At 73.9% G+C, this 51,256-nt stretch carries 41 protein-coding genes, 2 tRNA genes and 1 pseudogene; 12 read left to right on the top strand and 32 right to left on the bottom strand.

The genetic code is table 11. From position 1 onward, the window contains the following. Nucleotides 1–55 precede the first annotated feature (55 nt). The 5 genes from eno to mfd all read right to left on the bottom strand — a co-directional run bounded on the left by eno (nt 56) and on the right by mfd (nt 8,440). Nucleotides 56–1,345 (bottom strand): phosphopyruvate hydratase, encoded by a 1,290-nt coding sequence (gene eno, locus E4P41_RS07680; RefSeq protein ID WP_135140309.1) that lies wholly within the window; start codon nt 1,343–1,345, stop codon nt 56–58. A gap of 423 nt (nt 1,346–1,768) precedes the next feature. Next, nucleotides 1,769–2,473 (bottom strand): polysaccharide deacetylase family protein, encoded by a 705-nt coding sequence (locus E4P41_RS07675; RefSeq protein WP_209307584.1) that lies wholly within the window; start codon nt 2,471–2,473, stop codon nt 1,769–1,771. 377 nt (nt 2,474–2,850) lie between these two features. Next, nucleotides 2,851–3,768, bottom strand: coding sequence for a MazG family protein (locus E4P41_RS07670; protein WP_135140308.1), 918 nt, complete (start codon nt 3,766–3,768; stop codon nt 2,851–2,853). 4 nt (nt 3,769–3,772) lie between these two features. After that, nucleotides 3,773–4,765 carry a peptidyl-prolyl cis-trans isomerase gene (locus tag E4P41_RS07665; protein WP_167760964.1) on the bottom strand — a complete coding sequence of 331 codons (993 nt, stop codon included), beginning with the start codon at nt 4,763–4,765 and terminating at the stop codon, nt 3,773–3,775. Between the two features lie 84 nt (nt 4,766–4,849). Continuing rightward, on the bottom strand, nt 4,850–8,440 hold the full coding sequence (gene mfd / locus E4P41_RS07660) for a transcription-repair coupling factor (RefSeq protein ID WP_209307583.1): 3,591 nt from the start codon (nt 8,438–8,440) through the stop codon (nt 4,850–4,852). 267 nt (nt 8,441–8,707) lie between these two features. Here mfd and E4P41_RS07655 point away from each other — a divergent pair, with 267 nt between their 5' ends. Beyond that, nucleotides 8,708–9,835 carry a glycosyltransferase family 4 protein gene (locus E4P41_RS07655; RefSeq protein ID WP_135140306.1) on the top strand — a complete coding sequence of 376 codons (1,128 nt, stop codon included), beginning with the start codon at nt 8,708–8,710 and terminating at the stop codon, nt 9,833–9,835. Nucleotides 9,836–9,922: 87 nt separating this feature from the next. Here E4P41_RS07655 and E4P41_RS07650 read toward each other — a convergent pair whose 3' ends face one another. From E4P41_RS07650 to E4P41_RS07625, 6 genes are all read right to left on the bottom strand, one after another. Then, nucleotides 9,923–12,172 (bottom strand): glycosyltransferase, encoded by a 2,250-nt coding sequence (locus tag E4P41_RS07650; protein WP_135140305.1) that lies wholly within the window; start codon nt 12,170–12,172, stop codon nt 9,923–9,925. Then, a complete protein-coding gene (locus E4P41_RS07645; RefSeq protein ID WP_167760963.1) occupies nt 12,172–13,584 on the bottom strand; it encodes an oligosaccharide flippase family protein in 1,413 nt (470 codons plus the stop codon). Before E4P41_RS07645 ends, E4P41_RS07650 begins: the two co-directional genes overlap by 1 nt. Nucleotides 13,585–13,655: 71 nt before the next feature. Further along, a complete protein-coding gene (locus E4P41_RS07640; protein WP_135140303.1) occupies nt 13,656–14,876 on the bottom strand; it encodes a GNAT family N-acetyltransferase in 1,221 nt (406 codons plus the stop codon). Further along, complete coding sequence (locus tag E4P41_RS07635) at nt 14,873–15,664, bottom strand: polysaccharide deacetylase family protein (protein WP_167760962.1); 792 nt, start codon at nt 15,662–15,664, stop codon at nt 14,873–14,875. The genes E4P41_RS07640 and E4P41_RS07635 overlap by 4 nt, the downstream gene beginning before the upstream one ends. Nucleotides 15,665–15,789: 125 nt before the next feature. After that, on the bottom strand, nt 15,790–16,368 hold the full coding sequence (locus tag E4P41_RS07630) for a hypothetical protein (RefSeq protein ID WP_135140301.1): 579 nt from the start codon (nt 16,366–16,368) through the stop codon (nt 15,790–15,792). A 44-nt stretch (nt 16,369–16,412) separates the two neighbouring features. After that, entirely contained in the window at nt 16,413–18,524 is a 2,112-nt protein-coding gene (locus E4P41_RS07625) for an O-antigen ligase family protein (protein ID WP_135140300.1), read from the bottom strand. A 569-nt stretch (nt 18,525–19,093) separates the two neighbouring features. Between E4P41_RS07625 and E4P41_RS07620 the strand changes: the two genes are divergently transcribed. Continuing rightward, nucleotides 19,094–20,041 carry a GNAT family N-acetyltransferase gene (locus E4P41_RS07620; protein WP_135140299.1) on the top strand — a complete coding sequence of 316 codons (948 nt, stop codon included), beginning with the start codon at nt 19,094–19,096 and terminating at the stop codon, nt 20,039–20,041. Here the strand turns inward: E4P41_RS07620 and E4P41_RS07615 are convergent, their stop codons facing one another. The 5 genes from E4P41_RS07615 to E4P41_RS07595 all read right to left on the bottom strand — a co-directional run bounded on the left by E4P41_RS07615 (nt 20,042) and on the right by E4P41_RS07595 (nt 25,249). After that, nucleotides 20,042–20,851 (bottom strand): metallophosphoesterase family protein, encoded by an 810-nt coding sequence (locus tag E4P41_RS07615; protein WP_135140298.1) that lies wholly within the window; start codon nt 20,849–20,851, stop codon nt 20,042–20,044. Further along, entirely contained in the window at nt 20,848–22,041 is a 1,194-nt protein-coding gene (locus tag E4P41_RS07610; RefSeq protein ID WP_245177174.1) for an ATP-grasp domain-containing protein, read from the bottom strand. The genes E4P41_RS07615 and E4P41_RS07610 overlap by 4 nt, the downstream gene beginning before the upstream one ends. A gap of 144 nt (nt 22,042–22,185) precedes the next feature. Next, on the bottom strand, nt 22,186–23,700 hold the full coding sequence (locus tag E4P41_RS07605; RefSeq protein WP_245177173.1) for a sugar transferase: 1,515 nt from the start codon (nt 23,698–23,700) through the stop codon (nt 22,186–22,188). Between the two features lie 194 nt (nt 23,701–23,894). Further along, nucleotides 23,895–24,482 (bottom strand): aminoacyl-tRNA hydrolase, encoded by a 588-nt coding sequence (gene pth / locus E4P41_RS07600; RefSeq protein ID WP_135140296.1) that lies wholly within the window; start codon nt 24,480–24,482, stop codon nt 23,895–23,897. 62 nt (nt 24,483–24,544) lie between these two features. Next, entirely contained in the window at nt 24,545–25,249 is a 705-nt protein-coding gene (locus tag E4P41_RS07595; protein ID WP_135140295.1) for a 50S ribosomal protein L25/general stress protein Ctc, read from the bottom strand. 288 nt (nt 25,250–25,537) lie between these two features. Between E4P41_RS07595 and E4P41_RS22610 the strand changes: the two genes are divergently transcribed. Genes E4P41_RS22610 through E4P41_RS07580 form a run of 3 tightly spaced genes read left to right on the top strand, consistent with a single transcriptional unit; the run spans nt 25,538 to nt 28,466 of the window. Further along, nucleotides 25,538–26,314, top strand: a complete 777-nt coding sequence (locus E4P41_RS22610) for a 3'(2'),5'-bisphosphate nucleotidase CysQ (protein ID WP_135140294.1) — start codon at nt 25,538–25,540, stop codon at nt 26,312–26,314. After that, nucleotides 26,311–27,225, top strand: coding sequence for a sulfate adenylyltransferase subunit CysD (gene cysD, locus E4P41_RS22605; RefSeq protein WP_135140293.1), 915 nt, complete (start codon nt 26,311–26,313; stop codon nt 27,223–27,225). The genes E4P41_RS22610 and cysD overlap by 4 nt, the downstream gene beginning before the upstream one ends. Beyond that, entirely contained in the window at nt 27,225–28,466 is a 1,242-nt protein-coding gene (locus tag E4P41_RS07580; RefSeq protein WP_135140292.1) for a GTP-binding protein, read from the top strand. Before cysD ends, E4P41_RS07580 begins: the two co-directional genes overlap by 1 nt. 16 nt (nt 28,467–28,482) lie before the next feature. Here E4P41_RS07580 and cysC read toward each other — a convergent pair whose 3' ends face one another. Next, the gene (gene cysC, locus E4P41_RS07575; protein WP_245177172.1) at nt 28,483–29,571 is read right to left on the bottom strand and encodes an adenylyl-sulfate kinase; all 1,089 of its coding nucleotides are present in this window, start codon (nt 29,569–29,571) and stop codon (nt 28,483–28,485) included. Between the two features lie 175 nt (nt 29,572–29,746). Between cysC and E4P41_RS07570 the strand changes: the two genes are divergently transcribed. Further along, entirely contained in the window at nt 29,747–30,124 is a 378-nt protein-coding gene (locus tag E4P41_RS07570) for a hypothetical protein (protein WP_135140290.1), read from the top strand. 218 nt (nt 30,125–30,342) lie between these two features. Here E4P41_RS07570 and E4P41_RS07565 read toward each other — a convergent pair whose 3' ends face one another. The 3 genes from E4P41_RS07565 to E4P41_RS07555 form a co-directional block, all read right to left on the bottom strand. Then, nucleotides 30,343–31,323, bottom strand: a complete 981-nt coding sequence (locus E4P41_RS07565; protein ID WP_135140289.1) for a ribose-phosphate diphosphokinase — start codon at nt 31,321–31,323, stop codon at nt 30,343–30,345. Between the two features lie 48 nt (nt 31,324–31,371). Next, entirely contained in the window at nt 31,372–32,868 is a 1,497-nt protein-coding gene (gene glmU, locus E4P41_RS07560; RefSeq protein ID WP_135140288.1) for a bifunctional UDP-N-acetylglucosamine diphosphorylase/glucosamine-1-phosphate N-acetyltransferase GlmU, read from the bottom strand. Between the two features lie 32 nt (nt 32,869–32,900). Further along, nucleotides 32,901–32,973, bottom strand: a tRNA-Gln gene (locus tag E4P41_RS07555). Nucleotides 32,974–33,162: 189 nt separating this feature from the next. Between E4P41_RS07555 and E4P41_RS07550 the strand changes: the two genes are divergently transcribed. Both E4P41_RS07550 and E4P41_RS07545 read left to right on the top strand, forming a co-directional pair. Further along, nucleotides 33,163–34,152 carry an acyl-CoA desaturase gene (locus E4P41_RS07550; RefSeq protein ID WP_135140287.1) on the top strand — a complete coding sequence of 330 codons (990 nt, stop codon included), beginning with the start codon at nt 33,163–33,165 and terminating at the stop codon, nt 34,150–34,152. 122 nt (nt 34,153–34,274) lie between these two features. After that, nucleotides 34,275–34,880: a TetR/AcrR family transcriptional regulator gene (locus E4P41_RS07545; protein WP_135140286.1), complete on the top strand. Its 606-nt coding sequence runs from the start codon at nt 34,275–34,277 to the stop codon at nt 34,878–34,880. A gap of 56 nt (nt 34,881–34,936) precedes the next feature. On the opposite strand, the gene E4P41_RS07540 is transcribed toward E4P41_RS07545, so the two are convergent. From E4P41_RS07540 to E4P41_RS07505, 8 genes are all read right to left on the bottom strand, one after another. Continuing rightward, nucleotides 34,937–35,902 carry a 4-(cytidine 5'-diphospho)-2-C-methyl-D-erythritol kinase gene (locus tag E4P41_RS07540; protein ID WP_135140285.1) on the bottom strand — a complete coding sequence of 322 codons (966 nt, stop codon included), beginning with the start codon at nt 35,900–35,902 and terminating at the stop codon, nt 34,937–34,939. Continuing rightward, complete coding sequence (rsmA, locus tag E4P41_RS07535; RefSeq protein ID WP_245177171.1) at nt 35,899–36,822, bottom strand: 16S rRNA (adenine(1518)-N(6)/adenine(1519)-N(6))-dimethyltransferase RsmA; 924 nt, start codon at nt 36,820–36,822, stop codon at nt 35,899–35,901. Before rsmA ends, E4P41_RS07540 begins: the two co-directional genes overlap by 4 nt. Beyond that, nucleotides 36,779–37,876 carry a resuscitation-promoting factor gene (locus E4P41_RS07530; RefSeq protein ID WP_135140284.1) on the bottom strand — a complete coding sequence of 366 codons (1,098 nt, stop codon included), beginning with the start codon at nt 37,874–37,876 and terminating at the stop codon, nt 36,779–36,781. The genes rsmA and E4P41_RS07530 overlap by 44 nt, the downstream gene beginning before the upstream one ends. A 508-nt stretch (nt 37,877–38,384) precedes the next feature. Next, on the bottom strand, nt 38,385–39,224 hold the full coding sequence (locus E4P41_RS07525) for a hypothetical protein (RefSeq protein WP_135140283.1): 840 nt from the start codon (nt 39,222–39,224) through the stop codon (nt 38,385–38,387). Between the two features lie 277 nt (nt 39,225–39,501). Beyond that, the gene (locus E4P41_RS07520) at nt 39,502–40,386 is read right to left on the bottom strand and encodes a TatD family hydrolase (protein WP_135140282.1); all 885 of its coding nucleotides are present in this window, start codon (nt 40,384–40,386) and stop codon (nt 39,502–39,504) included. Further along, on the bottom strand, nt 40,383–42,176 hold the full coding sequence (metG, locus tag E4P41_RS07515) for a methionine--tRNA ligase (protein WP_135140281.1): 1,794 nt from the start codon (nt 42,174–42,176) through the stop codon (nt 40,383–40,385). The genes E4P41_RS07520 and metG overlap by 4 nt, the downstream gene beginning before the upstream one ends. A gap of 32 nt (nt 42,177–42,208) precedes the next feature. Continuing rightward, nucleotides 42,209–42,844, bottom strand: coding sequence for a hypothetical protein (locus E4P41_RS07510; protein ID WP_135140280.1), 636 nt, complete (start codon nt 42,842–42,844; stop codon nt 42,209–42,211). Between the two features lie 101 nt (nt 42,845–42,945). Continuing rightward, the gene (locus E4P41_RS07505; protein ID WP_135140279.1) at nt 42,946–44,445 is read right to left on the bottom strand and encodes an amino acid permease; all 1,500 of its coding nucleotides are present in this window, start codon (nt 44,443–44,445) and stop codon (nt 42,946–42,948) included. Between the two features lie 105 nt (nt 44,446–44,550). Here E4P41_RS07505 and corA point away from each other — a divergent pair, with 105 nt between their 5' ends. Beyond that, entirely contained in the window at nt 44,551–45,657 is a 1,107-nt protein-coding gene (gene corA / locus E4P41_RS07500; protein WP_135140278.1) for a magnesium/cobalt transporter CorA, read from the top strand. Between the two features lie 46 nt (nt 45,658–45,703). On the opposite strand, the gene E4P41_RS07495 is transcribed toward corA, so the two are convergent. Both E4P41_RS07495 and rsmI read right to left on the bottom strand, forming a co-directional pair. Then, nucleotides 45,704–46,585 (bottom strand): DUF559 domain-containing protein, encoded by an 882-nt coding sequence (locus E4P41_RS07495; RefSeq protein ID WP_245177170.1) that lies wholly within the window; start codon nt 46,583–46,585, stop codon nt 45,704–45,706. Nucleotides 46,586–46,710: 125 nt separating this feature from the next. Then, complete coding sequence (rsmI, locus tag E4P41_RS07490) at nt 46,711–47,550, bottom strand: 16S rRNA (cytidine(1402)-2'-O)-methyltransferase (RefSeq protein WP_135140277.1); 840 nt, start codon at nt 47,548–47,550, stop codon at nt 46,711–46,713. A 196-nt stretch (nt 47,551–47,746) separates the two neighbouring features. On the opposite strand from rsmI, the gene E4P41_RS07485 reads away from it, so the two are divergent. The 3 genes from E4P41_RS07485 (at nt 47,747) to E4P41_RS07475 (ending at nt 50,739) form a co-directional block, all read left to right on the top strand. Next, nucleotides 47,747–49,270 (top strand): phospholipid carrier-dependent glycosyltransferase, encoded by a 1,524-nt coding sequence (locus tag E4P41_RS07485; RefSeq protein ID WP_135140276.1) that lies wholly within the window; start codon nt 47,747–47,749, stop codon nt 49,268–49,270. A 16-nt stretch (nt 49,271–49,286) separates the two neighbouring features. Further along, nucleotides 49,287–50,069, top strand: coding sequence for an enoyl-CoA hydratase-related protein (locus E4P41_RS07480; protein ID WP_135140275.1), 783 nt, complete (start codon nt 49,287–49,289; stop codon nt 50,067–50,069). Nucleotides 50,070–50,325: 256 nt separating this feature from the next. Continuing rightward, a complete protein-coding gene (locus E4P41_RS07475) occupies nt 50,326–50,739 on the top strand; it encodes a hypothetical protein (RefSeq protein ID WP_135140274.1) in 414 nt (137 codons plus the stop codon). A gap of 63 nt (nt 50,740–50,802) precedes the next feature. Here E4P41_RS07475 and E4P41_RS07470 read toward each other — a convergent pair. Further along, nucleotides 50,803–50,876 (bottom strand) — tRNA-Ala (locus E4P41_RS07470). 113 nt (nt 50,877–50,989) lie between these two features. Continuing rightward, a pseudogene (locus tag E4P41_RS07465) lies at nt 50,990–51,256 on the bottom strand (hypothetical protein); the annotation flags it as partial.

The raw sequence follows: 51,256 nt of genomic DNA, 5'->3' as shown, positions 1-51,256 counted from the left end.
CGCGCCCGGTCCGCCGCGGCGGCCGCGCGCCGCGCTCATCGGCAGGCGGGACCGGTCACTCGCCGGCCGCCGCGCCCAGCCGCGGGAAGGCAGCCGCACCGGCGTAGCGGGCGGCGTCGTCGAGCTCCTCCTCGATGCGTAGCAGCTGGTTGTACTTCGCCACCCGCTCGCTGCGCGCCGGGGCACCGGTCTTGATCTGCCCGCAGTCGGTGGCGACGGCGAGGTCGGCGATCGTGGTGTCCTCGGTCTCGCCGGAGCGGTGGCTCATCATGCAGCGGTAGCCGCTGCGGTGCGCCAGGTTCACCGCGTCCAGCGTCTCGGTCAGCGTGCCGATCTGGTTGACCTTGACCAGCAGCGCGTTCGCGGCCTTGCGGGCGATGCCGTCGGCCAGCCGGGACGGGTTGGTGACGAAGAGGTCGTCGCCGACCAGCTGGACGCGCTCGCCGAGGGCCGAGGTCAGCGCGATCCAGCCGTCCCAGTCCTCCTCGGACAGCGGGTCCTCGATCGAGACGATGGGGTAGGCGTCGACCAGCTCTCGGTAGTAGTCGGTGAGGTACTCGGCCGAGCGGGTCTGGCCCTCGAAGTCGTAGCCGCCGTCGGCGTGGAACTCGGTGGCGGCGACGTCGAGGGCGAAGGCGATGTCCTCGCCCACGGTGTAGCCGGCCTTCTCGACGGCCTCGGCGATGAGGTCCAGGGCGTCGCGGTTGCTGGGCAGGTCGGGGGCGAAGCCGCCCTCGTCCCCCAGGCCGGTGGACAGCCCGCGGCCCTTCAGCACCGCCTTGAGGGCGTGGTAGGTCTCGGTGCCCATGGCCAGCGCCTCGGCATAGGTCGCACCCCCGATCGGGGCGATCATGAACTCCTGCACGTCGACGTTGCTGTCGGCGTGGGCCCCGCCGTTGAGGATGTTCATCATCGGCACCGGCAGCAGATGGCTGGCCGGCCCGCCGACGTAGCGGAACAGCGGCAGGCCCGCGGACTCGGCGGCGGCCTTCGCGACGGCGAGGCTGACCCCGAGGATCGCGTTCGCGCCGAGGCGGGACTTGTCCGGCGTCCCGTCGAGGTCGAGCAGCCGCTGGTCGACCAGGCGCTGCTCGCCGGCGTCGTAGCCGACGAGCTCGGGGCCGATCACGTCGAGGACGCCGTCGACGGCCTTGGTGACGCCCTTGCCGCCGTACCGCTCACCGCCGTCGCGCAGCTCCACGGCCTCGAAGGCGCCGGTGGAGGCACCGCTGGGCACCGCGGCCCGCGCGATCGTCCCGTCGTCGAGGGCGACCTCGACCTCCACGGTGGGGTTTCCGCGCGAGTCGAGGATCTCCCGCGCGCCTACGGCGTCGATGCTGGGCACGGGGGGCAGCCTAACCAGGTGCCGCGGAGGTCCTCGTCAGCCGCGCGTCACCACCCGGAAGACTCTTCCGAAAGGGATCCGGCTGGCAGGCGGGCCGGTCCTCCGTGCGGCCGCAGGAGCCCACGTATCGCCCCGGTGAGGCCCGACGAGCGGTGCGGCCGGACGGTGCGAGGACGGGAGGAGGACGTGCCCTCCCCGCACGTGACCGGCCAGTGCCGGATCGAGGCTGCTGTCCAGGTGGGCTCCATCGGGGACAGCAGGCAGCTGGACAGCAGGCAGCTGCACGGATGCTGCGGCACGTCCGGGTCCGGGGCTGGCAGCCCACTCCAGCTGTCCGCCCCGCGGAAGGGGCGATGGTCAGGGAATGGATTCGAGGGGGACGTGTCGGTCCACTCGTCCATCACCAGGACGGCCGTGCCGCGACTACGACAGGTAGTCGGACACGTGGACGAACCGGAATCCCGCTCGCGCCAGCCTCGGCAGCGCGGTGGCCACGCCCCGGGCCGTGCCGCTGCCGGGCTGGTTCATGTGGCACAGGACGATCGAACCGGGCGCCGCGGACTCCAGCGCAGCCGCCACATCCTGCGGTGCGAACGTCGCCCCGGCGTCACCGTTCACGTCGAAGTTCACCACCGCTTCTCCGAGATCCCGCGCGATCCGCACGGCGACGTCGTCGTGGTGCGCCGTCCCCGAGCGGAAGAACCTGGGTGCCACGCCGGTCACTCGGGTCAGGTTCTGATGGTTGCCGAAGACCTCGTCGTAGACCTCGCCCGGGTCGGCGGTCCCGGTGATCCCGTACGCGGACCTGCCGGTCACCGACAGCGGCCGGTGCTGAGTGCCATGGTTCGCGATCTCGAACAGTGGCTGGCGGGCCAGCTCCGCTGTGACTGCCGGATGGGCGCGGACCCATCGATCGTTGAGGAAGAGAGTGGCCGGGGTCCGGGTCGCCCGGAGCACGTCGATGAGAGCGGCGTCGTAGCCGCTTCCCCGTGCGCCGCCGCATGCGTCGAAGGTCAAGGCGACGACGCGCTCCTGCGTGGGCAGCCTGTTCACGACCCCCGGCACGTCGAGCCCCCATGCGACGGGTGCCACTCCGGCGTAGCGGGCGACGATCTCGGCCCGCGTCACCTCACCGGCCGCAGGCTCGGCCGTCCTCGCCTCGGCGCTCGGCTGCGGTGACGGTGGATTCGGCGAGCCGCTGCCACGCGGGCGAGAGCGGTCGCCTGCGGTCGGAGGGCGCTGCGAGGAGGGTTCCGCCGGCGAGGTCGAGCACGACGCCAGGACACCTCCGGCCGCGATCCCGAGGAACGCTCGTCGGCTCAGCTGCCGGCCGGACAGCGCGTCCGGCTGCCTCCCCCCGACCAGGCGCCGACCCAATCCTCGCCTCTCATCTCCCCGAGCGGACGCGCCCCTCGAGCCGGCCCGCGCTGCACGAGGACCATAACGGCACTGTCCGCGTCACCGAAGCGCCGGCCAGGCGCCCGGTGGTCGAGCCGGTGGTGAGGTCATCCCTCCCGGCTGTCCTGCGCGGCGGCGTCCAGCTCGCCGGCGTAGCGGCGGACCGCCTCGCGCAGCGCGTCCTCGACGTCCCAGCCGCGCCGCTCCGCGGCGCTCACGACGGCGAGCAGCCGCTCCCCCAGCTCCTCCGGACTGGCCGAGGTCAGCGCGGCGGGCTCCGGCGTCGACAGGCCGGCGCGGGCGGCCCGGCGCATCAGCGCCGCACCCCACGACGCCGCGGGCTGCGAGCGCGAGACCCCTTCCGTCGGCGAGCGCCGCTGCTTCTCCGCCTTCTTGATCTCCTCCCAGCCCGCCTCCACGGCGGCCACGTCGCGGGGACCGGCGTCCCCGAACACGTGCGGGTGCCGGCGGACCAGCTTGTCCACCAGGTCGCCGGCGACGTCGTCGACCGTGAAGCGGCGCCCCGGCCCGCCCTCCGCGGCCACCCGCGCGTGGAAGACGACCTGCAGCAGCACGTCGCCGAGCTCCTCGCGCATCGCGGCCGGGTCGTCGTCGACGATCGCGTCGTAGGCCTCGTGCGCCTCCTCGAGCAGGTAGCCGCGCAGCGAGGCGTGCGTCTGCTCGGCGTCCCACGGGCAGCCGCCGGGCGAGCGCAGGACGTCCATCACCTGCACGACGTCGAGCAGCCGGGCGCCCGGAGGCACCGGGACGCCGTCGACGACCTCACCGGCGTCGACCTCGGTGCCCGCCGGCACCAGGGCGACCACGCTGTCGGGCCGAGCGGCGGCGGCCGCGGCGTCCGGGACGTCGTCCACCGCCCAGCCGGCCGCCCGCAGCGCCTCGGCGGTCGGGGCCGCCCCGGGCAGGGCCACCACCGGGCGGCCGCCGGACAGCGCCTGCCAGCCGGCCGGGCCCAGGAGTCCCGGGAGCGAGGGGTGGACGGCGACGGCGAGCGCGACGGGCACCCGGTCAGTCTCCGGCAGCCGCCGGAGCGCTGCCGCCCGCCTCCTCGAGGATGTCGACGGCGCCGCCGTCGGCCGGAACGATCGCGCCGCCCTCGATCGTGCCGAAGCGGGGGTTCACGGTGACGTCGACGTCGGCGCGGACCTCGGCGACCAGCTCCTGGGCGGCGGAGTCGACCTCGGCCCGGGCGGCCTCCTCGAGCTGGGGGCGGACCTCCTCGAAGCTCGGCACGACCGGCTCGCCGACGAACACCACGACGACGCCGGGCACGTCGGGCACGGTGACCGCGGTGGCCGTGTTCGGCGCGGCGGCCGCGACCGCGTCGGCCAGCGGCGGCGGCACCTGGTCCGGCGATCGCGGCACGACCTCGGGCAGCGTCGTCGGGCCGGGGTACTGCGCGGCCAGCTCGGCGTAGGCGGCCGGGTCCGCCTCCAGCGCGGCGACCGCGGCGTCGGCGGCGGCCTGGTCGGGGACGGTCACGAAGCCGAGGCGGACCTGCGAGAGGGAGGGCAGCGCCTCCTCGTAGTCGGCCCGCAGCTCCTCCTCGGTGAGGCCACCGGCGAGCCCCTCCGCCTCGGCGAGCCGCTGGCGCAGCAGCTGCTGGCGGACCGTCTCGAGGATGTCGGCGCGTCCTACCCCCTGAGCAGCGGCCTGGGCGTAGAGCGCCTCGGGGTCCTCGCCGCCGAGCAGCTCGGTCAGCCGCGCCTGCACGTCCCCGTCGTCCACCGTGACGCCGTACCGCTGCGCCACCAGGTCGTAGAGCTCGGCCTGCACCAGCCGGGTGAGGACCAGCCGGGTGAACTCGTCCTCCCGGCCCTCGGTCGCCTCGGCCAGGGCCGGGTCGTCGAGGCGCGCCTCGACCGCCGCATCCAGCTCGTCGACCGTCACCTGTTCGTCGCCCACGTAGGCCGCGACGTTCGGGTCGGTCCGGCAGCCGGCCAGCCCGGCGAGCGCGACCAGGCCGGCGGCCAGCGATGCGGTCAGGCGACGCGTCTGCACGGTTCGGAGGGTGCCACATCGGGCGGAACGCACGGCGCAGGCGGAGTCGCTCGAGCGCGGTTTCCGCGCTCGAGCGACTCCGCATCAGGACGCCGCGGCGACCGGCTGCTCGAGGACGGCGGACAGCAGCGACTGCAGGTGGTCCAGCAGCGCCACGTCCCGCAGCGGCGTGCGCCGGTCCGGGCCGACCGGCACCTTGAGCGAGATCGTGTCGGCGGCGGCCTTGTACGTGGCGCCGTCGGCCAACCGGGCCAGCCGCATCTGCTTGGACTCGGGCAGCGGCACGGGGCTGATCCGGATCGCCCGGCCCTGCATCGAGACCTCGGTGATGCCCCACCGCCGGACGGCGGCCCGGAAGCGGGCCACGGCGAGCAGGTTGAGCACCGGCGCCGGTGGGGTGCCGTAGCGGTCGGTGAGCTCGTCGAGCACCGCCTGCGCCTGCTCGTCGGACTGCACCGAGGCGACCTTGCGGTAGGCCTCCATCCGCAGCCGCTCGCCGGGCACGTAGTCGTGCGGCAGGTGCGCGTCGACCGGCAGGTCCACCCGGACGTCGGCCGGCTCGGCCGGGGGCTCCTCGCCGGCCAGCTGCGCCCGGTAGTCGGTGACCGCCTCGCCGACCAGCCGCACGTAGAGGTCGAACCCGACCCCGGCGATGTGCCCGGACTGCTCGCCGCCGAGCAGGTTGCCCGAGCCGCGGATCTCCAGGTCCTTCATCGCCACCGCCATGCCGGCGCCGAGGTCGGTGTTGTGCGCGATGGTGGTCAGCCGGTCGACCGAGGTCTCGGTCAGCGGCCGGGAGGGGTCGTAGGTGAAGTAGGCGTACGCGCGCTCGCGGCCCCGGCCGACCCGCCCGCGGATCTGGTGCAGCTGGGAGAGGCCGAAGGTGTCGGCGCGGTCGACGATCAGGGTGTTGGCGTTCGGGATGTCCAGGCCGGACTCGACGATCGTGGTCGCCACCAGGACGTCGTACTCCTTCTCCCAGAAGCCGACCATGATCCGCTCGAGCTCGGCCTCCTTCATCTGCCCGTGGCCGACAGCGACGCGGGCCTCGGGCACGAGATTGCGGATCTTGGCCGCGGCCTTGTCGATCGACTGCACCCGGTTGTGGATGACGAAGACCTGCCCGTCGCGCAGCAGCTCGCGGCGGATCGCCGCGGCCATCTGCTTGTCGTCCCACGCGCCGACGTAGGTCAGCACCGGGTGCCGCTCCTCGGGCGGGGTGAGGATCGTCGACATCTCCCGGATGCCGGTCAGGCTCATCTCCAACGTGCGCGGGATCGGGGTGGCCGACATCGACAGGACGTCGACCGCCGTCCGCATGGTCTTCAGGTACTCCTTGTGCTCGACGCCGAAGCGCTGCTCCTCGTCGACGATCACCAGCCCGAGGTTCTTGAACCGGGTGGTCGGCTGCAGCAGCCGGTGGGTGCCGACGAGGATGTCGACCTCGCCGTCGGCCAGTTCGCGCAGGATCTGCGTGGTCTCCGCGTCGGACTGGAAGCGGGAGAGCACCCGTACCGTCACCGGGAACTGGGCGACCCGCTCGGAGAAGGTCTTGTGGTGCTGGTTGGCCAGCAGCGTGGTCGGCACGAGGACGGCGACCTGCTTGCCGTCCTGCACCGCCTTGAACGCCGCCCGGACGGCGATCTCGGTCTTCCCGTAGCCGACGTCACCGCAGATGATCCGGTCCATCGGGACCGGGTTCATCATGTCGGTCTTGACCTCGTCGATCGCGGCGAGCTGGTCGGGGGTCTCCTGGAACGGGAAGGCGTCCTCGAGCTCGCGCTGCCAGACGGTGTCCGGGCCGAAGGAGTGCCCCTTGGTCGCCATCCGCGCCGAGTACAGCCGGATCAGCTCAGCGGCGATCTGCTTGACCGCCCGGCGCGCCTGCCCCTTGGTCTTCTGCCAGTCGGCGCCACCCAGCTTGGACAGCGCCGGGGCCTCCCCGCCGACGTAGCGGGTCAGCTGGTCGAGGGCGTCGGTGGGGACGAAGAGCCGGTCCGGCGGCTGGTTCCGCTTGGACGGCGCGTACTCGACGATCAGGTAGTCGCGCTGCCCGCCGTTGACGGTGCGGCTGACCATCTCGAGGTAGCGGCCGATGCCGTGGTGCTCGTGGACGACGAGGTCGCCGGGCTGCAGCTGCACCAGGTCGACGGCGTTGCGCCGGCGCGCCGGCATCTTGGTGGCCTCGCGCATGGTGGCGCCGCGCTGCCCGGTGAGGTCGTGCTCGGTGATCAGCGCCAGCCCGACGCCCGGGAAGGCGAACCCGGCCTCCAGGGTGCCCTGGGTGACGTGGGTCAGCCGCGGCTCGAGGGCCGCGGCGACGTCGGGCACCAGCCGGGTGCCCAGGTCGGCCTCGGTGAACTGGTCGGCGGCGCGCTGCGCGGGGCCGGGCCCCGCGAAGGTCACGGCGACCCGCCAGCCGTCGCGGGACCAGGCGCGCAGCTGCTCGATCGCGCGGGGGACGTCGCCGGAGAAGCGCTCGACGGGAGTCGCGTCGAGGGTGACGTGCGTGTCGTCGACGTCGTCGTCACCCAGCCCACCCAGGGTGAAGGCGCCGGTCGTCCACCACGGCAGGCCGCGGCCGCGGGCGGCGGCCTCGACGTCCTCCAGCGACCGGAACGACGAGGCGCCCAGGTCGAGCGGGGCCTCGCCGGCCTCCGCGGCGAGGTCCCCCGCGGCAGCGGATGACCATGCGGCGGCGAGGAACTCCTCGGCGGTGCGCACCAGGTCGGCGGCGCGGCTGCGCACCCGCTCGGGGTCGCAGACCAGGACGTGGGTGCCGGCCGGCACCAGGTCGGTGAGCAGCTGGAGGTCACCCTCGATGAGGGCGGGCGTCAGCGACTCCATGCCCTCGACGGCGATGCCCTCGGCCAGCCTGCCGAGGATCTCGGCCAGGCCGGGGTGCTCGGCGCCGAGCGCGGCCGCGCGCTCGCGGACCTCGTCGGTGAGCAGCAGCTCGCGGCACGGCGGCGCCCACAGCCGGTCGGGCCGCTCGTCGAGGGAGCGCTGGTCGGCGGCGGAGAACCAGCGCAGCTCGTCGACCTCGTCGCCCCAGAACTCGACGCGGACGGGGTGCGGCTCGGTGGGCGGGAAGACGTCGAGCAGCCCGCCGCGGACGGCGAACTCGCCGCGCTTCTCGACGAGCTCCACGCGGGTGTAGGCGGCGTCGGCGAGGGCACGGGCGACGTCGTCGAGCTCGGCGGTGTCCCCGGGCCGCAGCTCGACCGGAGTCAGGTCGCCCAGGCCGGGGGCCAGCGGCTGCAGCACGCTGCGCACCGGCGCGACGAGGACGTCGACGGCGCCGTTGACGCCGGGGTGGGTCAGGTCGCGCAGCACGGCGAGCCGGCGGCCGACCGTGTCCGCGCGGGGGGAGAGCCGCTCGTGCGGCAGCGTCTCCCACGCCGGGAAGACCTCGGTGCGCCGATCGGGCAGGAAGCAGCGCAGCCCTTCTGCGACCGCGTCGGCGTCCCGCTCCCCCGCCGTCACGACGAGGACGGGCACTCCTGCCCCACCGCGCTCTGCACCCGGCCCACCCCCAGCCGCCAGCGCGGCCGCGACCAGCGGCTGGACGGACGGCGGCGCGGTGACCGCCAGCTCGGCGTTCCCGGCCGCGGCCACGACGCGGGCCATGCCGGGGTCGGTGAGGACGACGTCGAGCACGCCGCGGAGGGTCACGAAGAGGTCTCCCGAGGTCTGCGGCCACGCACGTCGCGCCGGGTGCGCGGGGGGCCTGTGCCCACGTTAGTCCCGGGCGCCAACAGCTGCCCGCGTCCCGGCGGGGAAGGCGCCGGTGAGCTTGCGGGTCGCTGGTAGCGCCGCACACCCCACGGGGGTGATTCGCGGCTCCAGCACCCCCTGTCGGGTGACGAGATGCGCGGATTCGAGGAGACCTCGGCGCGAACCGGGTGACGATCACGTCCGGCCCAGACCCCGAGGAGACCAGTGCAGACCACGGAGCAGCCGCGCCCGGCGCAGCCGGTCGTCTGGCACGTCACCGAAGCGATGGGCGGAGGCCTCGCCACCGCAATTCACCACTTCGTCCGCTCGGCACCGGGGTACGACCACGTCCTGCTCTGCTGCCTGCGGTCCCAGCATCAGACGGGCGAGGCCGACCCGTTCACCGCGCGTCGGCCTAGCCGGCGCAGCGGCCCGCTGGGCATGGCGGAGCTGCTCCTCAGCTTGGACGAGCACCTCCCCCCGCCCGATGTCGTCCACGTCCACTCCGCCTGGGCAGGCCTCATCGCCCGCCTGGTCCTGTTCCGCCACCGCGCCCGAATCGTCTACAGCCCGCACGCCTACTACTTCGAGCGCACGGACATCTCCACGGCGGCGCGCACTGCCGCCTGGTGGCTCGAGCGACTGCTGGCACCGCTTACCAGGGTCGTCGTGGCCGTGAGCCCCCATGAGGCACAGCTGGCCGAGGGGCTCGGCTGCGCGGTCCGCTTCGTCCCCAACGTGGCGGCGTTCCCGGACCACGAGCAGTCCCTGCTCTCCGGAGGGTCGAGCACAGCCGCGCACTCCGAGGACCCCGTTGCGCGGCTGGTCACGGTCGGTCGCGTCGAGCCCCAGAAGGACCCGGAGTTCTTCACCGCCACGGTGCGCGCCGTACGCCGCCGGGGCGTGGAGGTCGACGCCCTCTGGATCGGCGCCGGCCCCGCAGAACTGGAGGACGAGCTGCGGGCCGGAGGGGTGCAGGTCACCGGGTGGGTCGACCGCGCTCAGGTGCTCGACGCGGTCCGCTCCGCGAGCGTGTACGTGCACACAGCGGCCTGGGAGGGCAACCCGCTGACCGTGCTGGAGGCCGAGGCGCTGGGCCGCCCGCTGGCGGTGCGGTCGATCCCGGCAATGGTGTCACTGGGCCACCCGGAGACCAACAGCACGCCAGAGGAGCTGGCCGACACCATCGTCACCCTCCTGGCTGGGGTGCCCGGTGTGCCGCTTCGCGACCCGGACCGGCCGCCGACAGCCCTCGAGGGAATCTACGACGAGCTGGTGCCCCGGCCCCGCGCCCGCCGGGTCGGGCGGACAGCTCGCCTGGTGCAGACGGCGCTGGGTCTGCTGGGACCGTGACCCGATCACGCTGAGCGACCCCGGGCAGGCACCGAGGTCGCCGCCCCGTCCGGCGCCGATCGTGCTCCTCACGCGAGGACGCCCGCGTCAGCGGCCGCGGGCACCGCGCGCCGTGTCGTGAAGCACGGCGACGAAGTCGGCGGCGCACGCGGCGGCGTCGGGATGCCGTGCGCCGATGTCCCGGGCCGCGCGGCCAGCCAGACCGCGCACCTCGTCCACGGCCAGCTCACCGAGGGCACGCGCCAAGTCACGGGGGTGCCCCGGACGCACGGCGATCCCGGCCTCCTCCCCCGCCCGTTCGGCCGCGGGACTACCGGCGACGGCGACGACCGGCACCCCGGCGACCATCGCCTCCATGGCGACCCCGCCGAAGCCCTCCTTCCGCGGCGCCCGCCGTCCGGCCGGCCGGGTCAGCAGCGCGAGGGCGTCGAATGCGCCCAGCCAACGGGCGGCCTGGGGCACCCGGCCGAGGAGGTGGACCCGGTCGGCAACGCCGAGCGCGGCGGCGACCGCCCGTAGTCGGTCGGTCTCACCGACGGCGCTGGGGTCGTCCTCGCCCAGCACGACCAGTCGCCACCGGCTGGCCGCCGGCTCGGCCAGCGCCCGGACGGCGTCCTCGACACCCTTGAACGGCACCAGGCGCACCGCCATCCCGAGCCAGAGGCCGGGCTCGCCGTCCGGGACACCCCAGGCCCGCAGCTGGCCACGGGCGACCTGCCGTGGCTCCGGTTGGGTCCGCGGGCGGGGTGGGTGAACCACCACCGCGTCGCGACGCCGAACCCACTGCAACACCGCGGCATCGGTGCCGATGACCCTCGTGGAGAGCCGACCCAGTGCCAAGGCCAGGGTGCGGTCGTAGGAGTGGTCGTGCTTCACCCAGACCGACGGCCGCCCGGCCAGCCACGCGGCCGGCGCAGCCACCAGCTGTGCCTTGACACCGTTGCCGATCACGACGCCAGCCGCGGCGCTCCGCACCGTCCGCGTCAGCGCGGGCAGCACCCGGGCGACGTCTCGGGGCCTGCGCCCGGCGGGGAGCAGGGTCACGGGGATCCCGCGCCGCTCGAGCTCGCCGCGGAACGGGCCGTCCTGCAGGAGGGTGAGCGAGACGTCGAGATCCCCGCGTGCATCGATCATGTCCAGGAGCCAGCCCTCGCTACCGCCCAGCACTCCATGTGCGGCAACCACGTGCACGCGCAGCCGTGCTGACTGCTCGACCCCGGCCACCTGAGAGGTGAGCTGCCGTAGCCGGTCCATTTGATGGCGCAGGTCGTGGTGACGTTCCACGAACGCGCGGCCGGCCGTCCCCTCGGCGGCCGCCAGGCCCGGATCGGCCAACCGCGTGATGAGGGCATCGGCGAGCGCCACCGCGTCTCCGGCCGGCGTGACCTCGCCGGCACCGGCTTCGATGAGCAACCGACTGCCGCTCACCGGGGTACTGACCAACGGGCGGGCACTGGCCAGTGCCTCGACGGAGGTGAGGGCCAGGCCCTCCCACACCGACGGGAGAACCACGACGTCGGCGGCGGCGTACCAGCGATCGGCACGGTCCGAGTGACCAGCAAAGAGCACGCTTTCGTCGGCCCGGTCGGCCAGCTCGGGCCGGTCCGGACCGTCACCGACCAGCGCCAGTCGGGCCGCCGGGACCGACGCCCGAACGCGAGGCCAGGCGTCGAGCAGTAGGTGCTGGCCCTTCTGCCGGTGCAGCCGTGCCATGCAGACGACCAGAGGGCCGGACGGAAGGTCCAGAGCGGCGCGGGCTTCGGTGCGGTCGTCGGGGCCGGCCGCCGGGAACTGGTCGAGGTCGACTCCGTTCGGCACGGTCACCAGCAGGGACCCGTCGATGCCCGCCTCCTGGCCGGTCTCCCGCTCCTCCTCGCAGACGCACACCACGGCCCGCGACCAGCGGCGGGCGGCGAGGTGCTCCCACCCCCGCAGGAGCTGGCGCATCGGCGACCTGCGCGAGGGGAAGGCCCAGGCGTGCGGCTGGTAGAGCGTCGGGATCCGTCCCCGAATGAGCAGCCGGCCGACCAGCCCGGCCTTGCTCGAGTGCAGATGCAGCACGTCGGGATCGGCCTCATCGATGATGCAGGCCAGCCGGCGCACCTCCGCCAGCGTGCGCAGGGACGGGCTGGGCTCGGCCGACCAGGGGTGGACGCACACGCCGATGTCGCGCAGGTTCGTGGCGACCGCGGAATCCGGCGGTGTGGCCACCGACACCGCCCAGCCGTGGTCGGCCTGATCACGCGCGACCTGCGCCAGGTACCGGGCGACGCCACCGTCCCGAGGCTCGGCGACGTGCAGAACCCTGAGGGGCCGATGGCGTTGCTGATCGTTCATCAGGCCTCCCCCGGTCCGAAGGTCTCCCGCACCATGCGGAGCTGATCCGGTGCCCAGCGACGTGCGAGCCAGTAGGCCGAGGCGATGTAGACGCCGCCACCCAGGGCGAGCAGCACCGGCAGCGGAGCCGGGACCGACAACAGGACCAGTGCCAGCAGCAGCGCGGCGGCCCCGGGAATCGCCAGGGGGCCAAGCAGACCCGGACGGACGCCGACTCGCCGCAGCGCCGTCCACAGCAGGACGAGTTGGGCCAGGTAGGTCACCGACGTCGCCAGTGCTGCCCCCTCGCTCCCCAAGAGGGGAATGAGGACCAGGTTCAACCCGAGATTAACCACCAGCGCCACGGCCGCCGTCCACAGCATCGCGGCGTTGCGGGCGTGGGCGGCCAACCCGGCCAGCAGGAAGTAGGCGAGCCCGAACAGCAGTGGTGTCGGCGCGAGGAGGACCAGCGTCAGGGCGGACTGATCGGCGTACTGCTGGCCGAACAGCAACCCGATCACCTCGGGCGCCAGCACCGTGCACACGGTCGCGAAAGGCAGGTAGACGACCGCGGCGGCTGTCATGGCGGTCTGCAACACCCGTCCGGCCCGGGCATCGTCAGGGTGAGCGCTCAGCACGGGGAAGATCGCGTCGCGCAGGACCCACGCGACGAACAGCACCGTTTCTACCAGCCGGAACGCCACGGCGTAGGTGGCCAGTTCGGCTTCCCCGCGGATGGCCTGGATCAGGACCGAGCCGAGGCGCGGCAGCGAGCCCAGGATGAGCGCGGTGATCCCGACCAGCCAGGTGGCATCGAGCATGGCACGCAGCCCGGAGGGCGTCACCTGCCCCGGCCGGAGTCGTACCCCGACTCGGTGCACGGCGACCGAGTGCCCGAGCAGGCCGACCACGGAACCCGTCAGGATCGCCACGCCGGTCCAGAGCAGACCGCCCCCAGAGGTCAGGGCGCTGATCACCAGCACCGCGGTGACGACACGCTGCACGACGAGGGCGCCCGCCATGCCGGCCTGCCGCTGACGAGCGATGGCGGCGTCCCGCATTGTCAGCGAGAGGATGTCGAGCGCGGTCGAGAGGACGACGGCGGCAACGGCGATGCCAGTGGCCGTACCGCCGTACGTCGAGCCGAGCAGGGCGAGCGCGGTGCCGTAGGCGAGGAGCCCTAGGCCAAGCTGCAGGGTAAGAGTCTCGGTGAAGTACCGGTCCAGCCGGCCCGGGTGGGAACTCCCCCGGTGGATGAGCACAATGTCGAAGCCCCACCCTGGTACGTAGAGCAGCAGAGCACCGAGGGCCATGGCGAAGGAGAGCGCGCCGAACTCGGCCTGGTCGAGCAGCCGGGTCGCCACGAGAACCCAGGCGAACGTCGCCATCTTGCCGAGCAGCTCCGCTGCCATTCCGGCCGCGGCGTTGGCCATGGTGCGTCGTGCGGTGCCCAGGCCGGCGCCGGACGCGCCCTGCGGCACCATCTCGTCGGGCCCGGCCAGCGTCATGCGATCGACTCCCTCGAACCGCCGTCGCGGCTCTGCAGCAGCTCGGCCTCACACGCCACTGCCCGGGCACGCGTGAGCTGCCCGATGCGTTCACGGCCGCGTTTGATGCGGTCCACTGCCGCTTGGATCCTGTCAGCGTTGCGCACCGCCCAGTCCCCTCGTCGGCCGTGCAGTTGCACCAGCACCGTCGTCAGCCTCCGGCGATCGGGGTAGATGCGGTTCTGCGTGGCGTCCTCCGGAGCGGCACAGGTGTCGACGAACCGTCGGCCGGTCGCGTGGAAGCCCCTGACCTGTTCGAGGGCGAGCAGGATGCCGGGCGAGTGAGCAGAGAGCGCGTCGTCGTGGGCGATCTTGAACTCGAAGACGGCGTCCGGGGTCAGGATGCGGCAGGCCATGGCGACCACCCGGTCGTCGGTCTGCAGGCTGTGCATCTGGAGACGTCCGCGCCGTGCCAGGCCCCGGCACATGCCGCGGAAGAAGTCGGCGTGCCCGGGTCGGACGGCGAGTGCACCGCCGACCTGCGACTTCCACCCGGAGGCCTCCAGCCGGAGGAAGTCTTCGAGCGCCGTGTCCACGTCGGTCCGGTCGACGAGGCTGGGTTCGGCACCGAGCTCCTCCGTCAGGCGCCGCCAGCGACGGCGGAGGTCCTTGCGACGTCGGGCGCTGAAGCAGGTCTGCACGTAGTCGTCCACCGGCCGTCGCTCCAGCGTCGCACGCTCGACGGTCTCGAGCGTCGTGACCGCCCGGCCGGAGCGGCGCGCCCCCTCGCGCGCCGCAGCCGCGACGTCGACGTCCACCAGGTCGATCGCCAGCCAGGGGCTGGCATCGGCATCCGCCAGCGCATCCAGCGCGACCTGCCAGGTGGCCGCCCCAGCGCCGGGAACCGTCAGCGGCGTACCGAGGAAGCAGTGGGCGTGCCGCCACGTCGTCGTCGCCGGCACGGGAACCCGGCGGTAACGGACGGCGTCGATGACCGGGAGCAGGAAGGTGAGGTGATCGAACTGCTGCCCCTCCTCGACCACCAGCAGCCGGACACGGTGGCCGTCGGGCAGGTGGGCGGCTGCGGCGAGCGTGGCGGCGGGCTCGAAGTATGGGTTGGCCGGACAGGCCCGTTCGGCCAGTCGGTCCCACCGCTCGACGAAGACGTCGTCCACCTGGTCGAAGGACAGGACACGCCCCCTCGGGGCCGCCTCCCCCTGGAACGGCTGACCGCTCATCCGCGTCGCCAGGTCAGGGTCCGGGCGGCCCGACTCACCGCGGGAACGCGGCGGGAGGCTCGCCAGATGGAGCGGTAGCCGGGCACGCACTTGACCCGGAAGGCGGTGAGCGTGTCGCCGGGCTTGACGTCCACCCGGTCGATCGCATGCCGTCCCGACCCGTTGTAGAGGGAGAAGCCGACGTCGAAACCGCTGTCGCGCACCGCCGCCGCCGCGCGCTCGTCGTGCCATCCGTAGGGGTAGGCAAACGCGCGAGGTGTCGTCCCGGTGAGGTCGGTCAGTTGTGAGCGGGCCTCAGCGGTGGCGAGTCGCAGCGCGTCCACGTCGGCGCCCACGAGCGAGCTGTGGTCCCACCCATGCACGCCGAGCTCCATCCCCGTGGCGGGCAGGGCCTGAAGTTCGTCAGCGGACAGGAGCGGCCCGTCGGGCTTGACCACCTCGTCGGCCGGTGGCTCGCCTGCGCCGGTAACCAGGCCGACCGAGACGAAGAGGACGGAGGGGACGCCGTGGGCCTGCAACACAGGAGCGGCGAGCTCGCCGACGCTCCGCATGCCGTCGTCGATCGTGACCAGCACCCGCCGCCGGCGGACCGGCCGCTCAAGCGCCCGCAGGTAGCCCGCGACGTCGAGGAACTCGTACCCGCGATCCCGCAGATGGGTGAGCTGCTCCTCCAGCCGGCGGATGGGCAGGAGCAACTCGTGCGGATCGCTGCAGCCCGGCAGCGGATCCGCCGCCGCGGTGAACCCGTGGTACATCAGCACCAGCGGTCGCCGCAGCTTGGTCGGCACGTCTCCGGACACATCCGGTCCCACCGTCATCTGTCTCCCAACAACGAAACTGAACTGGCGTGCGCGGCTCCTGGCACAGCGGCGGGACGGACCCCGCACAGTCGACCGGAGCCCCTGAGGGGCGGTCAGTCGCCGGCCCGGTCGGTCCTCCACCGCGGTCGGTTCCCGAGGCGATCGGCGAGCACGCCGGCTACGACCCCCAGCAGGGCCGCCGCTGCAAGCGTGGCGGCCAGCAGCACGCTCCGCGGCGGAGTCCGCTCGGCGGCACGCTCCGTGGCCGCGGCCGACAGGGAGCTGTTCACCAGCGGGTCCTCCCCTGCAGTGCCCACCAGCTGCCGAGCCGCGACGTTCGCCGCGGTAACGGCCTGCTCTCGGTCATCGAGCACGACGGAGATCCGGAGGTTCCCGGTCCCGGGCTCCAACTCCGTACCGATCGCATCGGCCAGCTCGCCGCCGCCCAGCGCCGGCATCTGCCGGGCCACGCTGTCGGCCGACGCGTCACTGCTGACGACGACGGCGTACCGGTGGGCAACCAGCGCCACGCTGTCCGGGGAGATGCCCGTCTCCACGCGCGGGGTGAAGGAGACGACCGCGTGAGCCGCCCACTTCTGGGGTGTCAGGAACGTCGTCACCGCAGCCAGCGTCCCGATCACCAGGAAGACGGCCAGGGCGAACCGCCAGCGGCGACGGAGCGCGGCTCCCACGCCACCTTCCCGACCGGGGACGGTCCTCTGGTCGAGGGTCTCGGTCATCGGACTCCCGTCCGCACGGGCGTCATCCGCCGTCCCGACGAGCGCTCTGCCGGGCCGACACCACCGTGTCCACCGGAGCGCAGTCGGACGACGAGCACGATGGCGAGCAGCCAGCAGAGGCTTCCGGTCATCTCCAGGCACTCCTCGAACAGGACGTAGACGTCGTAGCCGGGCGCCCGCCCCTGCTCCGGCGACGACTGCAGCTCCTCGAGGACCTGCGACGTCGCCCAAGCCAGCGCGCCCAACAGCCAGAGATAGCGGATCCGTTGCTCGGCCCACACGTCGCGGAGGACCAGCACCCAAGCGATCCCGCCGAACGCCACGATGGGCGCGTACAGCACGGTCCACGGCACACCGGTCAACCGGGAGAGCGTCTCGTGGAGCGTGAGGGCCTCGTCGAAGGCCATGAAGACGAGGAAGGCCCCGAGTATCGACCAGCGCCGGCGCCACGGCAGACCGGCCCGCCCGGCCAGCACGCACCCGACCCCGGTCGAGCCGAGGAGCGCGGCGGCGAACACCGCTGGCGGCTTGCCCTCGCCGTCCAGGTCGAACAACGCCAGGGCGCTGTTCCCGTCCTCGAGCCGGCCCAGCGCACCGAGGACCACGATGACGGCGGCCAGCAGGAACACCGGCGGACGCACGGGCACCCGGACGACCCACGAGGTCAGGAGGTCGCCGAGCGACGTCCAGCGGTTGGTCGAGGTCACGGCACCACTATTGACGTGCCGCTGCCTCGCGGACACCGTCTTCGCTGGTCCCCCTACTCGAAATGGGGTCGGGTGCTCCGGTGGGACGGCCGACGACGAGTCCCCGGGAAGGGGCCGTCGTGCCATCTCCACAATCGCGGCCAGGAGCCCCACGAGCAGCCACAGCGTGGTCTGGGTCAGCGGATTCGCCAGCGGAAGGTCGATCAGGCCCTGGCCGAGGACGACGCCCAGAGCGGCGACCACGGCACCGGTCATCGCCCGCAGGCCCGAACCGGTTGGGCCCTGTGCTCCCAGGCGCTTGACGGAGGCCACACTGGTTGCCACCGCAACCACCAGCAGGACGAGGAATGCCGCAAGCCCGAGCAGTCCCATCTCGCTGGACACCCCGAGCACCATCGAGTGCGCGTGGGTGGCGGGCTCGCTGCGCAGGGGTGAGGCGTCGGCGACCGCGGCGTGGCTGAACCCCCCCGACCCGACACCGAGCAACGGGGCGTCCGCCACCTGCCGGATTGCCTCGGCCCAGATAAGCGGCCTGTCGTCGTAGGGGTTCGAGGGTTCGACCAGGGACCGGAGCCGCGCAGTAAGCACGCCCAGTGATCCCGTCGTTGGCAGGACCATCGCGACGACGAGACCGGCGAGCGCAAGGCCGGCGGCGGCGGTGAGCAGCCGTCGCACCGCGGGGACGACGACGAGGAGGACCAAGCAGCCCAGCACCGTCCCGATCCAGGCTCCCCGCGAGAGGCTGACGGCCAGGGCCGCGGCCGCCGCTGCGCTCGACACCCAGCACAGGGCACGTAGGCCGAAGCTCCGGTGCACGGTCGCGGTCGCCAGCCCGACGACGAGGACGATGCCGCAAAACAGACCCAGCTCGTTCGGTTGACTGAAGACACCGGTGGCCCGCCCAACCACCACGTTGCCTCCGTGCGCGGCGGTGAGGTCGCCCGTGGTGCCCAGCGCGAACAGGCTCACCCCGCCGCCGACCGCGGTGAGGACTGTCAGGACGAGGCGGACGTCCGTGCGAGACGGGCAGGCACGGGCGGCGGCCCAGGCCAGCCCGAGCCCGATCACGTGGATGACAGCCATGCGCAACGAGGCACCCGGGTCGACGGCGGTCAGCACCGACAGCAGGCTGACCGCCACGAGACCGGCAGCTGCGAGGAGCACGGCTGAGGGGCGGAGGGCACGGCCGGCGCCCGCCACCGCGGCGAGGGCGCCACCCGCGCTGACCGCGACCGACACCAGGTGGATGAGCGTGAACCCGACGACGACGAATCCGCCGAGAGGAATCGCGGCCACCAGGCAGCACACCGCGAACGCCGGCCGGTGCAGCGCGCGCCAGGCCAGGAGGGCCAGCAGCACACCGACCGCGACAGCGACCAAAAGGAACGCCGGAGCCGTCATGCCGGGCTGCTTGCGGACGGTTGCTGGATGATCACGCGCGCCAGGGTATGGAGGACATGGCGCATCGCCGCCCGGACTCACCCCTGGGGGTCATCCACCATGCCACCCCTCCTGGCGGTGCCTCGGCGCGCGTCCGCGCCGACGCTGGGGCAGCTCCCTCGCAAGGGTCAGGCTGCCCGCGGACGGGCCGCCGGGGCGGTCGCGGGGCCTATGCTCGGCCGTCGACGGGGCAACGCGCCGGTTCCGACGCGCAGTGCCGCTGACGAGGGAGGCACACAGTCGACGGGGGACGGCCGAACGCGGCCCTGCAACAGGAGCCGGACGGAGGCACGGCGCACGCCAGGCGGGACACGTGGCATATGCGTGTGAACGGCGACGGCGGTTTGGAGAGCACCGTCATTCGGACCCACGAGGAGTTGGACGACCTGCGAGTCGAGTGGCGGGAGCTCTACGACTCCTGCCCGACCGCGACGCCCTTTCTGGCCCATGCCTGGGTCGCCGCGTGGGCTCAGGCTTACTGTCCCCCGCGAAGCCTCCGGGTCGTCGTCGTCCGGTCGTCCGGCCGACTGGTGGCCGCGGTCCCCCTGTGCCTGGTCCGCCGCCGCGGCTGGCCGGCCCTGGTGCCTCTGGGGGCCGGGATCAGCGACTACACCGACGTCCTCCTCACAGAGAACACGGCTGCCATCCGGGACGTCTTGACCACTGCTCTCCTCGCGGAGCCGGGGTGGCGACTGCTCGAGCTCCCCGAGCTGCGGCCTGACGCCCTGGCCCTCCACTGGACCGCCGAGTGGCCCGGCCGCGTAACGCAGATGCCCGGTGCGACGTCCCTCGAACTGCCGGGTGTCCCCCTCGATGTGCTGCTCGCGCGGCTCCCGGGCCGGACCGCGTCGGTCATCCGGCGCAAGCTGCGCAAGACCGACGCCCTCGGGGTCGTCTCGAGCCAGGTGCCCGTGGAGCGGACCGTCGACGCGGTCACGGCGATGCTGAAGCTTCACGAGGAGCAGTGGCGCGGGCGCGGCATCAACGCCGAGCACCTCACCAGGCGCTTCGTCGAGCACCTCACCGGGGCCCTGCCGCAGATGGTCGCCGACGGTCAGGCCGTCGTGGTAGAGCACCGCCTGGACGGCGAAATGCTGGGCAGCCAGGTGAACCTGGTGGGGCACGATCTCCTCGGCTACTACCTGGCCGGCATCTCCCCCCGGCTCAAGGAGCGGATCGACGTCGCCTCGCTCCTGATCCGCGGGGATGTCGAGATGACCGTGGAGCACGGCCTCTGCCGGTATTCGCTGATGCGTGGAGAAGAGGACTACAAGCTGCGCTGGCGCCCGGAGCGGATCGAGCACACGAGGCTGATCTGCGCCCGGCCGGGGATCGTCGGGGCGGCCGGCTACCCGGCGATGCTGCGCGCCAAGCAGACCCTGCAGGGGTGGATCCGCACCGCCCGGCGTCTTCCCACCAGCAGGACCGCCCTGGTCACCGCCCTGCGCTCGATCCGTGGTGCGGCGACCGGCTCCTGATTAGGCGGGACCCGTTCCCCGGGACGGGAGCAGCTGCTCCACCCGGTGGGCCGCTCCCCGGACCCGCCGCACCACGGTGTCCCGGAGCCGCGGCGGTGCGTGCATGCACCGGTCCGGCAGCCCGTGGTCCCGCAGGCCCTGACGGCTCGCAGCGACGTCGTAGTCCACCTGAAGGAACTCCACAACCCCCGTTGCGTCGTCGAAGACAGCGCTCCGGGCCCGGGGGCGTCGTTCGCGCTGGCGCGACTGTCCCACGCTGCCCGGGTTGATCAGCCGGGGCGCCGTGGCGGCGACCACAGTGCTGCGACGCGGGACCGTGCCCCCGGACACCTCGACGAGCCACTGCTGGTGCGTGTGACCAAGGACCAGGGTGTCTGCCCCCGGTGCCACGTCCGTGAGCCGGGCGAGCAGCTCGAAGGCCCGGTGCTCCGACACGACGTACTCCTCGGGACTGTCGAGGGAGCCGTGGGCCATGTGCACGGCTCCGACCGACAGTGCCATGGGCAGGGACTCGAGGAAGCTCCGGACCTCCGCGGACAGCCACGAGCGATGCAGCTGCGCGGAGCGACGTGCCAGCTCGGGGAACCGCGTGGGCGGCAGCCTGTCGAGGACGAACAGGTCGTGGTTGCCCAGCACGCATCGCGCACCCACCTCGGCCAGCGTGGTGACGCACTCGTTCGGCTGTGTGCCGTACCCGACAAGGTCCCCCGCGACCAAGAGCTGGTCGACCCCTCGACGGGACAGCGCCTCCAGGGCGGCGCGGAGGGCGGGGAGGTTGGCGTGGACGTCGGAGAGGACGCCGATCCTCACGTGCCGTCCGGCCGTTCCGGACGCCGGCGGATCCGGCGATAGAGGGGGACGGCGAGCTTGCCGACGAGGTGGGGCATCGGGTCAGCTGGGTCCAGGCCCGACCTCGTCTCGCAGGCCACCGCCCAGCGCAGCCAGCTGCCCACGCTCGTCCCCTCCTCACGGGCGGAGAGGAGGTCGGGCTTAACGTGGCACCAGGCCACGCCGGGCCGGGCGGCAGCCCGTCGTGGCCGAGGCCGTCCCAGCAGGTCTGCCCGCACCGTCGCGGGGATGTTCACACCCGCCGCGGCGCCGACGTTGTGCCACAGATTGAACCGCGGGTTGATTTCCAGGAGCCACAGCCGACCGTCGGCACCACGCTTGAAATCCAGCTTGGCCACCCCGGTCAGCGCCAGCCGGTCGACGACGTCGCGACCGACCCGCACGACGTCGGGGGCATCCGTGGTGACGACGGCGGTCGAGTGGCCCAACGACCGGGGGTACGTGCGCAGCTTGCGGCCGGTGAACTCGGCCGCCACCTGTCCCGTGGCGTCGACGTAGACGTGATAGCTCTCGATGCGTGACTCGGGACCGTCGATCGGCTGCTGGACGATCACCCGGGCATGGCGGCCGTCCAGCCGCCGCACGAGGTCGTCCAGTTGCCGGCCATCACGGACCACGGCAGCCTTCGCGGCGCTGGCCGAGTCCCAGGAGCTCTCCCGCCGCAGCGGCTTGACTAGGAGGGGGAAGGATAGCTCCGCAGTGGCGGGCAGCGGTCCGGTCAGGTCGAGGACCCGTCCGCAGGGCACCGGGAGGCCGACCTGGGCCGCCAGGTCCTGGAACGCCGCCTTATCGACCAGCTTCTCGACGAGGTCAGCCGAGGCGATCACGAAGCGCAGGTCCGGGGCCAGCTCTCGACGTCGCCGGGAGACGAACAGCAAGTCATCGTCCTGCTGGTAGAAGAGCACTGCTGGCTGTCGGCCGAGCCGGGCGGCAGCCAGCAGGGTGGCGGCCAACGCGTCGTCGTCGGGACGGGGGTCGGCCAGCCACCTGGACACGTACCGGGAGTAGCGAGCGATGTCTGTCGGACGGCTCACAAGGGTCACCGGGGCGCCGGCTGCGTGCAGCGGAGCGGCGAGGTCGCGGTCGCCCAGCACGAGGGCCGGGCTGTCGGTGGTGGACAGCGCCGTACGCCTCGTCGCACGGTGTGCCATGGTCACCATGTCATCGTGCCCCCATCCGGCACCGCATCCATCCCGCCTGCCTCCTCCGGGTTAGCACGCCACTTTTCCCTGACCGTGCTCGCCGTCGACGATGCGACGACGACAGCTCGGAGCGCCGGGTTCGGCGCCATCGGATCAGTAGGCCCCGGAGCTGCTCACGACGGCGCGGACCGTCTTGGTGAGAATCAGCAGGTCCATCGCCAGCGACCAGTTCTCGACGTAGCGCAGGTCCAGGCGCACGGCCTCCTCCCACGGCAGGTCGGAGCGGCCGGAGATCTGCCACAGGCCGGTGAGCCCGGGCTTCACCAGCAGGCGACGGCTGACCGAGGCGTCGTAGCGGGCGACCTCGCCCGGCAGCGGGGGACGCGGGCCGACCAGCGACATCGAGCCGCCGAGGACGTTGAACAGCTGCGGCAGCTCGTCCAGAGACAGGCGGCGCAGCAGCCGGCCGACCGGGGTGACCCGCGGGTCGATCCGCATCTTGAACAGCAGGCCGTCGGAGATGTTCTGCGCCTGCAGTGCGTCGACCTGGCGGTCGGCGTCGACGACCATGCTGCGGAACTTCAGCATGGTGAAAGCCCGTCCGTTCACCCCGACCCGCTCCTGGCGGTAGAGCACCGGGCCGGGGCTGGTGACCTTGACCGCGGCGGCGACGGCGAGCAGCACCGGGGCGAGCAGCAGCAGGCCGACGGCGGCGACCGCGCGGTCCAGGCCGCCCTTCACCACCCGCTGCCAGCCCTCGAAGCGCGGTTGCTCGACCGAGAGCAGCGGCAGCCCCTCGAACGGGCGGATGTGCAGCCGCGGGCCGGCGACCTCGATCAGGCCGGGGGCGACGAGCAGCTCGATGCCGGTGCCCTCCAGCCGCCACGACAGCGACCGCAGGTATTGCGACGCGGTCTCGCTGGCGGAGGTGACCGCGATGGTGTCGGCGTCGAAGTGGCCGGCCAGGGTGAGGACGTCGTCCAGCCCGCCGACGGAGACGCCTGCGGTCCGGGCCACCCGGTCGCGGTCGTCGGGGGTCACGCACGCGGCGACGACCTCCAGGCCGGCGAAGCGCTCCTGCCGCAGCCGCTCGATCAGCTCGAGAGCGGCGGCGCCCCGGCCGACGACGACCACCCGCTTGGTGCAGCGCCCCCGCGCGCGCAGGCCGCGCAGCGCGCAGCGGGCGGCGAAGCGGCCCAACAGGGTGCCGAGGGTCAGCGACGGGACGGCGACGACGACCAGCGCCCGGCTGAGGTCGAGGTCGGCGGCGTAGGAGACGAAGCCGGCGACGGCGAGGAGCACGAAGCCCGCGGTACCGACTGCCCGGTACTCGTCGCTGCCGCTGCCGAAGACCCGCTCCGCGTGCGCGCCGGTGGCGTGCAGCAGCACCGGCCACACGACGACGAGGGCCACGCTGGCCCAGAACAGCGAGGTGGTGGGCGAGGCGTCCGGGTGGCCGGCGAGCACCGCGGCCCCGGCTCCCGCCGCGGCGAGGACCTCCGAGCCGGTGAGCGCGAGCGAGTAGCGGTCGACCCACGGCGCCGCGCCCGCCTGCAGCCGCGGCCGGGACGCAGGGGCCGCGCTGGCCGCCGTGGCCCCCGTGGACGCCGTGGTCGCAGGTGGACAGGACGCCGTCCCCGGTCGGACGGTCGAGTGGTCGAGCAGCACGGTTCCCCCCGGACGCGCGTGACAACGTGTAGCCGGGATCACTCGCGCGAGGGCCGCTACACGCCTGTCACCAGGGAGTCCGCCCGAGCAGAGCGCCCGACGCCGCAGTCACCATCACAGTGGGTCACGGGCAGGTCAATGCGGAGGGTGACCGTTCACCCGTTGGTGACGACGGCTCACCCGCCCCGACCGGGTCAGGTGCGGGGGTGGACGACGTTCTGGGCGGCCTCGAGCCCGCGGGCGAGGAGCTCCTCGGTCGCGTCGGCCGCCTCGGCGACGAGCAGGTCGAGCTCCTTGCGCTCGGTGGCCGAGAAGTCCTTGAGCACGAAGTCGGCCGGGTCCTGGCGGCCGGGTGGGCGGCCGATGCCGACGCGCACCCGCAGGTAGTCCTTGGTCCCGGTGGAGCGCGAGATGGAGCGCAGGCCGTTGTGGCCGCCCTCGCCGCCGCCGCGCTTGAGCCGCACGCTGGCGAACGGGATGTCGAGCTCGTCGTGCAGGACGACGAGGTCGGCGACCGGGAGGCGGTGGTAGTCCAGCAGGCCGCGGACCGGGCCGCCGGACTCGTTCATGTAGGTGGTGGGCCGGCCCAGCACGACGCGGCGGCCGGCCAGCCGCCCCTCGCCGGAGAGCGCCCGGGCGCGGGCGCCCTTGCCCGGGGAGAGCCGGACGCCGGCGCGCGCGGCGAGCTCGTCGAGCACCATCGCGCCGACGTTGTGCCGGTTGCCGGCGTAGGACGGGCCGGGGTTGCCCAGCCCCACCACGAGGAAGGGCCCCTCGGACACGGCCGCAGGGGCGCCGACGTCGCCGGCGCCCCTGCGGGGAGTGATCTCGCTCAGGGTCGACCTCAGCCCTTCTCGGCCGACTCCATCGACTCACCGCTGCCCTGGTCCTGCGGCTCGGAGACGACGTCACCCTCGCCGACGCCCTCCTCGGCCGGCGCGGACTCCTCGCGCTCGATGCCGGCCTCGGCCTCGGCGGCCTCCAGCTCGGCCTCGAGGGCCTCGGCGGTGGGCGCGGCCATGACGTTGACGACCAGCGCCTCGGCGTCGGTGAGCACGGTGGCGCCGCTGGGCACCGAGAGCTCGGCGGCGGTGACGCCGTTGCCGGCCTCGCGGCCGGTGACGTCGACCTCGATCGCCTCGGGGATGTCGGTGGCCGGGGCCTCGACCGAGACGGTGTTCAGCTCGATGCTGACCAGCGTCTCGGGGGCGGCGTCCCCGACGACGTGCACGGGGACGTCGACGGTGACCTGCTCGCCGCGGCGCACGACGAGCAGGTCGACGTGCTCGTGGACGCGGGTCAGCGGGTCGCGCTGCACGGACTTGGTCAGGGCCAGCTGCTCCCTGCCGTCGAGGACGACGGTGAGCAGGACGTTGGTGCCGCCGTTGCGCAGGGCCGCGGCGAATTCGCGGGCCGGCAGCGACAGGTGCACGACGTCCTGGCCGTGCCCGTAGAGGACGGCGGGGACGCGGCCGGCCCGGCGGGTGCGGCGGGCGCTGCCCTTGCCGAACTCGGTGCGGGCCTCGGCGACGAGGCGGAAGTCAGCCACGGTGGTGTGCTCCTCGGGAAGTGGATCCGGGTCGGTGGCCGGCACACGGCGCGGCACGCCCGTCGAGGGGATCCACCCCGTCCAGGAGCGTGGCACGTCGATCACGGAGTACGGACGGACCGTCTCCCTCGCCGGGCAACCAGCCCAGGGTACCCCAGGGCGCCCGACGGCCCGGACGGCGACCGCCGGTGATGCGGTCCGTGCGGCCTGACCCGAAGGAGCGAGGACGGGTGCCGCCTGGGCGGTTCCCCGCTCAGGATCGGGTCACCGCCCGCGAAGGGGAGACAGATGCCCTCTGGTACCGACCACGAGATCGCGCACGCCTTGGCCACCTCCGCCGGGGAGGTGCTGCTCGGCGTCCGCGCCGGCCACTTCCCGGACGTCGCCGCGCTCAAGGACGCCGGGGACGCCGCGTCGCACCGGCACCTGGCCGCCCGGCTGCGCGAGGTGCGTCCCGGCGACGCGGTCCTCTCCGAGGAGGGCGTCGACGACGCCGTCCGCCTGCGTGCCGACCGGGTCTGGATCGTCGACCCGCTGGACGGCACCCGCGAGTTCTCGGAGGCCGGCCGCGCCGACTGGGCGGTCCACGTGGCGCTGTGGGAGCGCGGCGAGCTGACCGCGGGTGCCGTTGCGTTGCCCGCCGAGGGCGTCACGCTCGGCACGGTCGCGCCGCCGTCCGTTCCTGCGCGCCCGGAGGGTCCGCTGCGGCTGGCGGTCAGCCGCAGCCGTCCGCCGGCGCTGGTGCAGGACCTCGCCGCCACGCTCCGAGCCGACCTGGTGCCGATGGGCTCGGCCGGGGCCAAGGCGATGGCCGTCGTCCGCGGGCTGGCCGACGTCTACGTCCACGGCGGCGGCCAGTACGAGTGGGACTCCGCCGCACCGGTCGCCGTCGCCCGCGCCGCCGGTCTGCACACGAGCCGGCTGGACGGCTCGCCGCTGATCTACAACCAGGCCGACCCGTACCTGCCCGACCTGCTGGTCTGCCCTCCGGAGCTGGCCGACCGGCTGCTCGACACCCTGGCCGGGCAGGTCCCGGCCCCCACAGACGCGGGAGTGCGCGCGTGACGACGACGCTCTACGAACTCGGCCACCTCGACGCGCTCGAGGCCGAGGCCGTGCACGTCCTCCGGGAGGTCGCCGCCGAGTTCGAGCGCCCGGTGCTGCTGTTCTCCGGCGGCAAGGACTCGATCGTGATGCTGCACCTGGCCGAGAAGGCGTTCTGGCCGGGGCGCATCCCCTTCCCGGTGATGCACGTGGACACCGGGCACAACTTCCCCGAGGTGATCGAGTACCGCGACCGGCGGGTCGCCGAGGCCGGCGTGCAGTTGATCGTCGCCTCGGTGCAGGAGTCCATCGACAAGGGTCGGGTGCGCGAGCAGAAGGGGCCCCGGGCCAGCCGGAACCCGCTCCAGACGGTCACCCTGCTCGACGCCATCGAGGAGCACGGCTTCGACGCCGCCTTCGGCGGCGCACGACGCGACGAGGAGAAGGCCCGCGCGAAGGAGCGGGTGTTCTCCTTCCGCGACGAGTTCGGCCAGTGGGACCCGAAGAACCAGCGTCCCGAGCTGTGGGCGCTGTACAACGGCCGGCACCACCGCGGCGAGCACATCCGCGTCTTTCCGCTGTCCAACTGGACCGAGCTCGACATCTGGCAGTACATCGGCCGCGAGGGCATCGAGCTGCCGTCGATCTACTTCGCCCACCGCCGCCGGCTGGTGCTGCGCGACGGCATGCTCCTGTGGCCGAGCGACCACGTGCCACTGCTCGAGGGCGAGGAGCCGTTCGAGGCCACGGTGCGCTACCGCACCGTCGGCGACACCACCTGCACCGGTGCGGTGGAGTCCGCCGCCCGCACGGTCGACGACATCGTCGAGGAGGTCGCCGCCACCCGCATCACCGAGCGCGGCGCCACCCGCGCCGACGACCGGGCCAGCGAGGCCGCCATGGAGGACCGGAAGCGGGAGGGGTACTTCTGATGGAGATGCTGCGGTTCGCCACCGCCGGGTCGGTGGACGACGGCAAGAGCACGCTGATCGGCCGCCTGCTGCACGACACCAAGTCCATCTTCAGCGACCAGTTGGAGGCCGTGGAGCGCACCAGCGCCCAGCGCGGCGACGAGTACACCAACCTGGCGCTGCTCACCGACGGTCTGCGCGCCGAGCGGGAGCAGGGCATCACCATCGACGTCGCCTACCGCTACTTCGCGACGCCGAAGCGGAAGTTCATCGTCGCCGACACCCCGGGGCACATCCAGTACACCCGCAACATGGTCACCGGCGCCTCGACCGCCAACGCCGCGCTGATCCTGGTCGACGCGCGCAAGGGCCTGGTCGAGCAGAGCCGGCGGCATGCCTTCCTGGCGTCGCTGCTGCGCGTCCCGCACCTGGTGCTGTGCGTCAACAAGATGGACCTCGTCGACTACGACCAGGGCGTCTTCGACGCGATCGCGACCGAGTTCCGGCACTTCGCCGCCAAGCTCGACGTCGGCGACCTCACCGTCATCCCGGTGTCGGCGCTGGCCGGCGACAACGTCGTCGGCCGGTCGGCGAACCTGCCCTGGTACGAGGGCAGCTCGCTGCTGCACCACCTGGAGGAGCTGCACATCGCCTCCGACCGCAACCTCATCGATGCGCGGTTCCCGGTGCAGTACGTCGTCCGCCCGCAGTCCTCCGCCCACCACGACTACCGCGGCTACGCCGGGCAGGTCGCCGGCGGCGTCCTCAAGCCCGGTGACGACGTCGTCGTGCTGCCCTCAGGGCTTCCGTCGCGGATCGCCGCCATCGAGACCAAGGACGGTCCGGTCGCCGAGGCGTTCCCCCCCATGTCGGTGACCATCCGGCTCGAGGACGAGATCGACGTCTCCCGCGGCGACATGGTCTGCCGGCCGCACAACCAGCCCGCCGTCTCCCAGGACGTCGAGGCGATGGTGTGCTGGCTGCACGAGGAACCCATGCGGCCGGGCGGCAAGTACGCGATCAAGCACACCACCCGCTCGGCGCGGGCCATGGTCAAGGACCTGCGCTACCGGCTGGACGTGAACACCCTGCACCGCGACGAGGGCACCGCGGCGCTCGCGCTCAACGAGATCGGCCGGCTGCAGCTGCGGGTCACCGCCCCGCTGTTCACCGACCCCTACCGGGTCAACCGGACGACCGGCAGCTTCATCCTCGTCGACGAGGCGACCAACGCGACCGTCGGCGCCGGGATGATCCTCTGAAAGGACCCCGTCCTCCTCACCCCTCGCAGGCTCGGGCCGAGCCTCGGGGCGGGGCCGACGGGGCGGGAGCCTGCAGGGGGCCGGCGAGCACCGCGTCGAGCACCAGGCGGGCGCACGCGTCGACGTCCTTGCCCGTGGTGTCGACGGTGACCTCGGCGTCGGTGGGCGCCTCGTACGGGTCGCTGATCCCGGTGAACGCCGGGATCTCGCCCGTCCGCGCTCGCGCGTAGAGGCCCTTGCGGTCGCGTGCCTCGCACTCGGCCAGCGGGGTGGCGACGTGCACCAGCACGAAGCTGCCCCGCCCGGCCTGGGCCTCGACCTCGCGGCGCACGTCGGCACGGACGGCGGCGTACGGGGCGATCGGCGCGCACACGGCGGTGCCGCCGTGCTTGGCGATCTGCGCGGCCACCCAGCCGATCCGCCGCACGTTGGTGTCGCGGTCGGCCTGGGAGAACCCGAGACCGGCGGACAGGTGGTGGCGCACCTCGTCGCCGTCGAGCAGGGTCACGCTGCGTCCGCCCTCCAGCAGCAGCTCCACGACCCGGGCGGCGATCGTCGACTTGCCCGCGCCCGACAGGCCGGTGAAGAACAGCACCGTGCCGCCGGTCCGCGCCGGTTCGGGATCGACGCTGCTGCCCAGGAGCGTCGCGCCGTAGCCCTCGGTGAGCTGCGCCCAGCTCACCTCCGGCTCCGCCGCCGTCACCGGCACGGGCACGAGCTCCACCTCCCGGCCGGTGGACCGGACGCCGGCCCACGCGGCGGCGCCGGAGGAGATGGACGCGGAGTCCGCGGGCGCCCCGGCCGCGGGCAGCAGGGCGAGGACCTGCGCGGGCAACTCCGCGGCGTCGGCCGGCGGCAGACCGACCCAGGCGGCGGGGGTGGCCCACCCCCGCTCCCGGAGGCGCCGGGCCACGTCGGTCGGCGACCGCCAGCGCGGGATCTCGGTCACCCGGAGGTCCGCGCCGTCGCGGACGGCCACCAGCACGCCCTGAGCGTCCTCGAAGTCATCGGACGGCGGCAGGGCGGGCGCGACGGGGCTCAGGCCGAAGTGGTGGCGGGCCACCGCGGCGACCTGGACGTCACTGAGTCTGGTGCGGCCGGACACGCCGGCCATCCTCCCAGGGCGCCGACGCCGGACGCCGCCACCCACGCGGAGCGGCGCACCGGACGGGACCGGTCACCCGGCGGGGTGAGCGCTCGTTGCCCCGTTCCCGGGCGCGCGCGCAGGCTGTCCTGACCGCCCGGCATCCACGGCGGCACCGAACGGAGAGGCACAACCGATGTCAGTGGCGCTCCCAGGTGGGCACGCCGGGACGGCCCACGTCCGGAATACGTGGGCGCCGCAGATCGTCGTCGCCGCACCCGGCCGGACGGCCGTCACGCTGCTGCTGGTCACCGAGTGGCTCGACCACCTCAGCGTGCACCTGTCGTGGCCCGAGTGCCTCGCGGACGAGCACCGGGGCCTCCGCGAGGCCCACCACCTCACCGACGCATCCGGCCGGACGTGTCCCCTGGTCGCCTCGACGGTGCAGCCGCTGGCCGGACGCGTCAACGAGGTCACTTTCTTCGACACCAGCCGGGTCTCGGGCCCCCAGACGTTGGCGCTGCGCCTGCGCTCCCGGCTCGCCGAACCGGTGCCCCTGCCCTTCACGGGCTGAATCCCCCGGCGAGACGGAAGCGCGAGCCGGGGAGGGCGGCTGACGCCCGGCTCCCAGGCCGGGAACGGCACACGGCCGGAGTGGGCCGGTCGCGGGGGCCCGGAGGGCCTCCCGACCGGGACACGGGGAGGGCGCAGGTCAGGTCGGGAACGGCACCTGGCCGCGGTGCGTCCGGAGGACCGCAGTGTCATCGCGGGGCCGTCCGGTAGGACGACAGCTCAACTCGCCCCGTCGAAGAGGCTGGTCACCGAGCCGTCCTCGAAGACCTCCTTGATCGCCCGGGCCAGCAGCGGGGCGATCGAGAGGACGGTCAGCTTGTCGAACTGGCGGGCCGGCTCGATCGGCAGCGTGTTGGTCACGATCACCTCGCTGACGCGGCTGTTCTTCAGCCGGTCCACCGCCGGGCCGGAGAGGACGCCGTGGGTGGCGGCGACGATGACGTCGGCCGCACCGGCCTCGAACAGGGTCTCGGCGGCCTTCACGATCGTGCCGCCGGTGTCGATCATGTCGTCGACCAGGACACAGGCCCGACCCTCGACCTCGCCGACGACACGGTTGGCGACGACCTCGTTGGGTCGCATCGGGTCACGGGTCTTGTGGATGAAGGCCAGCGGGACGCCGCCCAGCTTGTCGCTCCACCGCTCGGAGACCCGCACCCGCCCGGAGTCCGGCGAGACGACGGTGATGTCGCGGTCGCCCCAGCGCTCCTTCACGTGGCCGACGAGCAGGTCGAGGGCGAAGAGGTGGTCGACCGGGCCGTCGAAGAAGCCCTGGATCTGCGCGGTGTGCAGGTCGACGGTCATCAGCCGGTCGGCACCGGCGGTCTTGAACAGGTCGGCGACCAGGCGGGCGGAGATGGGCTCGCGGCCGCGGTGCTTCTTGTCCTGGCGGGCGTAGGGGAAGAACGGCGCGACGACGCTGATCCGCTTGGCCGACGCCCGCTTGAGCGCGTCGACCATGATCAGCTGCTCCATGAGCCAGGTGTTCAGCGGCGCGGTGTGGCTCTGCACCACGAACGCGTCGCAGCCGCGGACCGACTCCTCGAAGCGCACGAACAGCTCGCCGTTGGCGAACTCGTAGGATGCGGTGGGGGTGGGCGTGACCCCCAGGTGGCCGGCGATCTCGTCGGTCAGCTGGGGGAAGGCCCGGCCGGAGAAGAGCATCAGGCTCTTGCTGGTGGTCTGCCGGATGGCACTCATCGGCTCGTCTACCCCTGCTCGTCGCTTCGGTCGAGCCGGCGCACGGCCCTACTCGGACGCCTCCGCACGAGTGTCGGCCGCCGCGTCGGCCCCTGCATCCCCGGCCGCTTCGGCGGCCTTCGCGGCGGCCGTCCCGGGACGGCGCCGCTGGACCCAGCGTGCCACATTGCGCTGGCGGGCCCGCGCGACGCCCATCGCCCCCGGCGGGACGTCGGTGGTGATGACCGAGCCGGCCGCGGTGTAGGCGCCGTCCCCGACGGTGACCGGCGCCACGAGCATGGTGTCGGAGCCGATCCGCACGTGATCGCCGACGGTCGTGTGGTGCTTCTCCACGCCGTCGTAGTTGACGAAGACGGTGGCCGCCCCGATGTTCGCGCCGCGCCCGATCGTGGCATCGCCGACGTAGGACAGGTGCGGGACCTTCGACCCCTCCCCGACCTCGACGTTCTTGGTCTCGACGAAGGCCCCGACCTTGGCCCCGGCAGCCAGCCGGGTGCCCGGCCGCAGGTAGCTGAACGGGCCGACGGTGGCCTCCGGGCCGACGACCGCGCCGAGGACGTGCGAGCGCACCACGCCGGCGCCCGCCCCGACCTCGGTGTCGACCAGGGTGGTGTCCGGCCCGACGACGGCGCCGGTGCCCACCGACGTCGTCCCCCTCAGCTGGGCGCCGGGCTCGAGCAGCGCGTCCGGCGCGACGGTGACCGTGACGTCGACCCACGTGGTGGCCGGGTCGACGACGGTGACGCCGGCGCGCATGAGCTCGTCGAGCACCCGGTCGTTGAGGGTGCGGCGGCGGGCAGCGAGCTCCCGGCGGTCGTTGCAGCCCAGCACGTCGACCGGGTCCTCGGCCGGGGCGCCGCCCACGGGAGCGCCCTCGGCGACCAGCAGGCCGAGCACGTCGGTGAGGTACTGCTCGCCCTGGTCGTTGTCCTCGCCGAGGAGGCCCAGCGCCCGGCGCAGGGGCGCGGCCTCGCCGACGTAGACGCCGGCGTTGACCTCGCGGACCGTCCGCTGCTCGGGGGTGGCGTCGCGCTCCTCGACGATGGCCCGCACCGCGCCGTCGGCGCCCCGGACGATCCGGCCCAGCCCGGTCGGGTCGTCGACCTCGGCAGTGAGCACGGTGAGCACGTTGCCCGCCGCACGGTGCGCGTCGAGCAGCGCGGTGACCGTCTCGGGCCGCAGCAGGGGGGCGTCGCCGTTGACCAGCAGCACCGGCCCGTCGAGGTCGGGGACGGCGGCCAACGCCACCGCCGCCGCGTGACCCGATCCGCGCTGCTGCTCCTGGAGCACCGGCTGCGCGCCCGGAGCGACCTGCGCCAGGTGGTCCTCGACGGCCTCCCGGCCGGCGCCGACCACCACGAGGGTGTGCCGGGCGGCCAGCGGCGCCGCCGCGGCCAGGACGTGGCCGAGCATGCTGCGGCCGCCGAGGGTGTGCAGCACCTTGGGCAGCGACGACTTCATGCGGGTGCCCTGGCCGGCAGCGAGGACGACGACGGCGGCGACCCCGCCCTCGGCGGTGGCACCCGGCGGCAGCGGTTGGGTCACGGAGCTCCTCGGACCTCGAGCGTCGACTTCTGCTGGGGGACTCGGACTCGAACCGAGACTTCCCGGCTCCAAAGGCCGGCGGGCTGCCGATTACCCCATCCCCCATCGCGGGCGCCGCCGGCGGACGGCGCGGACCCCGGGCCGGCGTCCTCCTGGAGCCTAGGCGCCCGGCCCTGCGCGGGCCCGGCGCACGCGCCCGGGCCCGACGGGCGGCGCTCCCTACGGTGGCGTAGCTTACGGAGCCGTACCGGGACGGCGGCCTCGCCGGACCGCACGATGAGCCCTGGAGGCCGCTTGTCCGCTCCTGCCCCCACCCGGCCCACGGCCCCGGTCCTGCGCCCGGCCGTCCCCGACGCCGGGCTGCCGGCCAATGCCTTCGGCAAGGAGAAGGGGGCGCTCGAGCAGGTCACGCTCTACGTCTTCGTCGTCGTGCCGTTCCTGGCCCTGGCCGCGGTCGTGCCCGCGGTCTGGGGTTGGGGCCTGTCCTGGCTCGACGTCGGCCTCGCCGTGGGCTTCTACTTCCTGACCCTGCTGGGCATCACCGTCGGCTACCACCGGTACTTCACCCACGGATCCTTCAAGGCCACCCGGCCGCTGCGCGTCGCGCTGGCCGTCGTCGGCTGCATGGCCATCCAGGGACCGGTCGTGCAGTGGGTGGCCGACCACCGCCGCCACCACGCCTTCTCCGACCGCGAGGGCGATCCGCACTCCCCGTGGCGCTACGGCACCGACGCCCGCGCGCTGCTCAAGGGCATGTGGCACGCGCACCTGGGCTGGCTGTTCGACCGCCGGCAGACCAACGCCGAGCGCTACGCCCCCGACCTGCTCAAGGACGCCACGCTGCGCCGCACCAGCCGGCTGTTCGTCGTCTGGGCGTTTCTCAGCCTGGCGCTGCCGGCCGTCGTCGGCGGCCTGGTGACGGGCAGCTGGGCCGGTGCCTGGACGGCGTTCTTCTGGGCCGGCCTGGTCCGGGTGGCGCTCCTGCACCACGTGACCTGGTCGATCAACTCGGTGTGCCACGTCGTCGGCGACCGGCCCTTCGTCTCGCGGGACCGCGCCACCAACTTCTGGCCGCTGGCGATCCTCAGCGCCGGCGAGTCGTGGCACAACCTGCACCACGCCGACCCGACGTGCGCCCGGCACGGCGTGCTGCGCGGGCAGATCGACATCAGCGCCCGCGTGATCTGGGTGTTCGAGAAGCTGGGCTGGGCGTACGGCGTGAAGTGGCCCGACCCGGTCCGACTGGCGGCCAAGCGGCGCGCCGCAGCGACGGCCGCCTCCTGAGCGACCCCGCCGGCCCGGTCCCCCCGCGCGGGCGTCCGGAGGCCCACCGGGCGCCCGCGCGGGAACGCCCGCGCGGCACGACGGGCGGCAGGGCCGGCATCGGGGCGCGGCCCCGGGTCCGGATGACCGCCGCCCAGCGCCGCCAGCAGTTGCTCGACGTCGGCCGCGAGGTCTTCGCCCAGCGGGGCTACGACGCGACCTCCATCGAGGAGCTGGCCGCCCGCGCGGACGTGAGCAAGCCGGTCGTCTACGAGCACTTCGGGAGCAAGGAGCGCCTGTACGCCGTCGTCGTCGACCGGGAGATGCAGCGGCTGCTCGACCGCTTCACCGCGGCGCTGGCGGCCGGCGGCGCCCCGCGAGAGCTGCTCGAGCGCGCCGCCCTCGTGCTGCTCGACTACATCGAGGAGGACACCGACGGCTTCCGGGTGCTCTCCCGCGACTCCCCGGTCACCGGCACGCCGGGCACCTACTCCTCGCTGATCGGCGAGGTCGCCCACCGGGTGGAGCACGTCCTCGGCGCCCAGTTCGGCGCCCGCGGCTACGACCCCCGGCTGGCCGAGCTCTACGGCCAGGCGCTGGTGGGGATGGTCGCCCTGGTCGGCCAGTGGTGGCTGGAGCGCCGCACCCCGGGCAAGCGGGAGGTCGCCGCCCACCTGGTCAACCTGGCCTACAACGGCCTGGCCCACCTCGACCCGACCCCCGACCGCCCTCCCACGGCCTCCTCGTAGGTAGCAGGACTGTCCTCCTCACCGCTCGCGAGGGGTGGGTAGGACGGGGTCCTTGCTCAGCCGACCAGTCGCGCGCCCGGCACCGGCCCGTGCACGGCCCGGACGGTGCGGTACACGCCCTCGCCGGCCAGAGCCGCGGTCAGCCGTACCGCCGATTCCTCGTCCTGGGCGAGCGCGGCCACCGTCGGACCCGAACCGCTCACGACGGTCGCTGCGGCACCGGCGCCGGTCGCCGCCCGCAGCGCCCGGCGCAGGTCCGGCCGCAGCGAGAGCGCGGGGGGCTGCAGGTCGTTGCCGAGGGCGGCGGCCAGCGCGGTCACCGGTCCGCTGCGCAGCGCCGCGATCACCGGGTCGGGCGAGGACAGCGCCTCGCCGTCGGGCACCCGGCCCTCGGCCCGCAGCCGGTCCAGCTCGGCGTAGACCGCCGGCGTGGACAGCCCCTCCCCGGCGATGCCGAGCACCCAGTCCCAACGGCGCCGGGCGAGAACCGGGGACAGCTGCTCCCCGCGGCCGGAACCGAGCGCCACCCCGCCGAGCAGGCTGAACGGGACGTCGCTGCCGAGCCGGGCGGCGAGCTCGGTCAGCTCGCCGCGGGTGGCGCGGGTTCCCCACAGTGCGTCGAGGGCGACGAGCGCCGCGGCGGCGTCGGCACTGCCCCCGGCCAGCCCCGCGGCGGCCGGGATCGACTTGTCGACGGTGATGCGGGCGTCGGCCGCCACCCCCGCCCGCTCGGCGAGCAGCTCGGCGGCCCGCCACACGAGGTTGCGACGGTCGGTCGGGACGGCGTCCGGCCCGGTGCCCGTCGTCCCCTCGCCGGTCACGGTGAGCGTGAGGCCGTCGCCGGGGCGCACGGTGACCGTGTCGAACAGCGAGACGGCCAGGTAGACGGTGCGCAGCTCGTGGAAGTCGTCGGGGCGCAGCGGACCGACCGCCAGGTGCACGTTGACCTTGGCGGGGGCGCGGGCGACGACCGCGCCGTCCCCGGCCAGCCGGCCGGGCCCCCCGGACGAGGACCAGCTCATGCCGAGGCCCCCGGGTCGGTCGCGGCCAGCCGGGCGAAGTCGGCCACCGACAGGCGCTCACCGCGGGTGGCCGGGTCGATGCCGGCGGCACGCAGCCGCGCCTCGGCGGCCGCGGAGCTCCCGGCCCAGCGGGCCAGCGCGGCCCGCAGCCCCTTGCGCCGGGTGGCGAAGGCGGCGTCGACCACGGCGAAGGTGTCGGCGCGGTCGCCCGGCGGAGGGGGCCGGCGATCGAGGGCGACCAGGCCGGAGTCGACGTTCGGCTCGGGCCAGAAGACCCGCCGACCGACGTTGCCGGCCCGGCGGACCTCGCCGTACCAGGCCGCCTTCACCGAGGGCACGCCGTAGGCCCCGGAGCCCGGGGCGGCCGCCAGACGCTCGGCGACCTCGGCCTGGACGAGGACCAACGCACGCCGCAGCGTGGGAAGGAGCTCCAACAGGTGCAGCAGGACGGGCACCGCCACGTTGTACGGCAGGTTGGCCACCAGCGCAGTCGGCGCCGGCCCGGGCAGCTCCCGGACGCGCAGCGCGTCGGCCTCGACCACGGTCAGCCGGCCGGCCAGCGCCGGGGCGCGCTCGGCCACGGTGCGGGGCAGGCGGGCGGCCAGCCGAGGGTCGATCTCGACGGCGGTGACGTGCGCGGCGACGGGCAGCAGCCCGAGGGTCAGCGAGCCCAGCCCGGGGCCCACCTCGAGGACGACGTCCGCGGAGGTCAGCTCGGCGGTCCGCACGATCCGCCGGATGGTGTTGGCGTCGTGCAGGAAGTTCTGCCCGAGGGACTTGGTCGGACGCAGGTCGAGCTGCTGGGCCAGGTCGCGGATGGCGGCCGGGCCCAGCAGCCCGTCGGTCTGTTCGGGAGGCGTGCTCAGCAGGACCCGATCAGCCGAACAGCCGAGGCCCGCAATGCGGCCACTGGCCGGCACCGGAGCGGGTGTAGAGCATCTGGGCCCGCATGGTCTGCTCCTCGGCGGATGCAGCAGCCGGGTCACCGGAGCCGCCGACCGACTGCCAGGTGGCCGTGGAGAACTGGTACATGCCCCGGTACTTCCCCGTGCTGCTCACCGCACTCGGGCGGCCGCCGGACTCGCACTGCGCCAGCGCGGCCCAGTTCAGCCCGTCGGCCGTGGCGGGGACGCTGGCCGCAGGACGCGCCTTCGTGCCGACGGTGACCAGCTCGTCGACCGGCTCGCGGGTGACGGTGGTCTCCAGCTGTTCCCGGCCGGTCTCGACGCCGTCGGTGACGGTGACCCGGAAGGTGGTGACCTGCTCGCCGTCCGCGCCCTCCTGGGTGACGGTGTCGTCGCCCTCGTAGGCGTCGGGGTCCTCGGTCTCGACGGTCCGGTGCTCGATCGGCGAGGGGACGGCGATCTCGCTGACCTGCACGCGGAAGACCTGCACGCGCATGCGGTCCAGGAGCGCCTGCTCCGGGTGGATGCTGGTGCGGTCGGTGGGGCCGAGGGTGACGCCCTGCTCGACGAGCAGGTCCCCGGCGGTGGCCGCAGTGGTGGTGACGACCCGCTGCGTCCCGTCGACGACCAGGGTGACGTCCTTGGGCGTGGTGATCGACAGCGCCATGCCGTCGAGCGGGAGCCGCTCGCTGCGGCTGGCCGAGACGACGAGGTCGTCGGCGCGGTAGCCGAGCTGGTCGAGCGCCTCCTCGACCGACAGCGCGGTCACGTAGACCTCGCTCTCCACGCCGTCCACCGTGAGGCGCAGCGGCCGGGCCCGGTTGAGCACGACGGTGTCGCCGTCGGCCACGGTGGCCTCGAGGTCCGGGAGGACGACGTCGTGCGCCTGCGTCTGCAGCCCCTCCTCCTCGAGGACCTCACCGACGGTGCCGGCGTAGGTGCGGACCTCTCGCGCCTGCCCGTCGACGGTGATCGTCAGAGACTTCTGGGCGACGAAGTAGGCCACGGAGCCACCCACGAGTCCCAGCAGGACGAGGGCACAGAGGACGGACTTCAGCGATCGGGACACGACTCTTCCACGGGATCAGGGACCCGGGCAGAGGATCACGTGCGGGCGCACGCCGGCTGGCGGGCACCGAGCGCGTCCCGGCTCGGACGGCAGACGACCGGGAGGCGCAGCTCCCGGTCGCGATGCCCTCCGGGTCGGTCCCCACCCCGGTTGGTCACGACACGATAACGAGCACGATGCGTGTGGCAACGGTGCGCGACGAGTGAACCAGGGGGGCGACGTGTCGACTTCTGGACGCGCCGACACGGTCCGTGACGGGCGCGCCGGGCGGGACGGATGTGACGAGTGCGCGGCGTGAGGCTCGTGAGGTGACCGAGCGCACGGTGCCCTCGCGTCCAGCGAGGCACGGAGCACCGGGCGCGGCACCTGGCCGCGGTGCCAGCAGGAGCCGCCCTGCGGGGCGGTGCGAGGAGTGGGGGCCGGAGGCTCCCGCGATCGAGCATCCGGTGGGGCTCGGCGCAGCAGGGGCGCGACACCTGGCCGCGGGGTCGGCCGGTAGGCCGACGGATCACACGGTCAGCGCCCGGTCGTCGACCCTCACCGGCCGCAACCAGGTGACGAGGAAGACCGCGACCGCCAGCCCCGCGGCCAGGCCGGCGAACCCGCCGGCGACGAGCGCCACGGGCACCAGGTCGAACCCCTCGGTGACCCGGTCGCCGAGGTCGATGCCGGCCGCCAGCAACAGCGCGCCCAGCGGCAGCAGGGCGAGCACGCTGACGGCCGCAGCGACGAGGTGCGCCGTCCAGGTGCGCAGCGCCTCGTCGACCGGCACGTCGGCCCCCTCGGCGGGCAGCGGGTGCACCAGCGCCCGCAGCAGCGCCATCTCCGCGAGCAGCCACGTGAGCAGCGGGACGACCAGGGCGACCCAGCCGACGCTGGCGGGCAGCGCGCCGCGCTGCCACATGAGGACGGCGACGGCCAGCTCGGCGGCCACGACCGCGCGCATCGCCCAGAGCAGCACCAGCGAGACCTGCTCCGACTGCCGGGGCCGGCGAGCCGGGGAGCTGGTCCGCCAGCGCGGCCGCGGCCGGGTCGCCTCGGCCAGGACGACACCCAGCAGGAGCCCGATGGCCAGAGCCGGCAGCCAGAGGAACACCGACGCCTCGGCGAACATCGCGATGCTGACGCCGATGCCCACCACCCCGAGCAGCAACCCCAGCTGACGGACCCGGCGCCCGTGCTGAGCCTGGCGCCGCAGCGTGGCCAGGGCCTCGGGCGTGAGCGTGGTGAAGCCGACCGCGGCAGCGGCGACGGCGCGACGGCCGGCGGCCAGAGCCCAGGCGCGGGCCAGCAGGACACCGGGGACCAGCACGGCGATGAACAGCACGACGGCGATGAGGCGGCCCACGGGGCCAGTGTCCCCCGGAACCGCCCAGCGTGGCGTGTCGCTGCTGTGACACTGCTACATCGCGATCCTCCGGATCGCACCGCGGCCAGGCTGCCGTTCCCCGGCTGCGCGGAGCCCCCCGAGTCCTTCCTCTGGGGAGCCTTCGGCCCCCCGTCGTCAGGACAACCCGACCTCCGCGGGGATCACCAAACCTGCCGCCCGTCGCCATCCCTACCGCCGCCTGCCGTCCACCACCCCCGGTGCCAGATGTCGGGACACCGACGGCCGGGACCGCCCGCTACTCTCCCTGCTTCTCTTCCCAGGGGCCGAAGACTCGTTCGGCGGTGGTGGTCAGGTGGGCACAGAGGTCCTCGAGCTCGACGCCGGTCACCTCGGCCAGCGCCCGGACCGTGTGCGGCACCAGCCGCGAGGCGTTGGGCCGGCCGCGGAAGGGGACGGGCGTGAGGAACGGGGAGTCGGTCTCCACCAGCAGCTGGTCGACCGGCGCCAGCGCGGCGGCCTCCCGCAGGTAGCCGGCGTTGCCGAACGTCAGCGTCCCGGCGAACGACAGCACGTGGCCGCGTTCGACGCACGCCCTGGCGAAGGCGGCGTCGCCGGAGAAGCAGTGGAAGACGGTGTGCTCGGGCGCGGCCTCGTCGTCCAGCACCCGGAGGATCTCCTCGTGCGCATCCCGGTCGTGGATGACCAGCGCGCGACCGTGCTCCTTGGCGATGCGGATGTGCGCGCGGAAGCTCGCCTCCTGTGCCGCCCAGCCGTCGGGGCCGGTGCGGAACCGGTCGAGCCCGGTCTCCCCCACCGCACGCACCCGCGGCAGCGCCGCCAGCCGGTCGATCTCGGCCAGGACGTCGTCGGTCGCCGCACCCACGCCCGCCTCGTTGGGGTGGACGGCGACCGCGGCAAGCACGTTCGGGTGCCGGGCCGCCAGCTCGGCCGACCAGCGGGACGAGGCGACGTCCACCCCGACCTGCACCAGCCGCGGGACGCCGACGGCCGCGGCGGCCGCGATCTCGGCGTCCACCTCGGCGTCGGTGGGCGCCCGGTCCTCGCCGCCGACGGCGATGTCGAGGTGCGTGTGGCTGTCGACCGCCGGCGACGGCAGGGGCTCCGGGGACGGCGGCGCCTGGCCCCGCCGGTTGGCGCGGGCACTGGCCGACCGGCTCACCCGTCTTCCTCGAGCCGCCGCAGCTCCTCCTCCACGATCGACTCGTCGAGCTTGCGGAACACCGGGGTCGGCGGGCTCAGCGGCGTCCCCGGCGGCAGCGGACGGGAAGCCCACACCGCCTGACCCGCGTCGTAGTCGCCGGTGATGATCGGGTACGGCGAGCCGTCGTCGAGGTCGGTGACCTCCTCGGTCCGGGGCGCCGGCGACCACACGCCGGTGCCGCCGAGCAACTCGTGCACCTTCTGCGCCGAGTGCGGGAGGAACGGGGTGAGCAGCGCGTTGCAGTCGCTGACCGCCTGCAGCGCGGTGTGCAGCACGGTGTCCCGGCGGGCCGGGTCCTCCTTGAGCTTCCACGGCGCCTGGTCGGACAGGTACTTGTTGGCCTCGCCGACCACCCGCATCGCCTCCGCGGCGGCGGCCTTCTGCCGGTTGCGCGACAGCAGCTCCCCGACGGGTGCGAAGGCGCCCTGCGTGGCGCCCAGCAGCGCCCGGTCGGCGTCGGTCAGCTCACCCGGCGCCGGGACGGCGCCGACGTTCTTCGCCGCCATCGACACCGTGCGGTTGACCAGGTTGCCCCAGCCGGCGACCAGCTCGTCGTTGTTGCGGCGCAGGAACTCCGCCCAGGTGAAGTCGGTGTCCTGCGTCTCGGGGCCGGCCGCGGCGATGAAGTAGCGCAGCGCGTCGGCGTCGTAGCGGGCCAGGAAGTCGCGCACGTAGATGACGACCTGGCGGGACGACGAGAACTTGCGCCCCTCCATGGTGAGGAACTCGCTGGAGACCACCTCGGTCGGCAGGTCGAGCCGGCCCAGGGAGCCCGGGACGCCACCCTTGTCGCCCGCGCCGTTGTACCCGAGCAGTTGGGCGGGCCAGATCTCGGCGTGGAAGACGATGTTGTCCTTGCCCATGAAGTAGTAGGCGGACGCGTCCGGCGTCTGCCACCACTGCCGCCACGCGTCGTCGTCCCCGGTGCGGCGGGCCCACTCGATGGACGCCGACAGGTAGCCGACGACGGCATCGAACCACACGTAGATCCGCTTGTCCGGACGGTCGCGCCAGCCGTCGAGCGGCACCGGGACGCCCCAGTCGATGTCGCGGGTGTAGCTGCGCGGCTTGAGGTCGGTGAGCAGGTTCTTGGCGAAGTTGAGGACGTTGGGGCGCCAGCCGCGCCGCGAGTCCAGCCAGTCGCCCAGCGAGCGGGTGAAGGCCGGCAGGTCGAGGAAGTAGTGCTCCTCCTCGACGAACTTCGGCGTCTCCCCGTTGATCCGGCTCACCGGGTTGATCAGGTCGACCGGGTCGAGCTGGTTGCCGCAGTTGTCGCACTGGTCGCCGCGGGCGCCGTCGTAGCCGCAGATCGGGCAGGTGCCCTCGATGTAGCGGTCGGGCAGGGTGCGCCCGGTCGACGGGCTGATCGCGCCGAGCGTCGTCCTCGGGAAGACGTACCCGTTCTTCAGCAGGCCGAGGAAGATCTCCTGGGCGATGTGCGCGTGGTTGGCCGTCGTCGTCCGGGTGAACAGGTCGTAGGACAGCCCGAGGCTGGCGAGGTCGTTCACGATGATCCGGTTGTTGCGGTCGGCGATCTCCCGCGGGGAGACGCCCTCGGCGTCGGCGGCGACGGTGATCGGCGTTCCGTGCTCGTCGGTGCCGCTGACCATCAGCACCCGGTCGCCCACCATGCGGTGGTAACGGCTGAAGACGTCGGAGGGGACGCCGAAGCCGGAGACGTGGCCGATGTGCCGCGGGCCGTTGGCGTAGGGCCAGGCCACGGCGGTCAGGATGTGCCGATCGCTCACGGCCCGAGCCTAGGCGGCGCCGTCCACCGCGATCAGTGCTGGCCGGTACCCGCCGTCGCCGGGGCCTCGGGAGCCGCGCCGGGCACCGGGGTGGTGAGCGCGACGGCGACCAAGGCCAGCGCGATGACGGCGAGGGTCACCACCCGGGTCCTCGGCCCCACGGCGGCCGGCTCCGGACGGCGGGCCGCGGCGCGCGGTCCGGCGGCGACCCAGGCGATCACCGACGGCGCGCCGGCGAGCAGCAGCTTCCCCACCGGCAGACCGAGCGCCAGCAGCGCCAGGGCCGGCAGCGGCAGGCCGACGGGGAGCGGGTCGAACAGCGGGGTCAGCAGCGCCAGGGCGAGCAGAGCGCCCACCAGCGCGATCTCGGCAGTGGCCACGCCGCCGTACAGCCGCCGGCCCGATCCGTCGAGCAGCAACACGCCGCCGCCGGCGCACAGCACCACCCAGCCGGCGAGGAGCAGCAGCACCACGGCGGCGACCGGCCCCGGCGGGTGCAGCGGCGACAGCAGCAGGCCGTCGAGCCCGGTGAGCCCGCCGGCGACGAGCGCCGCCGCCTCCACCACGCCGATCGCGGCCGCGACCAGCACGGGAGCCGGCGGCCGGCGTCGGCCACGGGACGACGGCGCGCGCGAGTTCTCGCGGGCGTCGAGGACGGTGCTCGCCACGGGGCTGCTCTCCCTGGCCGGGGACGACGGTCACCGGTCGGGTCGGCGCGGGCGCCCGGCGGCTGGAGGCCGCGGGTGGGCGCTCTCACCCCTTTCGGGGGTCAGGTCCCGGGGGCGTCCCTGCCGACGGGTCGGCGCTCGCCGGTGGCCATCCGGCTGTGGCGGCGGCTGTAGCCGAAGTAGATGAGGATGCCGAGCAGCATCCAGCCGAGGAAGCGGAGCCAGGTGTCCCCGGGCAGGTTGAGCATCAGCCACAGGCACGCGAGCGCGGCGACGATCGGCAGCACCGGCATCAGCGGGACGCGGAAGGCCCGGGGAAGGTCGGGACGGGTGCGGCGGAGCACGATGACCCCGATCGACACGAGGAAGAAGGCGAACAGCGTGCCGATGTTGACCAGCTCGGCCAGCTCGCCGAGCGGCACGACGCCGGCGAGGATCGCGACGACGACGCCCGTGGCGATGGTGATCCGGTACGGGGTGCCGTAGCGCGGGTGGACCTTCGCCAGAGCGGGTGGGAGCAGCCGGTCGCGGCTCATCGCGAACAGCACCCGCGACTGGCCGAGCATCAGGATCAGCACCACGGACATGAGCCCGATCAGCGCGCCGAGAGAGATGATCGTGGCGAACACCGGCAGCCCGACCGCGGAGAACGCACCCGCCAGGGGTGCTTCGGCGCTGAGCTCCGTGTAGTTCTGCATCCCGACGACGACCAGCGAGACCGCCACGTACAGCCCGGTGCAGATCGTCAGTGAGCCGAGGATGCCGCGCGGCAGGTCGCGGGCGGGGTTGCGGGTCTCCTCGGCCGCGGTGGCCACGATGTCGAACCCGATGAACGCGAAGAACACGATGGCCGCACCGGCGATGACCCCGCCCCAGCCGTAGGCGCCCGGGGCGAACCCGAAGAGGGTCTGCACAAGCGGCGCGTCCAGACCGGAGGTGCCGGGGGCGGCGGGCTGGGCGGGCGGCACGAACGGGGTGTAGTTGTCGGCCTTCAGGTAGAAGACGCCGACCGCGATGATCAGCAGGACGATCGTCACCTTGATGGCCACGATCACCGCCGTGAAGCGGGACGAGAGCTTGATGCCGAGCACCAGCACGGCGGTCATCGCCAGCGCGATGAGGATGGCCGGGACGTTGAACCGCGCCTCGTCGCCGGCGAGGAACGACGGCAGGGTCACCCCGATGTCGCTGAGCATCTGCGCCAGGTAGCCCGACCAGCCGACGGAGACGGCCGCGGCTCCGATGACGAACTCCAGGACGAGGTCCCACCCGATGATCCAGGCGGTCAGCTCGCCGAAGGTCGCGTAGGAGAACGTGTAGGCCGAGCCGGCCACCGGGACCGTCGAGGCGAACTCCGCGTAGCAGAGCGCGGCCAGTCCGCAGGTGATGCCGGCGATGACGAAGGAGATCGCCACCGCCGGGCCGGCCTGGTCACGCGCGACGAGGCCGGTGAGCACGAAGATGCCGGTGCCGATGATGACCCCGACACCGAAGACGGTCAGGTCCAGGCCCGACAGGTTCTTCTTGAGCCGGTGCTCCGGCTCGTCGGTGTCCCGGATGGAGTCCTCGACGGACTTGACCCGACGCGTGTCTGCGGCCACGACGTCTCCTCCGCTCCGCACGGCTCGACCCCGGCAGCGTGCCACGGGGCCGGTCCGCGCGCACGCCTACGCTGACTGGCCGACCCGGCGCGGAGAGGAGTGCGGATGACTGGCACGGAGATCCCTCGCGGAACGTCCCGGGAGTTGCCCTCGGAGCCACCGTCGACCCGCCCACGTCCGGGGGGCCGGCGGCGCACGACGCCGTCCCGGCCGGAGGGCGCCGATCCGGTCGTCGACTGCGCCGTCTACGTCGACGGCCGCCGCCAGGCCCTGGTCGACCCGCGCGAAGCGCTGCGGGAGGCGGTGGCGCAGGGCGGCTTCGTCTGGCTGGGGCTCTACGCCCCGACCGAGGAGGAGCTGGGCACCATCGCCGAGCACTACCGGCTGCACCCGCTGGCGGTCGAGGACGCCGTCTACGCCCACCAGCGACCCAAGCTGGAACGGTACGACGACGCCCTCTTCATGGTGCTGACCACCGCCCGGTACGTGGCGCACGACCGGCTGACCGCGACCAGCGAGGTGGTGGACACCGGCGAGGTCATGGTTTTCATCGGGCCGCACTACGTGATCACCGTGCGGCACGGCGAGCACGGCGGCCTGACCGACCTGCGCCGCAGCCTGGAGGAGCAGCCGGACCTGCTGTGCCTGGGGCCCGCCGCGGTGCTGTACGCCGTCGCCGACCACGTCGTCGACACGTTCATCGACGTCGCCGGCCGGGTCGAGGAGGACGTCGACGAGCTGGAGGCCGCGGTGTTCGGCCCCGAGCGGACCGACGACATCGGCCGGCTCTACCAGCTCAAGCGGGAGCTGGTAGCGCTGCGGCGGGCGGTCTCCCCGCTGGAGGTGCCGCTGCAGCGGCTGGCCGAGCGGCGGATCGACCCGGTCCCGGACGCGATGCGCTCCTACTTCCGCGACGTCGAGGACCACGCCATCCGGGTGCGCGACCAGGTGGCTGCCCTCGACGAGCTGCTGACCTCGATCCTGCAGGCGTCACTCGCCCGCACCACCCAGGCCGACAACGAGGACATGCGCAAGATCAGCGCGTGGGCCGGCATCATCGCCGTCCCGACCGCGATCGCCGGGATCTACGGGATGAACTTCCAGTACATGCCCGAGCTGGAGTGGCGCTTCGGCTACCCGCTGGTGCTGCTGGTCATCGTGACCGCCTGCGTGTTGCTCTACTGCGGCTTCAAGCGCAACGGCTGGCTGTGAGCCCGGTGTGCGCTGAGTGTGGTCTCCCACTGACCGGAGACCACACTCAGCGCACGATCGCCAGGGCCGCAGCGATGCGGGCGACGACCTCGTCAGGCCGATACAGGTCGGCAGCGGTCACGAACACCACCCGCCAGCCGGCGGCCTGCAGCCGGTTGAGCCGCTGCCGGTCGCGCGCGAACTGGCCTGGCTCGGCGTGCCACGCCCCGTCGTACTCGACGGCCACACGGCGTTCGGGCCAGGCGAAGTCCACCCGGGCCACGAACCCACGGCCATCGCGGACGACGTGCTGGGCGACCGGCGCCGGCAGTCCGCCCCGCGTCATGAGCAGCCGCAGCCGGGTCTCCTGCGGCGACTGCGCCAGCCCGTCGACGAGCCGGCAGACCTCGCGCGCCCGTGCCGACCCGGGGCCACGGGCTGCTGCGGCGAGGGCACGCACCTGCCCGAGGCCGGCGATGCCCGACGCCAGGAGCCGGTCCACCGCGACGACGGCGTCGTCTCCGCGCAGTGCGGCGGCAACCCGGACCGCCGTCGCCTCCGGCGTCGTCGCAGCCACCGCACGGCGACGGACCACCCATTCGGCAGGCATCCGGCTACGGCGCACGTGCAGTCCGGCGACCCGCACCGGGTGGTGGTCCGGCAGCACGGTCAGTTCGACGTCCGCCGCGGCGCCGACCAGGTCGACGTCCCACAGCACGGCCGCGCTGCACCCCGTCACGACGGATCCGGGCACGAGGAGCGCGGACGCGGTACGAGCCCGGAGCGCGTGCGTGACCTCGACGTCGCGGTGCACGTAGAGGTCCGGCCACACCCTGCGCCAGGTCGGGCCCCGCAGCTGGTTGCGGGTGAGCAGGCCGCGCGCAATGACGACCGAGCCCCGAAAGACCCTCCCGCGGAGGACGTCGGGCACGGAGGGCGGCACGGGCACCGGCGCACCGTGCCGGAGCCGGCGCCCCGGACCGGGCCCGCCATCCACAGTCGCGCCGCTGTGCACAGACGGTGGTCACAGGCTGGGTGCGAGACCACCGGACGTGCACAGCCGCGCCACGGCGGTCAGGTGTCCTTGTGCGCGACGACGGCGTCGTAGACGGCGCGTCGGGGCAGCCCCGTGCGGACGACGACGGCGCGGATGGCGTCCTTGCGGGTGGCGCCCGCGGCCTCCTCGCCGGCCACGAGAGCGGCCAGCTCGGCGGCGCCCATCGACACCGGCCCCGCGGGCGCCCCGCCGACGACCAGGGTGATCTCCCCGCGCACGCCCTCGGCGGCCCACTCCGCGAGCGACGCCAGCGACCCCCGGCGGACCTCCTCGTGGGTCTTGGTCAGCTCCCGGCACACGGCGGCGGGCCGCTCGGAGCCGAACGCGGCCGCGGCGTCGGCAAGCGCGTCGACCAGCCGGTGCGGCGACTCGAAGAAGACCATCGTGCGGCGCTCGTCGGCCAGCCCGACCAGTCGCGACCGGCGCTCGCCCGCCTTGCGCGGCAGGAACCCCTCGAAGCAGAACCGGTCCACCGGCAGACCCGAGACGGCCAGCGCGGTGGTCACCGCCGAGGGTCCGGGCACCGAGGTCACCTCCACGCCGGCGTCGATCGCCGCGCGCACCAGCGTGTAGCCGGGGTCGGAGACCGAGGGCATGCCGGCGTCGGTGAGCAGCAGCACGGTCCGCCCCTCGGAGAGCGCGGCCAGCAGCCCCGGCAACCGGGAGCGCTCCACCGACTCGTGGAAGGTCACCACCCGCCCGGACACCTGCACCTCGAGGTCGGCGGCCAGGCGGTGCAGCCGGCGGGTGTCCTCGACGGCGAGCACGTCCGCGGTCGCCATCGCCGAACGCAGCCGCGGGCCGACGTCACCGGGCTGCCCCAGCGGCGCACCACCCAGCACGAGCCGTCCGACCATGCGCCGAGCCTGTCACGACGCATGCCGTAGGCCCGCCTGCAGGGGCCGTCCCCTGCAGGGTCCCGCCGCCGGCCCCGTCCCGAGGCTCACGCCGAGTGTGCGAGGGGTGAGGAGGACGGGGTCCTTCCATGGCGGGGGCAGGGGGTGCTTCTACGAGCGCCGGGGGCAGGCGGGTCCTTTCACTACCCTGGCCTGCATGGCGGTGCTGGCTCCCGAACGCACGGTCCGGGAGCCCGGCGAGCCCCGGACGGCGAGGACGCGCCGTCGGCCGCCGCCCCGGCCCCGCCGCGACCGCACGCCGCCGCTGCCCGGCGACCGGTGGCTGGCCTGGCTGCTCACCGCGCTGCTCGGCGCGGCGACCTTCGCCGTCCGGCTGTGGGACCTCGGCTACCCCGGCGACCTGCTCTTCGACGAGGCCTACTACCCGCCGGAGGCGCGGGAGCTGCTGGAGTGGGGCCACGAGTACAACCGCGGCTACACGTTCATCGTCCACCCGCCGCTGGGCAAGTGGCTGATCGCCGCCGGCATCGGACTGTTCGGCTACGACTCGTTCGGCTGGCGGTTCCCGAGCGCGGTCGCCGGCACGATCGCCGTCGTCGTCCTCACCCGGCTGACCCGGCGGCTGACCGGCTCGACGCTGCTCGGGCTGGTCGCCGGGCTGCTGCTGGCGCTGGACGGCTTCGCCTTCACGCTCTCGCGGATCGGCCTGCTCGACGTCTTCCTGCAGGTGTTCGTCCTCTCCGCGGTGGCCTGCCTGGTCGTCGACCGGGACCGGGTGCGGGAGCGCGTCCGGGCGCACCCGGCAGCCGACACCGGCTTCCGGCTCGGCCCGCGGGGCTGGCGGCTCGCGGCCGGGTTCCTCTTCGGCTGCGCGTGCGCGGTGAAGTGGAGCGGCGTCTGGTTCCTCGCCGCCTTCGCCGTCCTCTCGCTCTTCTGGGACCGCGCGGCCTGGCGCGAGGCCGGCGTGCCGCGTCCCACGCGCACCGCCGCCCGGCGCGGTCTGCCCGGGGCGCTGTGGGCACTGGCCGCGGTCCCGGTGCTGACTTACCTGGCCAGCTTCACCGGCTGGTTCCTGGGCGAGACCTCGCAGGGCCGGCACTGGGCGCAGCAGAACCCCGACACCGCCTGGCCCTGGATCCCCGGCGCACTGCGCTCGCTGTGGCACCAGCACGCCGAGTGGCTGGCCTTCCACACCGGCCTGTCCACGCCGCATCCTTGGGAGTCGGGGCCGTGGAGCTGGCTGGTCAACGGCCGGCCGATCCTGCTGTGGAACCCGCAAGGACTCACCGACGCCGCCGGTGAGCAGGTGATCCGCTACATCCTCATGGTCGGGACGCCGACGCTCTGGCTGGCCTTCGCACCGGCGCTGGTGTGGCTGGCCTGGCGGCTGGTCGCCCGCCGGGACCCCGCCGCGCTTCCCGTGGCCGTCGCGATCGCGGCCGGCTGGGGGACGTGGTTCCTCAACCCCGAACGGACGATGTTCGTCTTCTACATGGCGCCGGTGGTGCCGTTCTTCGTGCTCGCCGTCGTCCTGGTGCTGCAGGACGTGCTCGGCCGGCCCGGCGCCGGGGTGCGGCGCCGGCGGGTCGGGCTCGGCGTCGTCGCCGGCTACGTGGGCGTGGTCGCGGCGACGTTCGTCTTCTTCTACCCGGTCCTCACCGGACAGCCGCTGTCGCACGCGGAGTGGCTGGACCGGATGTGGTTCCCGTCCTGGTTCTGATCTCCGGAGGCCGACGATGACCGAGCAGCGGGTGCGCACCGAGGTGGACGGCGACGTCTGGCGGGTCACCCTGGCCTCGCCGGGCACCGGCAACGCCGTCGACCCGGCGATGGCCGCGGCGCTCCGGGACGCACTGCGCACCCGACCGCCGGGGACCCGGGCCGTGCTGCTGCTCGCCGAGGGCGAGCGCTTCTGCGTCGGCGGCGACGTGCACGGCTTCGCCGCCGCCGACGACCCCGGCGCCGCCGTGGGCCGGCTGGCCGCCGACTGGCACGAGGTGGTCCGGGCGCTGCTGGAGAGTCCCGTGCCGGTCGTCGCCGGCGTGCACGGAGCGGTCGCCGGTGCCGGCGTCGGCCTGCTCGGCGCGGTGGACGTCGTCGTCTGCGCCCGCTCGACGCGGATCCGGCCGGCCTACGGCGCGATCGGCTTCTCGCCCGACGGCGGCACGTCCTGGACCCTCGCGCACGCCCTCGGTCCGGCCCGCGCCCTGGAGCTGGTGCTCACCAACGACACGCTCGACGCCGGGGAGGCGCAGGCGTGCGGCCTGGTCGCCCAGGTGGTGGCGGACGACGACCTGCGCAACTCGGCCGCCGCGCTCGCGCACACGCTGGCGGCCGGCCCGGTCCGGGCGATGGTGCGCGCCCGCACGCTGCTGCGTCGCGCCGCCACCCGCACGCTGGAGGAGCAGCTGGACGACGAGGCCCGGTTGATCGCCGAGTCCGCGGCCGACCCGGAGGGACGGGAGGGTGTGCGGGCCTTCGTGGAGAAGCGGCGGCCGGACTTCCGCACCGCCCGCTGAACCGCCGGCGCCACCAGGTCGCGGCGGGGTCGCCCGGGTAGCACCAGCGCGAGCGGGTCGCGATGCAGCACCGGCACGAGAAGGCGGCGATGGGTCTACCCGGACGCGACGAGGCCAGGAACCGGGTCGGCAGGACGGTGGTCGACCGCGAGGGCGCCGAGGTCGGCCCCTGCACGCAGTCCTCGCCGACGACGACACCGGCCTGCCGGAGTGGATGTACGTCGAGGTCGAGCGAGCCAGCAGGATCGTCCCGGCCGTGGGCCCCGACGGGTCCGACGGACGGGTGGCGGTGACCGTCACCCGCCCGCAGGTCACCGCCGCACCCTCGGTCGGCGGCACCCGCGAGCTGTCCCGCGCCCAGGAGGAACAGCTCCACCGCCACTACGGCATCGGGTCCTCGCGCGAGGCAGCGGAGTCGCTCCTCCCGGGCGCCGCGGCGGACACCCCGGCGGCCGGCGGGACGACGGCCGGCCGGCGCACGCTGGTGGCCGTGGCCGCGCTGGGCGGTCGTGGTGGCCGCGGCAGCCGCACCCGCCGGTCCCGGCCCCGGCCCCGGTCCCGGCGACGGCTCCTCGACCGAGCGCCGCTGTCGCGCAGCCGGCCGACCCGTGCCGATCGGGTCGGCCGAACGGCCCGCGCGGCGGCGGTCCGCATGCGGGCGCGGCACTGAGTCGGGCCACGCACGCGAGAGCCCCGCACCGGGTGGACCGGGCGGGGCTCTCGGGTGTCGGGGTGGAGCTGAGGGGATTTGAACCCCTGACCCCCTCGATGCGAACGAGGTGCGCTACCGGACTGCGCTACAGCCCCTGACGCGGACGAGTTTACCGCCCGCCTCCGCCGGCGCCGCCACGGGGGCGCGGCGCCCGGCCCCGTCCCGGGTCCCACCCTGAGCCTGCGAAGGGTGGGGAGGACGGGGTCCTTCACCCGTTGGCCACCCTGCGCGGCTGGTAGACGTCGATGTCGGCGAAGCCGATGTCGTCGTCGTCCAGGCCCACGACCGCGCTGTTCTGCCAGCCCGCCGGGGCCGCGGCGCGAGCGGCCACGACCCGGCCGGGGCGCAGCGGATGCACCGGCGCCAACGGCAGGCTCGGATGCGGCAGACCGGCGGTGTGCCGGTGCGCCTGCGCCGCGACCTCCGCGTTCTCGGCCACGGCGGCCGGGCGGGGCGCCGGCACCGGGCGCAGATC

The sequence above is a fragment of the Geodermatophilus sp. DF01-2 genome, from assembly GCF_004571065.1.
Taxonomy (GTDB): domain Bacteria; phylum Actinomycetota; class Actinomycetes; order Mycobacteriales; family Geodermatophilaceae; genus Geodermatophilus.
Note: the sequence above shows the minus strand (reverse complement) of the source record. Positions and strands in the feature narration are given on the sequence as shown.

Bases quoted from the DNA above. Each gene is read 5' to 3' on its own strand.
- E4P41_RS07480 (WP_135140275.1), top strand. From the start codon at position 49,287: ATGACCGAGCAGCGGGTGCGCACCGAGGTGGACGGCGACGTCTGGCGG.
- E4P41_RS07540 (WP_135140285.1), bottom strand. From the start codon at position 35,902: ATGAGCTGGTCCTCGTCCGGGGGGCCCGGCCGGCTGGCCGGGGACGGC.
- E4P41_RS07485 (WP_135140276.1), top strand. From the start codon at position 47,747: ATGGCGGTGCTGGCTCCCGAACGCACGGTCCGGGAGCCCGGCGAGCCC.
- E4P41_RS07580 (WP_135140292.1), top strand. From the start codon at position 27,225: ATGGAGATGCTGCGGTTCGCCACCGCCGGGTCGGTGGACGACGGCAAG.
- corA (WP_135140278.1), top strand. From the start codon at position 44,551: ATGACTGGCACGGAGATCCCTCGCGGAACGTCCCGGGAGTTGCCCTCG.
- E4P41_RS07610 (WP_245177174.1), bottom strand. From the start codon at position 22,041: ATGGCACACCGTGCGACGAGGCGTACGGCGCTGTCCACCACCGACAGC.
- E4P41_RS07545 (WP_135140286.1), top strand. From the start codon at position 34,275: ATGACCGCCGCCCAGCGCCGCCAGCAGTTGCTCGACGTCGGCCGCGAG.
- rsmI (WP_135140277.1), bottom strand. From the start codon at position 47,550: ATGGTCGGACGGCTCGTGCTGGGTGGTGCGCCGCTGGGGCAGCCCGGT.
- E4P41_RS07650 (WP_135140305.1), bottom strand. From the start codon at position 12,172: ATGAACGATCAGCAACGCCATCGGCCCCTCAGGGTTCTGCACGTCGCC.
- E4P41_RS07645 (WP_167760963.1), bottom strand. From the start codon at position 13,584: ATGGCCAACGCCGCGGCCGGAATGGCAGCGGAGCTGCTCGGCAAGATG.
- E4P41_RS22610 (WP_135140294.1), top strand. From the start codon at position 25,538: ATGCCCTCTGGTACCGACCACGAGATCGCGCACGCCTTGGCCACCTCC.
- E4P41_RS07640 (WP_135140303.1), bottom strand. From the start codon at position 14,876: ATGAGCGGTCAGCCGTTCCAGGGGGAGGCGGCCCCGAGGGGGCGTGTC.
- E4P41_RS07565 (WP_135140289.1), bottom strand. From the start codon at position 31,323: ATGAGTGCCATCCGGCAGACCACCAGCAAGAGCCTGATGCTCTTCTCC.
- E4P41_RS07570 (WP_135140290.1), top strand. From the start codon at position 29,747: ATGTCAGTGGCGCTCCCAGGTGGGCACGCCGGGACGGCCCACGTCCGG.
- E4P41_RS07625 (WP_135140300.1), bottom strand. From the start codon at position 18,524: ATGACGGCTCCGGCGTTCCTTTTGGTCGCTGTCGCGGTCGGTGTGCTG.